This window comes from Polyangium mundeleinium (genome assembly GCF_028369105.1).
Taxonomy (GTDB): Bacteria; Myxococcota_A; Polyangia; order Polyangiales; family Polyangiaceae; genus Polyangium; species Polyangium mundeleinium.
In genome coordinates this window covers 2,650,187-2,705,941 of the sequence record NZ_JAQNDO010000001.1, presented here as the reverse complement: position 1 = coordinate 2,705,941, position 55,755 = coordinate 2,650,187, and the positions used below count along the sequence as shown (strand labels likewise).

The 55,755-nt window shown below is 69.0% G+C and carries 54 protein-coding genes (2 of these 54 only partly in view); 21 read left to right on the top strand and 33 right to left on the bottom strand.

The window, feature by feature from the left end:
* The 3 genes in view from POL67_RS10985 to POL67_RS10975 are tightly spaced (at most 57 nt apart) and all read left to right on the top strand, a layout consistent with a single transcriptional unit that may run on beyond the window.
* Positions 1-603, top strand: partial view of a tetratricopeptide repeat protein gene (locus POL67_RS10985; RefSeq protein ID WP_271917202.1) — the 3' portion only. 309 nt of this gene lie to the left of the window's left edge; 603 of the gene's 912 nt are visible here — the last part of the coding sequence; its start codon lies off the left edge, out of view; the stop codon is at positions 601-603.
* Between the two features lie 57 nt (positions 604-660).
* Positions 661-2,016, top strand: a complete 1,356-nt coding sequence (locus POL67_RS10980) for a protein-disulfide reductase DsbD family protein (protein WP_271917201.1) — start codon at positions 661-663, stop codon at positions 2,014-2,016.
* A 50-nt stretch (positions 2,017-2,066) separates the two neighbouring features.
* On the top strand, positions 2,067-2,990 hold the full coding sequence (locus tag POL67_RS10975) for a hypothetical protein (RefSeq protein ID WP_271917200.1): 924 nt from the start codon (positions 2,067-2,069) through the stop codon (positions 2,988-2,990).
* A gap of 57 nt (positions 2,991-3,047) precedes the next feature.
* Here POL67_RS10975 and POL67_RS10970 read toward each other — a convergent pair whose 3' ends face one another.
* Positions 3,048-4,028, bottom strand: a complete 981-nt coding sequence (locus POL67_RS10970; RefSeq protein ID WP_271917199.1) for a hypothetical protein — start codon at positions 4,026-4,028, stop codon at positions 3,048-3,050.
* A 219-nt stretch (positions 4,029-4,247) separates the two neighbouring features.
* On the bottom strand, positions 4,248-5,708 hold the full coding sequence (locus POL67_RS10965) for a DUF4912 domain-containing protein (RefSeq protein ID WP_271917198.1): 1,461 nt from the start codon (positions 5,706-5,708) through the stop codon (positions 4,248-4,250).
* 145 nt (positions 5,709-5,853) lie between these two features.
* Between POL67_RS10965 and POL67_RS10960 the strand changes: the two genes are divergently transcribed.
* Complete coding sequence (locus POL67_RS10960; RefSeq protein WP_271917197.1) at positions 5,854-6,525, top strand: sterol desaturase family protein; 672 nt, start codon at positions 5,854-5,856, stop codon at positions 6,523-6,525.
* A 323-nt stretch (positions 6,526-6,848) separates the two neighbouring features.
* Here POL67_RS10960 and POL67_RS10955 read toward each other — a convergent pair whose 3' ends face one another.
* Positions 6,849-7,856, bottom strand: a complete 1,008-nt coding sequence (locus tag POL67_RS10955) for a D-alanine--D-alanine ligase family protein (RefSeq protein ID WP_136965788.1) — start codon at positions 7,854-7,856, stop codon at positions 6,849-6,851.
* Between the two features lie 183 nt (positions 7,857-8,039).
* Positions 8,040-8,858 (bottom strand): PP2C family protein-serine/threonine phosphatase, encoded by an 819-nt coding sequence (locus tag POL67_RS10950; RefSeq protein WP_271917195.1) that lies wholly within the window; start codon positions 8,856-8,858, stop codon positions 8,040-8,042.
* A gap of 89 nt (positions 8,859-8,947) precedes the next feature.
* Here POL67_RS10950 and POL67_RS10945 point away from each other — a divergent pair, with 89 nt between their 5' ends.
* Positions 8,948-10,090, top strand: a complete 1,143-nt coding sequence (locus POL67_RS10945; RefSeq protein WP_271917194.1) for an FIST C-terminal domain-containing protein — start codon at positions 8,948-8,950, stop codon at positions 10,088-10,090.
* Here POL67_RS10945 and POL67_RS10940 read toward each other — a convergent pair.
* Positions 10,087-12,447, bottom strand: a complete 2,361-nt coding sequence (locus tag POL67_RS10940; protein WP_271917193.1) for a protein kinase domain-containing protein — start codon at positions 12,445-12,447, stop codon at positions 10,087-10,089. The two genes, POL67_RS10945 and POL67_RS10940, sit on opposite strands and share 4 nt — an antisense overlap.
* A gap of 60 nt (positions 12,448-12,507) precedes the next feature.
* Here POL67_RS10940 and POL67_RS10935 point away from each other — a divergent pair, with 60 nt between their 5' ends.
* Together POL67_RS10935 and POL67_RS10930 are read left to right on the top strand one after the other, a co-directional pair.
* Positions 12,508-13,512 carry an ABC transporter ATP-binding protein gene (locus tag POL67_RS10935; RefSeq protein WP_271917192.1) on the top strand — a complete coding sequence of 335 codons (1,005 nt, stop codon included), beginning with the start codon at positions 12,508-12,510 and terminating at the stop codon, positions 13,510-13,512.
* Positions 13,509-14,294 (top strand): ABC transporter permease, encoded by a 786-nt coding sequence (locus POL67_RS10930; protein ID WP_271917191.1) that lies wholly within the window; start codon positions 13,509-13,511, stop codon positions 14,292-14,294. The genes POL67_RS10935 and POL67_RS10930 overlap by 4 nt, the downstream gene beginning before the upstream one ends.
* Position 14,295: 1 nt before the next feature.
* Here POL67_RS10930 and POL67_RS10925 read toward each other — a convergent pair whose 3' ends face one another.
* The 8 genes from POL67_RS10925 to POL67_RS10895 form a co-directional block, all read right to left on the bottom strand.
* A complete protein-coding gene (locus tag POL67_RS10925; protein WP_271917190.1) occupies positions 14,296-15,093 on the bottom strand; it encodes a hypothetical protein in 798 nt (265 codons plus the stop codon).
* 14 nt (positions 15,094-15,107) lie between these two features.
* Positions 15,108-16,154 (bottom strand): cysteine hydrolase family protein, encoded by a 1,047-nt coding sequence (locus POL67_RS10920; protein ID WP_271917189.1) that lies wholly within the window; start codon positions 16,152-16,154, stop codon positions 15,108-15,110.
* 28 nt (positions 16,155-16,182) lie between these two features.
* Positions 16,183-18,126 carry a hypothetical protein gene (locus POL67_RS10915; RefSeq protein ID WP_271917188.1) on the bottom strand — a complete coding sequence of 648 codons (1,944 nt, stop codon included), beginning with the start codon at positions 18,124-18,126 and terminating at the stop codon, positions 16,183-16,185.
* Between the two features lie 13 nt (positions 18,127-18,139).
* A complete protein-coding gene (locus tag POL67_RS10910) occupies positions 18,140-18,964 on the bottom strand; it encodes a protein phosphatase 2C domain-containing protein (RefSeq protein ID WP_271917187.1) in 825 nt (274 codons plus the stop codon).
* A gap of 16 nt (positions 18,965-18,980) precedes the next feature.
* Positions 18,981-19,670: an NUDIX hydrolase gene (locus POL67_RS10905; protein ID WP_271917186.1), complete on the bottom strand. Its 690-nt coding sequence runs from the start codon at positions 19,668-19,670 to the stop codon at positions 18,981-18,983.
* Positions 19,671-19,775: 105 nt separating this feature from the next.
* Positions 19,776-20,558, bottom strand: coding sequence for a pirin-like C-terminal cupin domain-containing protein (locus POL67_RS10900; protein WP_308789521.1), 783 nt, complete (start codon positions 20,556-20,558; stop codon positions 19,776-19,778).
* Positions 20,555-20,806 (bottom strand): hypothetical protein, encoded by a 252-nt coding sequence (locus POL67_RS54520; RefSeq protein WP_276077371.1) that lies wholly within the window; start codon positions 20,804-20,806, stop codon positions 20,555-20,557. The genes POL67_RS10900 and POL67_RS54520 overlap by 4 nt, the downstream gene beginning before the upstream one ends.
* A 1-nt stretch (position 20,807) precedes the next feature.
* The gene (locus POL67_RS10895; protein WP_271917185.1) at positions 20,808-21,431 is read right to left on the bottom strand and encodes an NAD(P)-dependent oxidoreductase; all 624 of its coding nucleotides are present in this window, start codon (positions 21,429-21,431) and stop codon (positions 20,808-20,810) included.
* On the opposite strand from POL67_RS10895, the gene msrP reads away from it, so the two are divergent.
* Together msrP and msrQ are read left to right on the top strand one after the other, a co-directional pair.
* Positions 21,430-22,509, top strand: a complete 1,080-nt coding sequence (msrP, locus tag POL67_RS10890; RefSeq protein ID WP_276075567.1) for a protein-methionine-sulfoxide reductase catalytic subunit MsrP — start codon at positions 21,430-21,432, stop codon at positions 22,507-22,509. The genes POL67_RS10895 and msrP overlap by 2 nt on opposite strands.
* Complete coding sequence (gene msrQ, locus POL67_RS10885) at positions 22,509-23,162, top strand: protein-methionine-sulfoxide reductase heme-binding subunit MsrQ (RefSeq protein ID WP_271917184.1); 654 nt, start codon at positions 22,509-22,511, stop codon at positions 23,160-23,162. The genes msrP and msrQ overlap by 1 nt, the downstream gene beginning before the upstream one ends.
* Here msrQ and POL67_RS10880 read toward each other — a convergent pair.
* Positions 23,159-23,950, bottom strand: a complete 792-nt coding sequence (locus POL67_RS10880; protein WP_271917183.1) for a DUF6585 family protein — start codon at positions 23,948-23,950, stop codon at positions 23,159-23,161. The two genes, msrQ and POL67_RS10880, sit on opposite strands and share 4 nt — an antisense overlap.
* Positions 23,951-24,010: 60 nt before the next feature.
* Here POL67_RS10880 and POL67_RS10875 point away from each other — a divergent pair, with 60 nt between their 5' ends.
* The gene (locus POL67_RS10875; RefSeq protein WP_271917182.1) at positions 24,011-24,796 is read left to right on the top strand and encodes an ABC transporter permease; all 786 of its coding nucleotides are present in this window, start codon (positions 24,011-24,013) and stop codon (positions 24,794-24,796) included.
* 8 nt (positions 24,797-24,804) lie between these two features.
* A complete protein-coding gene (locus tag POL67_RS10870; RefSeq protein ID WP_271917181.1) occupies positions 24,805-25,656 on the top strand; it encodes an acyl-CoA thioesterase in 852 nt (283 codons plus the stop codon).
* Here the strand turns inward: POL67_RS10870 and POL67_RS10865 are convergent.
* Together POL67_RS10865 and POL67_RS10860 are read right to left on the bottom strand one after the other, a co-directional pair.
* The gene (locus POL67_RS10865) at positions 25,607-26,440 is read right to left on the bottom strand and encodes a sterol desaturase family protein (protein ID WP_271917180.1); all 834 of its coding nucleotides are present in this window, start codon (positions 26,438-26,440) and stop codon (positions 25,607-25,609) included. The two genes, POL67_RS10870 and POL67_RS10865, sit on opposite strands and share 50 nt — an antisense overlap.
* Positions 26,427-26,804, bottom strand: coding sequence for a hypothetical protein (locus tag POL67_RS10860; protein ID WP_271917179.1), 378 nt, complete (start codon positions 26,802-26,804; stop codon positions 26,427-26,429). The genes POL67_RS10865 and POL67_RS10860 overlap by 14 nt, the downstream gene beginning before the upstream one ends.
* 69 nt (positions 26,805-26,873) lie before the next feature.
* On the opposite strand from POL67_RS10860, the gene POL67_RS10855 reads away from it, so the two are divergent.
* The 4 genes from POL67_RS10855 to POL67_RS10840 are packed head-to-tail and all read left to right on the top strand — an operon-like array spanning position 26,874 to position 30,232.
* Positions 26,874-27,452 (top strand): hypothetical protein, encoded by a 579-nt coding sequence (locus tag POL67_RS10855; RefSeq protein WP_271917178.1) that lies wholly within the window; start codon positions 26,874-26,876, stop codon positions 27,450-27,452.
* A complete protein-coding gene (locus POL67_RS10850; RefSeq protein WP_271917177.1) occupies positions 27,446-28,018 on the top strand; it encodes a hypothetical protein in 573 nt (190 codons plus the stop codon). Before POL67_RS10855 ends, POL67_RS10850 begins: the two co-directional genes overlap by 7 nt.
* Complete coding sequence (locus POL67_RS10845) at positions 28,015-28,626, top strand: hypothetical protein (RefSeq protein ID WP_271917176.1); 612 nt, start codon at positions 28,015-28,017, stop codon at positions 28,624-28,626. The genes POL67_RS10850 and POL67_RS10845 overlap by 4 nt, the downstream gene beginning before the upstream one ends.
* 34 nt (positions 28,627-28,660) lie before the next feature.
* Positions 28,661-30,232: an FMN-binding glutamate synthase family protein gene (locus tag POL67_RS10840; protein WP_271917175.1), complete on the top strand. Its 1,572-nt coding sequence runs from the start codon at positions 28,661-28,663 to the stop codon at positions 30,230-30,232.
* Positions 30,233-30,324: 92 nt separating this feature from the next.
* Here the strand turns inward: POL67_RS10840 and POL67_RS10835 are convergent, their stop codons facing one another.
* The 13 genes from POL67_RS10835 to POL67_RS10775 form a co-directional block, all read right to left on the bottom strand.
* Positions 30,325-30,726, bottom strand: a complete 402-nt coding sequence (locus POL67_RS10835) for a hypothetical protein (protein WP_271917174.1) — start codon at positions 30,724-30,726, stop codon at positions 30,325-30,327.
* A gap of 183 nt (positions 30,727-30,909) precedes the next feature.
* Positions 30,910-31,767: a DUF6544 family protein gene (locus POL67_RS10830; RefSeq protein WP_271917173.1), complete on the bottom strand. Its 858-nt coding sequence runs from the start codon at positions 31,765-31,767 to the stop codon at positions 30,910-30,912.
* Positions 31,768-31,786: 19 nt separating this feature from the next.
* Positions 31,787-32,209 (bottom strand): hypothetical protein, encoded by a 423-nt coding sequence (locus POL67_RS10825; protein ID WP_271917172.1) that lies wholly within the window; start codon positions 32,207-32,209, stop codon positions 31,787-31,789.
* Between the two features lie 132 nt (positions 32,210-32,341).
* Positions 32,342-34,030 (bottom strand): IgGFc-binding protein, encoded by a 1,689-nt coding sequence (locus POL67_RS10820; protein ID WP_271917171.1) that lies wholly within the window; start codon positions 34,028-34,030, stop codon positions 32,342-32,344.
* A 61-nt stretch (positions 34,031-34,091) separates the two neighbouring features.
* Positions 34,092-34,922, bottom strand: coding sequence for a pyruvate, water dikinase regulatory protein (locus POL67_RS10815; protein WP_136929456.1), 831 nt, complete (start codon positions 34,920-34,922; stop codon positions 34,092-34,094).
* Between the two features lie 72 nt (positions 34,923-34,994).
* The gene (gene dnaJ, locus POL67_RS10810; protein ID WP_271917170.1) at positions 34,995-36,110 is read right to left on the bottom strand and encodes a molecular chaperone DnaJ; all 1,116 of its coding nucleotides are present in this window, start codon (positions 36,108-36,110) and stop codon (positions 34,995-34,997) included.
* A gap of 70 nt (positions 36,111-36,180) precedes the next feature.
* Entirely contained in the window at positions 36,181-37,065 is an 885-nt protein-coding gene (locus tag POL67_RS10805; RefSeq protein ID WP_271930785.1) for a hypothetical protein, read from the bottom strand.
* 132 nt (positions 37,066-37,197) lie between these two features.
* The gene (locus POL67_RS10800; protein WP_271917169.1) at positions 37,198-38,673 is read right to left on the bottom strand and encodes a purple acid phosphatase family protein; all 1,476 of its coding nucleotides are present in this window, start codon (positions 38,671-38,673) and stop codon (positions 37,198-37,200) included.
* Positions 38,674-38,742: 69 nt separating this feature from the next.
* Complete coding sequence (locus tag POL67_RS10795; RefSeq protein ID WP_271917168.1) at positions 38,743-39,597, bottom strand: MBL fold metallo-hydrolase; 855 nt, start codon at positions 39,595-39,597, stop codon at positions 38,743-38,745.
* Positions 39,598-39,601: 4 nt separating this feature from the next.
* Positions 39,602-40,786, bottom strand: a complete 1,185-nt coding sequence (locus POL67_RS10790) for a thiolase family protein (protein ID WP_271917167.1) — start codon at positions 40,784-40,786, stop codon at positions 39,602-39,604.
* Positions 40,787-40,839: 53 nt separating this feature from the next.
* Positions 40,840-41,424, bottom strand: a complete 585-nt coding sequence (locus POL67_RS10785; protein ID WP_271917166.1) for an RNA polymerase sigma factor — start codon at positions 41,422-41,424, stop codon at positions 40,840-40,842.
* A 76-nt stretch (positions 41,425-41,500) separates the two neighbouring features.
* Complete coding sequence (locus POL67_RS10780) at positions 41,501-42,436, bottom strand: NAD(P)H-hydrate epimerase (RefSeq protein ID WP_271917165.1); 936 nt, start codon at positions 42,434-42,436, stop codon at positions 41,501-41,503.
* Positions 42,433-43,221: a pyridoxine 5'-phosphate synthase gene (locus POL67_RS10775; RefSeq protein WP_271917164.1), complete on the bottom strand. Its 789-nt coding sequence runs from the start codon at positions 43,219-43,221 to the stop codon at positions 42,433-42,435. Before POL67_RS10775 ends, POL67_RS10780 begins: the two co-directional genes overlap by 4 nt.
* A 361-nt stretch (positions 43,222-43,582) precedes the next feature.
* Between POL67_RS10775 and POL67_RS10770 the strand changes: the two genes are divergently transcribed.
* Positions 43,583-45,652, top strand: a complete 2,070-nt coding sequence (locus POL67_RS10770; protein WP_271917163.1) for a monovalent cation:proton antiporter family protein — start codon at positions 43,583-43,585, stop codon at positions 45,650-45,652.
* A 64-nt stretch (positions 45,653-45,716) separates the two neighbouring features.
* Here the strand turns inward: POL67_RS10770 and htpG are convergent, their stop codons facing one another.
* Positions 45,717-47,639, bottom strand: a complete 1,923-nt coding sequence (gene htpG / locus POL67_RS10765) for a molecular chaperone HtpG (RefSeq protein WP_271917162.1) — start codon at positions 47,637-47,639, stop codon at positions 45,717-45,719.
* Positions 47,640-47,689: 50 nt separating this feature from the next.
* Here htpG and hemB point away from each other — a divergent pair, with 50 nt between their 5' ends.
* The 5 genes from hemB to POL67_RS10740 are packed head-to-tail and all read left to right on the top strand — an operon-like array spanning position 47,690 to position 51,393.
* On the top strand, positions 47,690-48,703 hold the full coding sequence (hemB, locus tag POL67_RS10760) for a porphobilinogen synthase (protein WP_271917161.1): 1,014 nt from the start codon (positions 47,690-47,692) through the stop codon (positions 48,701-48,703).
* Positions 48,703-49,194, top strand: a complete 492-nt coding sequence (locus tag POL67_RS10755; RefSeq protein ID WP_271917160.1) for a hypothetical protein — start codon at positions 48,703-48,705, stop codon at positions 49,192-49,194. Before hemB ends, POL67_RS10755 begins: the two co-directional genes overlap by 1 nt.
* A gap of 9 nt (positions 49,195-49,203) precedes the next feature.
* Entirely contained in the window at positions 49,204-49,614 is a 411-nt protein-coding gene (locus POL67_RS10750; RefSeq protein WP_271917159.1) for an AlbA family DNA-binding domain-containing protein, read from the top strand.
* A 58-nt stretch (positions 49,615-49,672) separates the two neighbouring features.
* The gene (locus POL67_RS53525; protein ID WP_271917158.1) at positions 49,673-50,401 is read left to right on the top strand and encodes an ATP-binding protein; all 729 of its coding nucleotides are present in this window, start codon (positions 49,673-49,675) and stop codon (positions 50,399-50,401) included.
* Positions 50,398-51,393: a ParA family protein gene (locus POL67_RS10740; RefSeq protein WP_271917157.1), complete on the top strand. Its 996-nt coding sequence runs from the start codon at positions 50,398-50,400 to the stop codon at positions 51,391-51,393. Before POL67_RS53525 ends, POL67_RS10740 begins: the two co-directional genes overlap by 4 nt.
* A gap of 355 nt (positions 51,394-51,748) precedes the next feature.
* On the opposite strand, the gene POL67_RS10735 is transcribed toward POL67_RS10740, so the two are convergent.
* The 3 genes in view from POL67_RS10735 to POL67_RS10725 are tightly spaced (each overlapping or abutting the next) and all read right to left on the bottom strand, a layout consistent with a single transcriptional unit that may run on beyond the window.
* Positions 51,749-53,626, bottom strand: a complete 1,878-nt coding sequence (locus POL67_RS10735) for an ABC transporter ATP-binding protein (RefSeq protein WP_271917156.1) — start codon at positions 53,624-53,626, stop codon at positions 51,749-51,751.
* Positions 53,623-55,434, bottom strand: coding sequence for an ABC transporter ATP-binding protein (locus POL67_RS10730; RefSeq protein ID WP_271917155.1), 1,812 nt, complete (start codon positions 55,432-55,434; stop codon positions 53,623-53,625). Before POL67_RS10730 ends, POL67_RS10735 begins: the two co-directional genes overlap by 4 nt.
* Positions 55,434-55,755, bottom strand: partial view of a transcription termination/antitermination protein NusG gene (locus POL67_RS10725; RefSeq protein ID WP_271917154.1) — the final stretch only. It continues 1,088 nt past the right edge of the window; the window shows 322 of its 1,410 coding nt (coding positions 1,089-1,410); its start codon lies off the right edge, out of view; its stop codon occupies positions 55,434-55,436. The genes POL67_RS10730 and POL67_RS10725 overlap by 1 nt, the downstream gene beginning before the upstream one ends.

Here is a 55,755-nt window from a genome sequence, read left to right as displayed (position 1 = left end):
CAGGCCATGCTGCTTCGCCAGCTCTACCTCGCCTACTACGAGGAGGGCCGCTTCCCGCAGGCCGCCGCGATCGCCGAGCAAGCGCTGACGCTCGACGTGCTGCCTGACGTCGCCCACCAGGACGCGGCGCGCGCGAAACAGGCCCTCGGCGACGTCGAGGGCGCGGCCGCGCACCTGCGCCTCGCCGCGCGCATCGGCCCCGCGAGCCGCAAGGCGTTTCACTACTGGACCCTCGGCAGCCTCTTTTATCTGCATCACCGCTATCCCGAGGCGATCGCCGCGATGTCGCGCGCCGCGCGCTGGGGCACGACGGACAAGCCCCTCTACCAGGGGCACCTCGCGCTCTCGCGGCTCGCGCTCGGGCAGGACGTCGACGGGATCGGAGAGCTCATCGAGAGGCTCGCCGTCGCGCCCGCGGGCAATGGGTACGGCCGCTTCGTGCTCGGCCTGCTGGCCCTGCATGCTGGCCGACCGGACGACGCCCGCCGCTGGCTCGAGGCCTTCGTCGAACGCACCACGTCCGGCCGAAGGGCCGCCGCCATCGCGCTCCGTGACGAAGTCGAGGCGGCCCGCCAGGCCCTCGCTCGCCTGCCGACCGATTGACGCGGACGTCGCTCGCGGTTCGGGCCGAACGCCCGACCCTTTGGTAACATACGCGCCGTGCGACCCGCCCCCCGACGTGCCCAACCGCCTCTCCCCGCACCTCGCTCGCTCGCGCCGCTCGCCCTCGCCGCGCTCGCGCTCGGGGTCCTCTTGCTCTCGCCCTCCGCGGCTCTCGCGGCGGAGGACAGCCGCGATCTCTTCACACGCCTGCGCGAGGACTACGGCCTCGTCGGCGGCGCCGTGGGTGCGTTCGCCGGCGGCCTCCTGACGTGCCTCACGCCCTGCGTCTACCCGATGATCGCGATCACGGTCAGCGTCTTCGGGGCCAAGCAGGCGTCGAGCCGAAAGCAGGCCGTTCTGCTCTCGCTCTCGTTCGTCATGGGCATCGCGGTCCTCTTCACCACGCTGCTCGTCGGCGCCGCGCTCACGGGCGGCTTGTTCGGCGCGGCGCTCCAGAAGTGGTGGGTCAACGTCGGGATCGCGCTCGTGATGGGCGCGATGGCCGCGTCGATGTTCGGCGCCTTCGAGCTCACGCTCCCCGAGAGCGTGATGCAGCGGCTCTCCAGCGTCGGCGGCGTTGGTTACGGCGGCGCGTTCGCGCTCGGCCTCGTGAGCAGCCTGATCGCCGCGCCGTGCACGGGCCCCGTGCTCACCGGCGTGCTGCTCTGGATCGGCAAGACGCAGAACGTGGTGCTCGGCGCGCTCGTGGGCTTCTGCTACGCGCTCGGCCTCGGCCTGCCCTTCTTCCTCGTCGGCGCGTTCGCCGTCGGCCTACCGAAGAGCGGCAAGTGGATGGTCGCGGTGAAGTCGTTCTTCGGCACCGTCCTGCTCGTCTGCGCGCTCTACTTCCTGCGGTACGCCATCCCGGCGATGACCAAGGTGGCACGCCATGACACGATGTTCATGGTCGCGGGCGGCGGCGCGATCCTCATCGGGCTCCTGCTCGGCGCGGTGCACCTCGACTGGAGCGACGGCGGCCTCGGCGTGAAGATCCGCAAGGGGCTCGGGATCGCGGCGGCCACCGCGGGCGGCTTCGTCTTGTGGGTCAGCATCGAGGCGCCGCCGCCGAACCTCACGTGGGAGCACTCCGAGCAGGTCGCCTCGGAGAGGGCGCAACGCGAGAAGCGTCCCCTCATGGTCGACTTCACGGCCGACTGGTGCGGCGCTTGCAAAGAGTTCACGAAGCACACCTTCTCTGATCCGCGCGTCATGGAAAAGGCGGGCGGCTTCGTCGCGGTCAAGGTCGACGCGACCGACGACGAGGATCCGCAGGTGGATCAGGTGAAGAAGAAGTACGGGGTGGTCGGGCTTCCGACGGTGGTCATCTACGACTCGACCGGCAAGGAGTGGAAGCGGTTCACCGAGTTCGTCCCTGCCGACAAGTTCCTCACGGCCATCGAGGGCATCAACTGACGGGAAGCGCCCACGCCACCTCGCCTCCTCCTCCCCTCGCGAGGTCCGTCATGGGTATCGTCCTCCGGCTTCTCTCCCTCCTCGTCCCGCTCCTCCTCCTCGTCTCTGGCTGCTCCGGCGGGGAACCACGCCGCGGCCACCTCGTCATCGGCGTCACGAGTGATCTCCGTGTCGGCGTCGACGTCCTGCGCTTGCACGTGATCCGCAAGGTCAACGGCGCGGTCGTCAGCGACGAGGACCTCTTCTCCGACGGCGCGTCTCCCTTTCAGATCCCGCTCGAGATCGGCTTCGCGGACCTCGAAGACGGCGACGACGTCGACGTCGAGATCGAGGCCTTCGGCGGCACGAGCCTGCCGCTCGTCGTCCGCACCGCGGGCAGCACGATCCGCGCAGGCCGCACGCTCCTCTTGCGGGTCGACCTCGCCGCCGCGTGTGCCGGCTCGATGGCCCCGAGCTGTGAGGCGCCGCAGACGTGCACGGGCGGCGTCTGCGGCGCTTCGTACGTGAACCCCGCGATGCTCGAGGACTACAACGCCGGCTGGTCCAAGGGAAAGGCGGACATCTGCAAGCCGAACGATGGCCCGCCGACGTTGCTCGTGGGCAAGGGCCAGGCGGACTATCTGCCGACGAGCGACTACGACCTCGCGCAGATCGAGGCCGGCCCGCAGGGCGGCCATCACATCTGGATCGCGCTGCGCATGAAGAACCTGCGCCAGTCCGGGAGCATCACGACGCTGACGGGCCACGTCGAGGAGCTCGACCTCGACATCAACCCGTTCACCGTGATCTTCACGTTCGACCCTGACGAGGGCGGGTTCTGCAAGCTCTACGGCCTGCGCTTCCAGATCGACGGCGGCACGGACATCGAGCAGCTCCTCGGCAAGACGATGCTCGTGAAGGCCAGCGTGAAGGACAAGGACGGAGACGTCGGCACGGCCGAGCGCTGGGTGAAGTTGTCCCCGGACACCATCTAGTCCCGAGGGGGACGCGAGCTCGCTTCGCGATCTCGGCGCCGACGAATCGGCGCACGATCACCACGTCGCCGTCGCATCCTCCCCGATCCGCGCCGCCTTCCATCGCGACCAGAAGCCCCCCGTCAGCACGTCGAGCGTGCTCTCCGCCTCCAGCACCATCAGCGTCGCGCGCGTCCGTGCCTCCGGATCCCGCGCTTCGTCGTCTCGCTCCACGCACGCGCGTTGCCACGTGAAGAGCGCTTCGAGGACGCGCGCTTCAAGCTTGTGCCTCGCGGCGGCGCGCTCCTCGCGCAGCCGTTCGAGCGCGACCTCCTCGTCGGCGAAGACCAGCCGATCGAGGCGGAACGTCGCGCGCGCTTCGAGCCACAAGCTCGATCCGCCGGAGGCCGTCACGCGATCCGGGTCGTACTCCGTCGGCGCGAGCGCGCGTGCTTCGTCGAGCAGGCGTGTCACGCGCAGCCGAAGCTCAGGCAGGAGGGCGGACGCGCGTGCGCGGGACGCCACGCGATCGACACGCGCGACGTGCTCTTCCAGGCGCGCATGCTCGATCGCCGCCGACACGACGGCACGCGCGACGGACGGCGAGATCAAGAGCTGCAGCGCTGCACGTGGCGCCACCGGCGTTGCCTCGGGAGGGATGGCAGGCGCGGGCTCCGGCGCAGGCTCGATCGCGGGCGCGGCCGGATCCACGTTCGGGACCTTGGTACTGCGACCCCGTGCGCGCCGTGCCCCCGCAGGCTCGGCGATCCGTTCGATCGGGACCCCCACGAGCACCATCGCGCCGAGATCGTGTCTCCCCTCATCGCGACGCACGAACGACGCCTGCAGCGAGACCCACAACGATCCATGCGACGCGCCGTCGCTCCAGAGCTCGTGCATCGACGCGTCGTCGAGATCCGCGACCGCGTGGAACGCCCAGTCGTCGTCCAGCAACGTCGACGCCGCTCGCGCCCGCGTCACGTGAAGGAGCACGACGAGCGCGGCGGCCAAGGCCAGGGGAATGGAGGACCGTACTTCGGAGCAATCTCGTTGGACCATGCGCGTACATCGACGCGGGCCGCGACGAGTTGCGCACGATCCGACGATTTGTCGTCGCGACCTAGAGCGCCGACCCGTTCGGCGCTCTGCGAGATCGCGAAGCGAGCTCGCCTCGGGGGGTGAATCGACCGGGCTTTGCCCGGGCGAGAGGGGGACGCGAGGCGTCCCCCTCGGGACAAAAGAGCTAGGGCATCGAGCGGTTGCAAACCGCTCGATGCTCTAGCGTTCGCGGGGTCCGGGACGAACCTGCTCGCTCGCGCCACCACGAGGAAGCTCGCTCGCGCCGCCGCGCGCAGGCGCGCTCGGCCTCGCCGCGTCGGCGGGCGCGCCGCGGTCGCCGAAATCGAGCGTGGGCCATCGCGCGCCGATCGCCTCGATCCGCCCGGCCGCGCCCGTCTGCGCGGGGGCCATGGTGCCCGTGAGGATCGGCCCGAGCATCGCCTCGATCTCGGCGGGCGCCGGGGCCCCGGCCACGGCGCGCACCTGCGCTGCGGCGGCCGCGACGCCGGCCGGGCGGTGTACGCCTCGCTCGGGCGTCCATCGCGCGACGCGGGTCGAGACCGACGTCGTGGGCTCGCTGCGCGACGTCATGACCTCGGCGCCGATGGCGAAGGGCTCGAACATGCCGTGCGCGAGCCAGCCGATGCTCACGCGCACGTTGGAGCCCGCCTGCAAGTTGCGGAGGTAGGCATCGCCGAAGAGCGCGTCGATGCGCAGGTCCCGTTGCTCGACGATCGGACCATCCCAGCTCGGGGTCACCTGCACCATGCGCACCACGAGCGCGCCGTCGGTGTGCCGCGCCCGCGCCCGCGCGAGGCTCACGGGCCGTACCTCCCAGTAGAGGTAGATCGTCGCGGGATCGACGGCGATGGCCACGATCTCGTCGACGTCGTAGCGCTCGGGCAGCGGCAGCTCCTCGATGGCATCCGCCTCGGGCGCCGACCACAAAGGCGCTTCGGCTTCGGCTTCCGCTTCCGCTTCCGCTGCCGCGACCGCTTCCGCAACCGGCGCCGCTTCCGCCTCCGCTTCCGCGACCGGCGCCGCTTCCGCCTCCGCGACCGCTTCCGCAACCGGCGCCGCTTCCGCTTCCGCTTCCGCGACCGCTTCCGCAACCGGCGCCGCTTCCGCCGCGACCTCGACCTCCGCGGCTTCCGTCGTGCGCTCGTCCTCGGTTGGCTGGGCCTCGCTGTCCGTCTCGCTCGGCGTGGTCACGGCTTCCCTCCGCATCTCTTTCTCGACTGCGGGCGCCGCTCCTCCTGCGACGAGCCGCTGCCTCAGCACGCGCGCTTCCGTGTGCTCCGGCTCCCGCGCGAGCACCTCGTCGAGCACGCCGATCGCTTTGTCCACGAACCCTTGCGCCGCGTAGATCTCCGCGAGCGTCACCGTCGCGAGCGGCGGCGGCGCCGTCGGCCAGCCTTTCGCCGGCGGCGGCGCGCTCCGCACCGCGCTCGCGACATCGGGCAGGTGCAGACCTCGCTCGATCACGCCTGCGAGCAGATCCCTCGCTCGCCCCATCCATCCACGCGACCGCGCGCGGTCCCGCTCGCTCCGCGCCGTGCGCGTCACGATCTCGTCCACGAGCTCCGGCATCGTGAGCGCGCGCGGGCGGGCGATGCCGAGCTCTTCCGAAAGCGCGATCAGCTCCTCACGCGTCAAACCCTCGAGCTCGTGCCGCTCCATTTCGCGCGCAACCTAGCACGAAGCTCGGCGCGACGAGAGCGTCCGAGGCGGGGCGGATTTCAGGGCGTCCGTTCGTCCGGAGCATCTCCGCAGAAAGCCTCCGGAAAAGCGCCGAGCTACGGGGGCCTCGCACTAGACTTCGAACATGACGCCGCCGCACGTGCTCGCCTTCCGCGGCCAGGACCGCGCCGAACGAAGGCCAAGCACGCGCGCGTCCGGCTGGGCGCATTTCGCCTTCACGAGCCTCGCCTCGCTCGGCGCCATCACGTTCGCCGCCTCTCGCGTCGAGCGTGTCCGCCTCCTCGAAGCGCTCGTCGTCCCGAGCACCTTCCTGTTCGCGAACCTCGTCGAGTACCTCGTGCACCGCGGCCCGATGCACCGGAGGAAGAAGCTCCTGCCGATCCTCTACGAGCGCCACACCCTGCGGCACCACCGCTTCTTCACGCACGAGGCGATGGCCTGCGAGTCCGCGGCCGACTTCTCCCTCGTCCTCTTTCCCCCGGTGATGCTCCTCGTGGTCCTCGGCGGCGTGGCCCTCCCGGTCGCGCTCCTGCTCTTCGCCGTCGCCACCCCGAACGCCGGCTGGCTCTTCGTGGCCACCGCCATGGGCTACTTCCTGACCTACGAGTGGCTCCACTTCGCCTACCACCTGCCGGAGCACTCGCGCATCGCGCGAAGCCGCCTCGTCCGCGCCCTGCGCCAGAGGCACGCGCTCCATCACGAGCTCGGCCGCATGGCGCACGAGAACTTCAACATCACGTTCCCGCTCTGCGACTGGCTCTTCGGGACGCTGGCGAGGAAGCCAAACGACGCGTGACGGGGTCGCTTCGAGGCGACCCCTCCGCGCGACGAAGACCCGACCCCCTCGCCACGTGGCGACCCCCTCGCGTCATGATCACCAGCGACGGTCGACGCGTGGCGACCCCCTCGCGTCACGATGACCCGCGGCGGTCGACGCGAGGCAACCCCCTCGCGTCACGATGACCCGCGACGGTCGACGCGCGGCGACCCCTTCGCGTCACGACGACCCGCGACGGTCGACACGAGGCGACCCCCTCGCGTCACGACGACCCGCGACGGTCGACACGAGGCGAGGAGCAGGAGAAGCTTTTTCGTGAAACGGGGAGCGGGAGGCGGGGCTCAGCCCACCGACTTCATCATCGCGACCGGCGCCGTCGCCGCGCTCGCGCGGAACCCGCCCGCCGAGAGCGTGTCCACCGGCGTCTTCCGGCGCGCCGGCTGGGCGAGCTTCGCGCCGTCGAGCACGGTCTCGCAGAGCTCGCCGAAGTCGTAGCCCTTCGTCGCGGCCGCCCGAGCGAGCAGGCCGTCCGGCGAGAGCGCCGGCAGCGTGTTCACTTCGAGCACGTACTCGTTCTCGCCCGCCGTCACGAGCAGATCGACGCGCACCGCACCCGTGCACCCGAGCGCACGCGCCGCGCGCTCCGCCAGGTTCTGCACGCCGCGCTCGCGCTGCGGCGAGAGCTCCACCTTCACGAGCTCGGCCGAGGGATCCTCCAGCATCGCCTTCGGCGTCGCCACCTCGAACGAGCCGAGCACCTGCCCGTCCAGGATCGCGACGTTGATCTCCACGCCCGTCACGAACCGCTCCACGAGCGCGATGTCGTCGTACTCGAACGCCTGCTCCAGCGCCGCCCGCAGCTCGTCGAGGTTCGTCACCCGGCTGACGCCCTGGCTCGACCCCTCCCCGCGCGGCTTCACGATCGCCGGGTACCCGAACGAGCCGTGCAGACCGTCGAGGTCCGAAAGGTCCGTGTCGACCGACACCGTGTAGTAGGGCGGCGTGGGCACGTTGTGCAGGCGGAACATCTCCTTCGCCTTCAGCTTGTCCATCGCCAGCGCGCTCGCGAGCACGGACGAGCCCGTGTACGGGATGCGGAGCAGCTCCAGGAGCCCCTGCACGCAGCCGTCCTCGCCCATGCGGCCCGAGAGGGCCAGGAAGGCCACGTCGATCCGGGCTTTCTGAACCACGGACGCGAGGTCGGGGCCGTAGCTCTCGCCGAGCGACAGGCGGACCACCTCGTGGCCGCGCGCCGTGAGCGCCTCCGCCACGGCATGTCCGGCGGACAGCTCCGACGACGATCCACCCATGATCACGCCGACCCGCCTCCGCATCGATCGCCTCTTCATCGAATCCACCTCCGTCGACGTGAACGCTCGGACCACGTCACGACCTTCTTGCCGGCGGGTATCAGACAATCGATGAAGGGGTCAACAAAACGGACAACTTCGGATCTGCACGGGATGATTCGGGATCTAGAACATCGGAACGATGTTCTAGGGAGATCGCAACGCGAGGCGTCCCCCTCGGGACTACACAACCTCGACAAGAACGGCGGTGATGTTGTCCTTCCCGCCACGCCCGTTCGCGAGATCGATGAACCGCGTCACCGCGTCGGCGGCCCCGAGCGCCGTGACCTCCGGGATCTCCTCGGTGTTCAGGTAGCCGTGCAGGCCGTCCGAGCAGAGCAGGAACCGATCCCCCGCCCGCACCGCGATCACCGCCGTGTCCACCTCCACGTAGTCCCGGTTGCCCACGGCGCGCGTGATCACGTTCTTGTGCGTGGCCTTCGCCGCCTCCGCGGGCGTCAGCAAGCCTTGCTTGATCTGCCAGGCGAGCAGCGTGTGGTCCTCGGTGAGCTGCACCGCGGCCCCCTCGCGGATCTGGTAGATGCGGCTGTCGCCCACCTGCCCCGTCACGAGGGATCGGCCGAGGAAGAGCGCAGCGCTGATCGTCGTGCCCATCCCGATCTTGTCGCGCTCGAGCTCCGCCATCGCGTAGATCAGGTACGTCGCCGCCTGGATCGCCCCCTCCATGATCCGGCAGGCCGCGCGCGCCTGGGCCTCGTCGAGCTCCCCGTCGATCGGACCGAGCGCGCCGAGCCCGCGCTTGACCATCCCGTGGATCGTGTCCACCGCTTGATGGCTCGCGACCTCGCCCGCGGCGTGACCCCCCATCCCGTCCGCCACGATGTAGAGCCCAAGCTCGTCATCGTGGAAGAAGGCATCCTCGTTGCCCTTGCGATGCTTACCGACGTCCGTGCGCGCCGCCGAGCGGACGGGCCACCGCCCTCGGAGCGTCGGCGCATCATTCTGACGCAAAGCGTCGTTCCGGTCCTGGGGTGTGCTCATCGTCGAGCTCGTACGATTCCGACGATAATCCGCCCCGGGCCCCCCTGTCGAGAGGGCCGTCCGCTCGGGTAGACTCCCTCGTCATTCCTATGGCAGCGCGGAGCTTCTGCACGAGCGTGACCTCCCCCGACGGGCTCTCGCGCGTCCTCCGAGAGACACGCGGCGCCGTCACCTCCCCAACAGGTGGGCTCGTCTTCGTGACAGGCCCACTCGTGCCGCACCTCCGCACGCTCGCAGGGCGCGTGGCAGCCGCATGGAGAGGCGTGCCGACCGTGCTCGTCCCTGGCGCCGGCGTGCTGCACGAGCGCGCGGAGCTCGAAGGGGTCCCCGCCGTGAGCGGCATCCTCTGGAACGGAGGGCAAACGACGCCGTTCGCGCTCGGCGAAGCAGAAGAATCCCCCCGCGCGCTCGGCGAATCGATCGGGCACGCCCTCGGCGCGCGCCCCTCCTCCGCGCTGCTCTTCCACCGCGCGGACGGCTTCGACACGAGTCTGCTCGAAGGCCTCGCAGCCGCCGCCCCCTCGGCATGTGTCTTCGGCGCCGGCACCGTGGGCGCAGGCGGCATGGTGGTCACGGCAGAGGGCGAAGAGCGCGCAGCACGCGCCGTGGGGATGGCGATCAAGGGGCTCGCCTCGCCGATCGTCGCAGCCTCCCCCGCATGCCGCCTCGTCTCCGATCTCGCGCCCATCGAAGAGGTCCACGCAGGCCTCGTGACGCGCATCGGCAGCCGCGCCGCACTCGAAGAGCTCTCACGATGCGCGCCCGGCGCCGACAACCCCGGCGCGCCCTCGCCCCTCGTGTTCGCCGCGCTCGCCGAGCCAGACGACGTCACAGACGACGGGCGTCCGCGCTTCGTGATCCGTCCCGTGCGCGGGATCGATCCCTCCCGGCGAGGCGTGATGATCGGCGCGGACGCGCGCCCCGGGCTGCGCATGGCCTTCGCGGTGCGAGACGCGCAGACAGCAAGGACCGAGCTCGAGACGATGGCGCGTGTCGTCTCCAAGAACGCGCTCGGCGCAGCTCCGCGCTTCGCCCTCTACCTGACCTGCGCGGGCCGCGGCCAAGCCCTGTACGGCGTGCCCGACGCCGAGGTGCGGATCCTCCGCCAGCGCTTTGGTGATCTCCCGATCGCCGGCATGCACGCAGCCTTCGAGATCAGCCCCCGCGAAGGCCGTCCGTCACGGCTCGACCTTTACACCAGCGTGCTCGCGCTCTTCCGCTCGCCGAGCTAACCCGCGCGCAACGCCTCCAGCATCCGCGACACCCGCTCGTCGACGATCACGCGCGCGGCCTGGAACTCTGGTGTCCCGCGGAGCGGTGCGAGCAGCGGGCAACGATCCATCCACAGGAGATCGATGAGCCCGCTCTGCGCGCAGGGCACGATCGAGCCGACGGCGCGCGCCACGTCGCCCACGTAGAGCGCGAGCTCGACCTCGACCTGCCGGAAGTACGCGGTCCGTCGCCATCCGCCTTCGTTGTTTGCCATCGCCTGCTGGAAGATCGGCGAATCGAACGGCGAGATCTTGTCGAGGAACGCGTCGCGGATCGCCATCTGGATGGGCGCTTCGATCTTCACGCTCCGCAGCCGCTCGGCGACGCTCTTCGAGAGCGCCTCGTCGCGGCCCCAGATCGCGTACCGCGTCACGCCTGCGAAGTACGCGAACTCGCCCTCGACGGCCCGCACCTGTTCGAGGAGCTTCTGCGCGCCGTCCAGGTCGCCGCGCAGCACGGCGACACGCGCGAGGTTCCGCGACACCGAGGGCGCCGCCGGATCGAGCGAGCGCGCCGTCTCGAGCACGCGCGCGGCTTCGTCGAGCGGACCCGACTCCGACAGGATCATCCCGATCAGCCCATAGGCCTCGGCGAGCGCGGGCGCGCGTGTGATCGCCTGGCGCGCGCTCCGCAGCGCGCCGGTCCCGTCGCCGGCCTGGAAGAGCCCGTGCGCCATGGCGAGGTGCGCCTCGGCGAGGTGCGGCGCCGCCGCGAGGGCGCGCTCGGCGGCTTGTTTCGCCAGCACGGCGTTGTCGCCGTTGAAGAACGACATCCGCGCGAGCGCGCTCGCGTAGCCGGACAGGATCGTCGGATCCTGCGGCGCGCGCGCGAGGGCTTGTTCGAGCAGCTTCACGGCTTCGCGCACGTGCTCCACCCAGAACTTCCGGTACTCGATGCGCGCCTTCAGGTAGAGCTCGACGGCCACGGGGTCCGTCGGCGACTCGCGCGCGGGCTGCGCCATGTCGACCGTCAGCGCGTCGGCGATCGCCTTCGCGACCTCGTCGTTCACCACGAAGAGATCTTTCTCTGGTCGGTCGAATCGCTTCGCCCAGAGCTGGAACCCGTCGGCCACGCTGAGCACGCGTGCGCTGATGCGCATGCCCGCCGGCGTCCTGCGCACGCTCCCCTCGACGACGACCTGCACCGCGAGCTCGCGCCCGATCTCGCGCGGGTCCTGATCGACGCCCTTCCAGCGCATCACCACGCCGCGCGGCCGCAGCTTGAGGCCGCGTGTCATCGACAGCGTGTCGATCAGATCGTCGGTGAGCCCTTCGGCGAGGTAGTCGTCATCCGGCGGCCCGCTGTTGCGGAAGGGCAGCACCGCGACCGCCTTCTCGGCCGCCGCCTGCGCGGCCGGCGTCGGCGTGCCGGTGCTCGCCGCGGGCGCCACGAGCGTCGTCACGGGCAGCTTGTTCATGGCCGGCAAGGTCAGGCTCGTCAGCTCCTCGGCCACTTCTTGCGCCGTGCGATATCGCTCGTCGCGATCGCGCGCCATGCACTTGAGGACGATCGTCCCGCACGCCGTCGGCAAATCGGGCCGTTTGACGCGAGGATCCGGCGGCGGTTGCACCAGCCGCGCCGCGGCGACGCTCACGATCGACTCCCCGCGCCACGCTTTTTCGCCCGTGAAGAGCTCGTACAGCATCGCGCCGAGCGCATAGATGTCCGCGCGTGTGTCGATGTCGGCGATCCCTTGCACCTGCTCGGGCGCCATGTACGCCGGTGTCCCGATCACGGCGCCGACCTGCGTCCGCGAGCCCTCGGGCTCGTGCATCCGCGCGATGCCGAAATCGGTGATCACCACGCGCCCGTCCTTCGCCAGGAGCACGTTTTCGGGCTTCAGGTCCCGGTGCACCACGCCGGCGGCGTGCGCGGCGGCGAGGCCTGCGCAGATCGCCGTCGCGATCTCCACGACACGCGCGACCGACATCGCGCCTTGCCGGGCGAGCCCCACGTTGAGGGGCTCGCCCTCGACGAATTCCATGGTCAGGTACTTGTCGGCGCCGTGCTCGCCAATGTCGAAGACGCGGGCGACGTTCTTGTGGGTGACGCGTCGCGCGAGCTTCACTTCGCGGCGGAACCGTTCGAGCATCCCCGGCTCGTTCACGAGGTCTTGCCGCAGCACCTTCAGGGCCACGACCTCTTCGAGCTCCTCGTCGCGGGCGCGATAGACGCTGCCCATGCCGCCGACCCCGAGCAGGCCGAGCAGCGTGTATCGACCGGCCACGCGATCGCCTGGCGCGCTCGAAAGGACCAGGCCTGTCGGCGCCTCGCTGAGGGGATCGGGTAACGTTGGGGTCGCCTTGAAGTCGGTCATGTACTGCTGCGACGGAGGCTAACCGATCTGGGTCTCGTTCGGTGCTACCCTCCGCGGCCCATGGACGCCGCCGTCGCGGTCCGCGCACTCACGAAGGTCTATCGGGTCCACGAGCGCCCGGCGGGTCTCGCGGCCTCGTTGCGCAGCGTTTTCCGCCGAACGTACAAGGAGGTTCGTGCCGTCGAGGACCTCTCGTTCACGATCGAGCCTGGCGAGCGCGTCGGCTTCCTCGGCCCGAATGGCGCGGGAAAAACGACCACCTTGAAGATCCTCTCGGGATTGCTGCACCCGACGAGCGGCGAGGTGACGGTCTCGGGCCACGTCCCGCGGCGCCGCGAGGCCGACTTTTTGCGGGCGATCACGCTCGTCATGGGCCAGAAGCAGCAGCTCCTTTGGGACTTGCCGCCGGCCGAGACGTTCGACCTGAACCGGGCCATTTATGGCGTCCCGGACGCGGCGTTCGCGGAGACCCTGCACGAGCTCGAAACCCTGCTCGACATCGGCGCGCTCACGAAAAAGCCCACGCGCCAGCTCTCGCTCGGCGAGCGCATGAAATGCGAGCTCGCGGCGGCGCTCCTGCATCGCCCGGGCATCCTCTTCCTCGACGAGCCCACGATTGGCCTCGACGTCTCCATGCAGCTCGTCGTGCGGGAATTCATCCGCAAGTACAACGAGAAGCGCGGGGCGACCATCCTGCTCACGTCCCATTACATGGACGACGTCGCCTCGCTCTGCCCGCGCGTCATCGTCATCGACCGGGGCAAGCTCCGCTACGACGGCGACCTCGCCACGCTGGTCAAGACGATCCGCCCAGACAAACGTATCGTCCTCGTCTTCACCGCGCCGCCGGAGCGCGCGGCCCTCGAACGTGTGGGGACCGTCGTCGAGCTCGAAGGGACGCGCGCGGTCCTGCGTGTCCCGCAATCGGACGTGCGCGAGGCCGTGAGCCACCTCGTCGCGAGCGCGCCCACGAGTGACCTCACGATCGAGGATCCGCCGCTCGAAGAGGTCATGCGGGACCTCTTCGCGCGCCCCGCCGAGGAGCCGGCCGAGGCCACGCAATGAACCTGCTTCGGGTCTATCCGACCCTCCTGCGGGTGGGCTTCTCCGCAGCGCTCGCCTATCGCGCCGAGCTCGTGATCTGGATGCTGACGACCACGATGCCGCTCGTCAGCCTCTCCATCTGGACGGCCGTCGCGAGCGAGGCGCCGGTGGGTCGATATGGCCCAAGCGAATTCATGGGATATTTCCTGGCGGCGCTCGTCGTCCGCCAGGTCACGGGCTCCTGGCTCGTGTGGGAGATGAACCAGGAGATCCGCCAGGGCACGCTCTCGCAGCGCCTCCTCAAGCCGATTCACCCGCTCTGGATCTACAGCGCGGAGAACCTCGCCGCCTTGCCGCTCCGGGCCGCGCTTTGCCTGCCGGTCGTCGTCGTGGCTGTCGTGTACGCCAACCTCACGCGGAGCGGCCCGCTCCTCGTGATCTTTTTCGCTTCCCTGCTCGGTGCGTGGCTCATCAATTTCTTCACGATGGCCCTCATCGGCTCGCTCGCGTTTTTCCTGGAGAGCTCCACGAGCGTCTTCGAGATCTGGCTCATCACGTTCATGTTGCTCTCGGGCTACGTCGTCCCGCTCGAGCTCTTCCCCGGCTGGGTGCGCGGCGTCGCGGAGGCCTTGCCTTTCCGCTACACCCTGGGGTTTCCCGTCGAGGTCGTGATTGGCCTCATGGACACGAAGTCCGCCCTGCGAGGCCTCGCCGTGCAATACACCTACGCGGCGGCCGCCGCGACCGCCGCCCTCCTCGTCTTTCGCGCGGGCGTGCGGCGGTTCGGGGCGTTCGGCGGCTGATTCACCCGAGAAACCCGCCCGCCGCCGCCCGCGAAAACCCCGCGTGCTGGCTCGCGCGCATCGCCGATTGCGAGAACATCCGGAACGCCCGCCGGATCTCCCCCGCATCACTGCGCGGCGTCAGGATCCACCGATCCTCGATGCCCATCGCCCGGAACACGTCCCGGAACGGCGTATGCCCATCATCGATCCCCATCGCCGCCACGATGTGCTGCTCGCTCGCCAGCATGTCGCGCACGAGCACCCGCACGTCGCTCGCCTTGGCTCTGCACGATCCCTCGTCCGCCCCATCCGTGAGGATCAACGTCACGCTCCGCACCGGCACGCCGCTCTGCGCAAACTCCTGCGCTTTGGCGATCACCGTCCCGAGGAGCACCACCGTTTGATCGTAGAGCGGTGTCCCCAGCGTGGGATCGTAGTTCTTCGGGGTCATCCGCTCGGCGAGCGCCACGGGCCGGTACGGATAAAGCACGAATCCATTCAAGTACCGTGTATGCGCCAGGATCGAATCCTTCTGCTTCGACGACGCGAGCGCCTCCACCACCGTGTTGTGCCCTTCCCGCAGGAGATCGGCGTTCCCGGAAAACCGGATCGACCCCGAATCATCCGGCATGATCGTCACGAGCACGACCTCGGACGCCTGCACGTCATCGACGCCCACGCCGAGCCCGGCCTGGATCTGCGCCCCGATATCGATCGCCGCGAGCGCCGCGAGCGCCTCCGGCGAGAGCGTCCCTTCCTCCTCCGCCGCCTCGAAGAGCCGCCGGATCTCGCTTCCCTTCCCATTCCCGTTCGTCATGACGTCCTCCTCTCCTATTTCAACCAGCGCCCGATCTCGTCCGTGCTCTTCACCAGGTTCATCCCCGCCGCCGCGAACTTCGCGAGCGCCTTGTCGGCTTCGGGCGTGAAATCCGCCACGAACCCGCCCTTGCCGTCCGGCACCGTCACGGCCGACATGCAATCGGTGAGCAGGTAGATCTTCCGCGCGAGCGCGGCGTCGACCGAGGCGATCTCGCCGAGGATGTCGTCGATCGAGCTCTTCACGCAATGGCTCGCCGCCTGCCCCGCAATGATCACCACGTCCGCCGCGAGCAGCGTCTTCAAGAACAGCGTGTTCTTTTGCCCGAGCGGCTGCCCGTCGAACCGCGTGAGCACCTCCGGCGAGAGCACCGAATAGTTCTCCGTCAGCGGATTGCCTCCCTTCACCTCCACCCACGACTGCGCCCCGCGCACGTACGAGTGAAAAAGCCTCGCCTCGTGAAGCGCACCCACGAGCGCGTGCCCGTCGCTCCCGAGCAAGCAATGCGGCGGCCACAGATAAAGCGTGTACTTCCCGGCCTTCTCCAGCTCCTCGCAATAATGCCGCACCTGCTTCACGAGCCACGGGTAGTTCCCGCCGCAGAGCCATTTCGCCATGGCCGGATTCGGCCGCACCTCGCCTGCGTCGACGTCCCGCGTCGTGATCACCCGGTGCGCGGTCAGCGGCTTGCCCTCGCGGTCCACCCAGAACGACGGGAAGAAGATCTGGTGCGAGAAGTGCGTATCCATCGTCGTCGTGATCGCCGTGAGCACGTCGAGGTTCTTGTAAATGAACTCCGCGATGCGCCGGCTATCGTCGATCGCGCCCCGCCCGCTCCTCCCCGCCACGAAGAGCGCGCCTTCGGGGTGGCAAAAATCCTTCTGCACGTCGATGAGCAAGAGGTGCACGTTCGTCTTGTCCGCGCCCGCCGGCCGGATGTCGAGCGCCTTGCGCCAGTCCTCGGCGGCCACGAAGAGCAGCTCCTCCTTGGGACGATGGCCCCATTTCTCGGCGCTCTTGTGATCGTAAAAGACCGGCAGCGGAAGTTCCTTGTGGTTCATGATGTCGCCTCTCGTTTCTTTCTGCGAATCAACCCATGGCGAGCGCCGTGATCTCGCGCGCCCCCACGACCCAGAGACCCGCGGATCCCGCAAGGATCCGCGCGCCTTCGTGCACGAACGGCTCGGTGTCCGGGAAACGCCGCGCCTCGGCCGGCCCGCCCGGGCCGAGCTCGACCCGCACGAGGCCGCTGTCCGTGGCCACGAGGAGAGCGCCCCCGATCGCCGTTTTCCCCGCGATCGACCCGAGCCACGAGCCGTCGCCCGCCTCGGCCTCGGCCACGCCGAGGAGCGCGCCGCTCTCGGCCACGACGGCGCACCGGTTCATCGTTCGACCGGCGCGCACATACGTCACGAAAAACCAAACCCTGTCTTTATCGATCGCGGCGTCCGCCGCCACGATCTGCCCGCTCGGCCAGGGCAGTTTCACCGAATCGCGAATCCCGCGGCGCTCGGGATCCCACGTGAACACGACCGACACCGCGCCCGCCCGGTAAAAGCCGAACCCGAGCCGCTCGCCGGCCCAGATGCGGGTCTGTCCGGCCAGCACCTCGCCCCAGGGCTCCGCCGCGCCTTCCGCGAGGCCCGCGAGGGGCGAACCGGTAGGCCGCGCGGCGCGCCGGAACAGGCGCCCTCCATGGACGAACCATCGATATCGATCATTCACCACGAATGCGGGTTCCTGCCCCAGGGCATCCACCGCAATCGCCTGCTCGGTTTGCCCGGCCTCGAACGCCACGACCCGCCCGCGCCGCCCGATGAACGTGGTTTTCCCCTGGATCCAGAACCGCAAGGCCCCGTCGAGCGGCCCCCGCAAAAGCTCGGCGCCGTCCTCCCGCTTGTATACGCCCCCCTCGTGCACCACGTACGCCGGCGCGTCCCCCACGAGCGACGCCGCGACCATCGTGCCAGACGTGGCGAATTTGCGCGATGCCTTCACGTGCCCCCGCACGACGATCACCTCGCGCGCCGCGCCGTGATCACAGACCGGACAACGCACCCGTGCATGCTCGGCCCCACACGACACGCACGCCGTGAAACGCAGGTTTTCGAGCAGCGCGAGCGGAAACGGCGCCCGCGCGTCGCGCTCGAAGATCGAGGCGAGCGCATGCAAAAGATCGTCCGGCAAAACGCCGAACGGGATCGCCGGCTTCGGATAACGCACCTCCGGGTCGAACACCGTGATCCGCCGGAGCGGCCGCGCCGCCTCGGGGACACGTTTCGCCGGATCCCGCGGCCGATACACGCCGCCATAAGGCCCCACGCAAAGCAGCGTGCCCATCACCATCACGGCGAACGCATACCAGTCGGATGCAGCCGTGAACGGCCGCACGGGCCGCGGTCGCGGCTCGCTCGTCTCGCAGAGCAGCGGATCCACGAATCGCTCGGTGTACACGGGGCACGGAAACCGGCCGAATTGAAAGCTGTCCGCGTCCACGATGTGCGCCTCGCCGTCCCGCGCGAGCACATTCAGATCGTTGAAATCGCCGATCACCACGCCGGCGTGATGCAGGGCCGCCACGGTCGCCCGGAGGTCACGCAGAATCCGCACCGCGGCATCCCCCCCGAGCGCCCGGCGCCGCGCCGGCTCGCCGAGGCACATGAGCGGCTCAGCGCCCGCGATCAAGCACATCGTGTACCCGAGGATCGTGCTGCCCTTCCGGTCCTTCGCGAGCGCAAGCGGCGAGGCGACCCGCGCCGGCAATCCCGCCGGAAAAAACGGCATCTTCTCCTGCACGAGCGCGAGCCTGTCCGCCGCCGCGCGCGCCTCGACCGAGACCCCGGCGACGTCCGGATGGTCCGGCCCCTTCCAGAGCTTCAGCGCGACGCCGCCGCCGAGGTCGAAGACGTCCGCCTCGCCGCCCTTGCCGATCGAGGCCTGTGGGCGCACGCGAAGGCGTTTGTCGTCGATGTATACTTCCATGGCACACGTCTCCCGTCCTCGCCTCGCGGCGAGCCCGAACGGCCATTTCATCAGAACCCCTCTGCTAGTCCGGCGCGCTCGTCTTTTTGCGGCGCACGACGAGCAACGTCGTATCGTCTTCGAGCAGCCCCGGCTCCTTGTGGAGCCGCCGCTCGTCCCAAAGCGGCCGCGTCACGTCCCGATTGACGAGCGCGAGGGATCGCCGCACCGCATCAGCGTTCCGAAAGTACCGATCCTCCGACCAGAAGGCCCGGAGCGGCGGCACACGCTCCCCGTGCGCCCCGGGGATCAACGCGCCTGCGAGCGTATCGTAATCGGCCGCGCCGTCCGTGCCGACGAGCACCGAGGTGAGCGCCGACGCGGGCAAGACGCGATGAATCGAGACCCGCGGCCCCGCCCCCGAGAGTCCATACCCGAGGTACGGCGGCGCATTGCCAGGGAAAGGCCCGAGCCGCACGACCTCGTCCCCCACGGCGAAGATCCCGTCCCCGGCGCCGAACACAACGGCCCGCTCGGCGGAGATCGCCACGCCGAGCACGGTGAACAGGAAAAACTCGGCCACGCCACGCGCGTGTGCGATCCCCATGTCCTGCGCGGCCGAAGCGAGCGCCAGGAGCAAACGCTCCCGCACTCGCTCGAACGTCGCCTCTTCGCCGATCGCCGCGCCGGCCTCCATCTCGCGGAGCACCTGCGACGCGAGGATGCGCGCCCCGATCGCCGCCCCGATCTCGTTATGCGCGCCGCTGCCGCACCCGTCACACACGACGCCGACGATCCCGCATTCGGCCGAACGAAACGCAAACGCGTCCTGATTCGGCTTCCCGGCGAGGACGTGCGAGCGTCCCGTCACGCTGCCCGCGGCCACCTCGAATCGCTCGTCGACGCGCATGACAACCTCCCCGGCCTCATATCTCGAACAAAAAGCCCTCTTTTTCGAGCTTGCGGTACGTCTTCTCGTCGAACGTATAGAGCCGCGCCGCCCGATGCGCGACGTCCTGCTCCACCTCGTCGAGCTCGATCAAGAGCCCCGTCGCGGCCACTTTCTTGCGGAAGTTTCGCTTGTCGAGCTCGTACCCGAGCACCTTCTCGTACACGCGCTGGAGCTGCGTGAGCGTGAACTTCTTGGGCAAGAGCTCGAACCCGATGGGCGCATACCGCACCTTGCCGCGCAGGCGCGTGATGGCCTTGTCGACGATGGATTCGTGATCAAACGCGAGCCGCGGCAAGTCGTCGATCGCAAACCAGGCGGCCTCGCGCGCGTCCGTGGCGGCGCGGACCATGTGCTCGGAGAGCTTCACGAGCGCGTAATAGGTCACCGAAACGACACGCTCGCGTGGATCCCGGTCCACGGCCCCGAACGTATAAAGCTGTTCGAGGTACACCTTTTCGATGCCGGCCTCTTCGCGAAGCTCACGCCGCGCGGCCTCGTCGAGTGTCTCGTCGAGGCGCACGAACCCGCCAGGCAAAGCCCAGCGCCCGGCGAAAGGATCGACGCCGCGCCGAATGAGGAGGACCTTGAGGTCCTCCTCGTCGAGGCCAAACACGACGCAGTCCACGGCGAGCGCCGGGCGCGGGTAGTGGTAGGTCACGCTCATGAATGGGTCCGTGTAGGATGTACACGAACCTTAGTGTCGAGTCGACACCATGTCAAGGACGCGCGTGATCACGCCTAGAAGATCGGCGGGAACGTGGAGGAGCGTTCAGCCCCCGACCCGCTCCATCCGTCCATCCGCATGCCGCGCGAACCGACCTTCCTCGCGCCCATGCACCGGGTCGTCGCTCGGCCACGGCCACCCGCCGAAGCGGGTCCGCTGGTAATCCATCATCGCGCGCTGGATCTGCTCGCGGGTGTTCATCACGAACGGACCGTATTGCACCACCGGCTGCCCGATCGGGCGCCCCTGCAAGAGCAGGATCTCGGTCTCCGTGTCGCCGGCCTGGAGCCGCACATCCACGTTGCTCCGGACCCGCGCCGCCACGTGCCCCGTGAGCGCCTGCTCCCCGATTTGCAAGGACGCGCCCTGGAAGAAATACAACGTCCGCACCGATTGCGGGTGCGCCGCCTTCGGCAGCGTCCACGTGGCGCCCGGGGCCATTCGAATGCTCCAGATCGCCACATCCGTGTCCGGACGCGACGCCCACGACTTCGGCGGCGGCGCCGGCGCACGTTTCCCGTCGAGCGAACCCGCGATCACCGTCACCTCCGTGGCTCGCCCCGCCTCGTCGAGAAAAACGCACCGCGGGATCGTATCGCTCCACAGCATCGCGAAGTGCGGCGGCACGAGTTTGTCCTCCGCCGGCAGGTTCAGCCAGATCTGAAACAGCTCGGCCGGGTTCGGGTTCGCCCGATCGAGCAGCGGGAACATCTCGGAATGGACGATGCCCCCGCCCGCCGTCAGCCATTGCACGTCGCCCGCGCCGAAGCGCGCCGCCGCGCCGAGCGAGTCCGCGTGATCGATGAGCCCGCGCCGCACGATCGTCACCGTCTCGAAGCCGCGGTGCGGGTGCTGCGGGAAGCGGGCACGACCTCGCCGTGGTACATCCGCCAGCCGTCCTTGCCGGCGAAATCCTGGCCGATGTTGCGCCCCGCGAGCGACGCGGCCGGCCCCATGCGCTCGTTGCCCGCGGGGTACGCGTCGTCGTGGTGCACGCAAAAGAGGAAGGGATCGGCCGTCTCCCAGGGAAAACCAAGGGGGCGCGTCTCGAGCACGATGTCGTTCGCGGAGCTCATCCTAATACCCGATTCCCACGGCGGCGCGGACGTATTTCATCGCCATCATCTCGGCCACCATGAACTCGGCGAGGTCCGCGCGGCTGACTTCGTACGACTTGCCGGCGGGCCCGTCCTTCACGATCTTGTAATCACTCCTCTTCGGTCCGTCGAGGAGGCGCGGCGGGCGCACGATGGTCCAGTCGGAGTCGCTCGCGCGGAGGCGCTCCTCGGCCCTTCGTTGATCGGCGTACACGTGCCGCGCCATCCATCGGCCCGCGGTCCGGTACCAGAACGGCTCGTTCGGATCCTCGATCGTCCCGGCCGACGTCACGCACACGAACCTGCGCACGCGGGCCTCGGCCATCGCCCACAGGATGGCCGCGAACCCGTCGGAAAACAGATTCGTCTCGCCGAAGTCCCTCCCCGTCCCGAGCGCCGAGATGACCGCGTCGACGCCGCGCATCGCGGGCCCCACGTGCCCCCACTCGAGCACGTCTCCTTGCACGAGCTCGAGGCGCGGCGACCAGGCGCCGACGGCCGCGGGCCTGCGCGCGAACGCGCGTACCTCGTACCCCGCGTCGATCGCCTGCGTGACGACCTCCCGACCAGTGGGCCCCGAAGCCCCGAAGACCAAGATCTTCATGCGGCGATCATCGTACGTCGGGCGCGACGTCGCAACGCGTATCGCCTACAATGCCCTCATGCGCAGGCTGCCCACGCCGCCCCCGAGCTCCGAGATCACGCCCGAAGCACGGTACCTGCGCCGCCGCGAGATCCTCAAAAGCGCGGGGCTTTTCGTGGGGACGGCCGCAGCGATGGGCACGGGCCTCGTCGCGCTCACGGGCCGAGGCCGCCGCGCGACGATCACCGCCGAGCCGCTGCCCGCAGACCTCGTGGTGCCGCCCGCATCCGCGGTGCCCGCCGCGCCCTCGGGCTCGGCTGCTGCGCGCAATCCCTTCACCACGGACGAGCCGCGCACGCCTTACGAGGACGTGACGACGTACAACAACTATTACGAGCTCGGCCTCGACAAGGAAGATCCGGCGCGAAACGCGAAGACCCTGAAGCCGCGGCCGTGGACCGTGGTCTTCGAGGGCGAGATCAAAAAACCCCAGCGCGTCGACATCGAGACGCTCTTGAAATGGTTTCCCCTGGAGGAGCGCGTCTACCGCATGCGTTGCGTGGAGACGTGGTCGATGGTGATCCCGTGGCTCGGCTTTCCGCTGGGGAAGCTGCTCGAACGGCTCGAACCGACGTCGCGGGCGAAGTACGTCGCGTTCAGTACGTTGATGGATCCGGAGCAGCTCCCGTTCCAGCTCACGGACGTGCTCGAATGGCCTTACCGCGAGGGTCTGCGCCTCGACGAGGCCATGCACCCGCTCACGATGCTCGCGGCCGGCCTTTACGGCAAATCGCTCCCCGGGCAAAACGGCGCCCCGCTGCGGCTCGTCGTGCCGTGGAAGTATGGGTTCAAAGGGATCAAGTCGATCGTGCGGATCGCGCTCGTCGAGAAGGAGCCGCAGACGTCCTGGAACATGGCGGCCCCGCGTGAATACGGCTTTTACGCGAACGTGAACCCGGATGTCGCCCACCCGCGCTGGAGCCAGGCGATGGAGCGGCGCATCGGGGACGTCGAAAAACGGCCGACGCTCCCGTTCAACGGTTATGCGGAGGAGGTCGCGTCGCTCTACGCGGGCATGGACCTCCGGATGTCTTACTGATGGCGGCGAGTGTTCTCCCCACGCCGGACAAACCTGCCGCGCCTCGCGCGGGCGCGGGCAAGCTCGGCTGGCTCGTCCCCGCGATCGTCACGGGCGGCCTCGTTCCGGCCGTCGTGCTCGCGGCACGCGCGGCGCGCGGCGACCTCGGGGCAAACCCGATCGCCGAGGCGATGAACCAGCTCGGGCTGCTCGCGCTCGTCCTGCTCGTCCTCTCGCTCGCCGCGACGCCGCTCCAGATCGTCACCGCCTGGAAATGGCCGATCCGCATTCGCAAATCGCTCGGTCTGCTCGGCTTCTTTTACGTCTGCGCGCATTTCCTGGTCTACGCGGTCGTCGATCAATCGCTCGCCCTGCGCGCGATCGTCGAGGACATCACGAAGCGCCCGTTCATCCTCGTGGGGTTCGCCGGGTTCGTCCTGCTCCTCCCGCTGGCCGCGACGTCGACCGCAAGAGCCCTCAAGTGGATGGGGTTCGCCCGGTGGAAACGATTGCACAGGCTCGCGTACGTGGTCGCGATCCTCGGCGTCGTGCATTTCGTGATGCGGGTGAAGAAGGACGTGACGGAGCCAGCGCTCTACGGGGCCGTGCTCGCGGGGCTCTTCCTGATCCGGATCATGAACTGGGCGCGGGAGCGCGGGGACAAGCGCGGTTAGGCCGGACCCCCCGCCAATCGACCGATTCCGAACCGCGCCGCCACGGCGAGCAGGACGCCCACGTTTCGCACGTCCTCGGTCGGGAGCAAGATCCGATTGCCCGAGGCGAGCCGCACTTCGAGCCACCGGAACGAGAGCTGCATGGCGTCGACATCATTCCACCGCGAAGCGCCTCTGCCGTAATGAATGCCCGACGCATCGACCACCATCGGCCAGAACGGGAGCCTCTCTCCCGCGTCGAGCGAAGCCACCGTCTCCGCGAGCAGCCCGGCCGCCGTCTCCTGTTGCACCCGCGTGGCCAGGTCCCGCGCGTTTTCGAGCTCCGCCGGGAACTCGGTCACGCGGCCGTCCCGCGACCCGAGGCGCACGATGAACTCGGGCGAACGTACGGGCTCATAGAATCGCGCCCAGATGCCGGTCACGTCCTCCCACAAAACCATGTGCTTCCCGGTGTACGTCGTGATGCCGATCCCCTCGTCGTGCACGGTGACGAGCGCCCGCATGTCCCGCAGGAAGAGACGGAGCGCGAAGGCCGCGACGGTCCCGAACATGCCCACCACGAGGAACGTCATGACCCAGGAGCCCGGATCCGAGCCGCCCCCGAGCGACGCGAGGAGCGACACGATCGCGGCGAGGCCCGTGGACACGCCGACGAAGAGCGAGGACGCGCGGCGCAGCTTGCTCGGGCGATACGTGGCGACGGGCGGCCCGAACGCGAGCGGAGCCGCGCGGTAGGGGCTGAGCGCGCGGGCGTTCGTATCGTTCGGGGCTTCGAGGCGCGGGGGCACGGGGAGCGCGAGTATAACCGCGTCGGGCCCGGGGCGTGCTAGCCTCCGCGCGGACGCGAGATGCGGTATCTCTCCCTGCTCGGCCTCCAGCTCCGCAAGTCCGTGACCCTCGCGATGCAATATCGCTGGGATTTCGTGGTCAGCGGGGTCCTCGCCCTGCTCTGGACGGTCGCGGGCCTGGTGCCGTTCCACGTGGCCTTCCACGACCGGCCGCCCGTCGGGGGCTGGACGTACGAGACCGCGCTCGTGGTCGTGGGCTTTTTCACGCTGCTGCGGGGCGTGCTCGACGGCGCGGTGAACCCCTCGCTCCTCGCGGTCGTGCAGCAGATCCGCGAGGGCACGCTCGATTTCGTGCTGCTCAAGCCCGCCGACGCGCAGTTCCTCGTCTCGACCACGAAGTTCGAGGTCTTCCGCGTGTTCGACGCGATCGCCGGGCTCGCGCTCGTCACGGTCGCTTTCGTGCGCCTCGGGCGCGTGCCGAGCCCGGTCGGCGTCCTGACGGCGCTCGCCATGCTCGCGGCGGCCACGGTGGTCCTTTATTCGATCTGGATCCTCGTGATCGCCGCGGCCTTCTGGGTGGTTCGCGTGGACAACCTCGCGTACCTGTTCGATTCGCTCTTCGATTTCGCGCGCTGGCCCGTGTCCGTGTTCAAGGGGGTCTGGAAGATCGTGTTCACCTTCGTCATCCCGCTCGGCGTGATGACGACGTACCCGGCCGAAGCGCTGCTCGGCGCGCTCGCCGCGCAGACCGCCGTGGCCTCGATCCTCGGCGCAGCCCTGCTCGCCGTGATGGCGCGGACCGTCTGGATCCGCGCGATCGGCCATTATACCTCCGCTTCGAGTTGAGCCCCGCGATGCCCGCCGATCTCGCCCTCGACACCGCCGTCACGCCCGTCCCCGGTTCGCCCGGCCATTACACGACGAACCTCCCCGACGCCTGGAGCTGGAACCTGCCCTCGGGCGGCGTGCTCATGACCGTGGCGCTGCGCGCGATCGAGGCCACGATCGCCGATGCGACGTTTCGCCCTGTCTCGGCGACGACGATCTTTTGCAGCCCCGTCCCGGCCGGTCCGCTCGACATCCGCGTCGAGGTGCTCCGGCGCGGCAATGCGGCCGTGCAGGCGCGCGCCGCGCTCCGCGCGCAGGCCTCCGCGGAGACGGACCTCGAAGTGAGCGCGACGTTCGCCCGCGAGCGGCCAGGCTTCGACCTGCTCGACACGGCGCCGCCGCGCGTGCCGGACCCCGAAGAGGCGCCCTCGATCGTGGAGCCACGCCGCTCGGTCGCGGGCCGCAGCGAATACCCATTCCTCGACAATTTCGATTCGCGCCTCGCGCTCGGGCACGTCTGGTGGAAGCCGGGCTGGCCGGCGGGCTCCGCTCGTTATGCGCGGTGGATGCGGTACAAGGTCCCGCAGCGCCTCGCGGACGGCACGCTCGATCCCTTCGCGATCCCGCCGATCGCGGACCTGATGCCGCCGGCCCTGCGCCAGAAGCTCGGCCCGGAGGGCCCGCATTTCCACGCGCCGAGCCTGGACCTCACGGTGCATTTCCTCGACCCCACGACCAGCGATTGGCACCTCGTGAGCGTGTGGGCGCGGAGGGCGCGGGCGGGGTATGCGACGGCGGAGGCGGAGGTGTGGGGCGCGGACGGCAAGCTCACGGCGTACGCGACGCAGACGATGATTCTGCGGAAGCCGACGCGGTAGCCGGCAAAAACGGCGCGAGGAGGAGCCCGAGATAGCTCTTCGGCGCGGCGAACGCGACGCCGAGATCGTAGGTCTCGTCCTTCGCGGGGCAATGGTGTGTCCCGAAGATCACGTCGAGAAACGGCGCGACGTTCGCGAAGTTGTGCTGCGTGCGTTCGAGGCGCGCGTGGTGCCAGTGGTGAAGCTCGGGCGCGCCGAGGATCCATTTCAGCGGGCCGAGGGGCAGGCGCACGTTGGAGTGGATGAAGATGGCCCACGCGCCCCGAAGGACGATGAGGCCGGCGAGCGCCCGCGGCGCGAAGCCAAGCGCGAGCGCCGGCAGGTTCGTCGCGAGCTGCGTGAGGACGCCGTCGACCGGATGCTCGCGATGCGCCGCGACCCAGTCGAGGTGCTCGCTCGTGTGATGCACGGCGTGGAAACGCCAGAGAACATCGAAACGGTGGCAGGCCCGGTGGTACCAATACACGCAAAGGTCGCCGAGCAGGACCACGAGGATGGCCTGGATGAAGAAGGGTTGCGCCGCGAAAAACGCGCGGGGCCCTTCCGGCAAGTAGCCACCGATCCACGCCGAAGCCGTGCGCGCGACGAAGATCGCGAGGGCGTTCCAGACGAGGTATTGCCCGAAAAAAAAGCAGAGGTCGAGGCCAAGGGCAGGCCGGAGGATGCGCTGGTGTCTGGCCGGAAAAACGCGTTCCAGCGGGACGAACATGACCACGAGCACGGCGAGGCTCGCGAGCGCGGCCCACAACGCGTCGAGCGCCTGCGAGAGCTCAGCGCGGGGCATGGGCGTTCGAGGGTGGCACGTCTTGAAGAATGCCCGACTCGCCCTTCGGGGCCGCGGAGCCCTGGGATTTGGGCCGGAACAACTTCCCCGATTTCGTGGTGCCGAACATCTCGTCGCCCACGTCGAGGGAGCCCGTGGAATCCGGCGCGGCGGCGGGGTCTCCGGGCATGGGCCCCGGCGTCGCGGAAGGCGCGGGCGGCGGGACGGCGGCGCTGCGCTCGAGAACGGCCGAGGGCGCAGGGGGCTCGCTGCGGGAGCATCCGGTCGAGAGCGAGGCCTGGGTCACGAGAACGCCGAGGATGCCGAGCGAGAGCATCAAGGTGGCCACGCGGAGGAGGAGCGAGGAGCGCGGAGGAGCAGGCATGGGACCTTCGACGTACCAGCCCCCCACGCGCGTTGACGAATCCTTCGAGGACCCGCACGATGCCTCGCCATGGAACGAACCAAGGCGCGATCGGCGGCGATCCTGTCGCTCGTGGCCGCGCTCGCTCTGCCTACCCGCGCGCACGCGGACGCCGTCCCGCCCGCGCCGACGTCCTGTCCCCCCGAAACACATGGCATCACGGGGCACGCCGGGACGGGCTGCGCGCCCGACACCTGCCCTCTCGGCTCGCAAGGCGGCGTCTGCGCGGGCGGGCGGCCTTGCTGCTTGATGGAGGTCTGCAGCACCGCCGACCGAAACTCCTGCGTGCCGGGACAGGGGTGCGTCGAGGTGCGCATGTGCGTCGCGCCGGGCATCATCCGCACCGCGGGAGGCAGCGGGCGCAGCTTTCGCGAGGCCGTGAGCTACGTGAACGAGGACAAGGGGTGCGCAGCTGGCTCGACGCAGGAAATCGTAGCCACGTGCATGACGAAGACGACCTCCGGCATGAGCGCACCGGGGCGCCGCCGCGGCGGCGGCATCTGCTCGATTGATCTCGACGGGGCAGGCGATTCCCCCGCGCTGCCGCTCGCCGCGGTCGGGATCGTTTGTCTCGGCGCATGGGCGCGGAGGCGCAAGCCCCGATGCTGAAATGGCTGCTCATCGGGCTCGTGGTGTTCCTGATCTACCGGCTCGCGATGAAGCGGCCGCGCTACGATCGGCTGTTCTCCCCGGACCACCTGATGGAGCTCTCGCGCGGGCTCGGCCGCGCCAAGCAGGCGGCGCTCGCGGGCGTGGGCAAAGGGCCGCCCGCGGATCCGTTCGCCGAGGGCAATGCGTTCATTACGTCCGCCGATATCGCGATCGCGTACACGGTCGCGAACGCGGGCGAGGAGGACGGCCACGAGCACCACGTCTCGATGTCCTATCGCGGCGGCGCGTTCGCCCGCGCGGCCGGAGGATATCTGGCCGCGGCGCTCCTCCGCCTGCTCGGCGTGGAGGAGAAGCCGAACGTGCTCGCGGTCTCGAACAGCGGCGTCTATCACCTGATTTTCAAGATCCCCGCCGCGGAGGAAGCAAGGTTCGCGGCGAAAGACGTCCCGGCGCTCGACGAGGAAGCCGCGCGGGCGCTGCTCGGCACGGCCATGGACGAGCGAGGCCCACTGCTCGCGCGCCTCGGCAAGCTCGACGTGAAGGTGCCGAAAGGGGGCGCGTGAAGCCGACGCACATCGCCGACCGAAAGGCACGCGAGGAGCTTTCGCGGCTGCTCGAACGATTCGCCCGAAGGCGCCGCCCGATCCGGGTCGTGAAGAAATCCGAATACTGGCACCAGCGGGCCGCGGGCGCGGCGCTCTGGGCCGTGACGTTCGGCGGCCAGAACAAGTACCTCACCCATTACGTGACCACGCTCGGTCACACGATCTACGTGCCCGACGATTTCGACAATTGGGAGCCCACCCGCGCGCTCGAAATCCTCCGCCACGAGGCCGTGCACGTCGCGCAGTTCGAGCGGTACGGCTGGGTCATCATGGTTCTCTTCTACGGCGTCCTGCCCTTGCCGATGGGCCTCGCCTGGTTCCGCGCCCGCCTCGAGTGGGAGGCGTACGAGGAGACGCTGCGCGCGGTCGCCGAAATCGAGGGCCTCGCCGCGGCCCGCGCCCCCGCGCTGCGGGCGGAGATCGTGCGGCGCTTCACGGGGCCGGATTATGGCTGGATGTGGCCCTTCCCGCGCACGGTGGAGCGCTGGATCGACGAGGCCCTCGTGAAGATCGAGGGCGAGCTCGCGCGAAAGGCACCCTCGACACCATCTGCCGAGAAAGGTTAGCCTCTCTCCCCCGAGCCCCCGGAGGTAGCCCGCCGTGTGGATCATCCTGGCCGTCTTCGCCGTCCTCGTCGTCGCCGTCGCGATCTACGACGTGACGCAAACGAAACACGCGATCCTTCGCAATTTCCCGATCATTGGGCATTTCCGCTACCTGCTCGAAGCGGTGGGGCCGGAGCTGCGGCAATACATCGTCACGAACAACGACGAAGAGCGCCCCTTCAGCCGTGATCAGCGCCGGTGGATCTACTCATCGGCGAAAAAAGAGAACAACTACTTCGGGTTCGGCACGGACAACGACCTGGAGCAGAGCCCGAACTACCTCATCGTCAAGCACGCGGCGTTCCCGCTGCCGGAGCTGCACGCGGGCGAGCCCGGCTACGATCCGGGCTACCGGGTGCCCTGCGCGAAGGTGCTCGGCGGCAAGCGGGGCCGGAAGAAGGCATTTCGCGCGAATTCGGTGATCAACTCGTCGGCGATGAGCTACGGCTCGCTCTCCGGCGCGGCCGTCGAGGCGATCAACCGCGGCGCGAAGATCGCGGGCGCCATGCAGAACACCGGCGAGGGCGGCGTATCGCCGCACCACCGGCACGGCGGGGACCTCGTCTGGCAAATCGGCACGGGGTATTTCGGCTGCCGCGACGAGCAGGGGCGCTTCAGCATGGAGCGATTCCTGGAGACGGTCGCGTCGGCGCCGATCCGCGCGATCGAGATCAAGCTGAGCCAGGGCGCGAAGCCCGGCCTCGGCGGCGTCTTGCCAGGCGCGAAGGTGACGGCCGAGATCGCGAAGATCCGCGGCATTCCGATCGGAGAAACCTGCATCAGCCCCGCCGCGCACACGGCGTTCTCCTCGGCCGACGAGCTGCTCGATTTCGTGGAGAAGCTCGCCGCAGCGTCGGGCCTGCCCGTGGGGATCAAATCGGCGGTCGGTCAGGAGAAGTTCTGGCACGAGCTCGCGAAGCTCATGACGCGCGGCGATCGGGGCGTCGATTTCATCACGATCGACGGCGGCGAAGGCGGCACGGGCGCGGCCCCGCTCGTGTTCAGCGACCACGTGGCGCTGCCCTTCAAGATCGGGATGAGCCGCATCTATCGTACGTTCGCGGAGGCCGGGATCGCCGAGGACGTGGTCTTCATCGGCTCGGGCAAACTCGGCTTCCCGCACGCTTCGCTTCTCGCGTTCGCGCTTGGCTGCGACATGGTGAACGTGGCGCGCGAGGCGATGCTCTCGATCGGCTGCATCCAGGCCCAGGAGTGCCACACGGGCCGTTGCCCCACGGGCGTCGCCACGCAAAGCCGCTGGCTCGTGCGTGGGCTCGATCCGACGGACAAAGCTGCCCGATTCGCGAATTACGTGACGAGCCTGCGCAAGGAGCTGCTGCAGCTCGCGCGGGCCTGCGGCGTGCCGCATCCGGCGCTGGTGACGCTCGACGAGCTGGAGATCCTCGACGATCGGCTGCACGCGCGCTCGGCGGCCTCGGTGTTCGAGTATCAAGCCGGCTGGGGCTGTCCCTCGGCCGCGGACATCGAGGCGATACACGCAATCATGGCCGGCAAACCGGCGCCGGCGCTCCCCAGCGGCGAAGGGCTCGTCATCGCGCCGGCCTGAGGGCTCGCTCGAACGTTCGAAAACGAAAGCGCCGCCCGAAAGGGACGGCGCTTTTTCATTTCACGCGCGCTCCGGAGAGCGCCGCGAAAAACTCACTTCGCGTCGACGGGGATCGAGATCGTCTCGGAGAACGGCTCGCACGTCTTCTCCGTGCAAACCGCGCCCTTGAGCTCCGCCTCGATGGTCCTCTTGCCGGGCGCGGCGGCCGTCGCGACCACGGTGAAGCTCAGCTCTTCCTTCGAAACCTTCGCGTCCGCCGCGACGAGCTTCGCCTTCTCGACCGTCACGCCGTCCGGCGCCTTGAGAATGAGCTTGTGCGGGTACTCGAGGTTGACGTGATACTCGCCCTTGGCCTTGATGGTCACGGTCGCCGTGGCCTTGTCGCCGGACTTGCCGGACGCGGGCGAAATCTTGAGGTCGTACTTGTCGCCCGCGAATGCGGCGCCGGCAAAAGCGAGGATAGCAACAGCAGCGAGCGAAAGGGCTTTCTTCATGACGACCGTCCTCCTACGTGATTTCTTTTCAGCACGTCCCGTGCCAGACGTCAACACCCGCTGCGCACCCGGAACGGTCGTGAGAAATTACCGTATCCTCACGATTTTTCGCCGTTACGGGCCGGGACGTCAGGAGACGCAACATACGGGGATGGATCAAGAACGGACCGGGTGGGGAAATATTCATCCACCCAGGGGGACGATCCGCTGTTCGGCGCGATAAAACTCGAAGCGCTGTTCCGTTCCGTGCCAGTACGCGACGCGGACACGCGAAGGGATGGTGAGGCCGCCCTCGGTGCGCTCCTCGTCGACGTCGACCCCGAACGGGATCCACGTGAAGCGCTTGTCCTTGGTCTGGTTCGACCAGCGAAGCAGGCTCGCCGAGCGCACCGCGCCCGCGTCGTCGATGGTGATCGCCACGGTGTGCGGTTCGCCCGCAATCCGAAGCGTCGCGCGGATCGCGTCGGGCCCCTCGACCTCCCAGCGCACGCCCCGCGAAGGGAGCAGCGACGCCGGCGAGAGGATCGATTCGAGCGCGAGCCGGCCCGCCGCAGAACGGCGCACGTCGAGGCCCCGCGCATGCGCCACGGGGAGCGCGCCGATCGCATAAAACTCGCTGCCCGCGTCCTCGCCTTCGAGCCAGTCGGACCCCACGAAACGGCTGCCCCCCGCGCCGACCGCCGCCTTCCAGACGAACCCGCGCGGCGGCGCGAGGAGCGCTTCGGCCTCCATCGATCGCCACGCGTCCGTCGGCGACAGGCGCATCTCGCCGCGAATCGCGAGGCGCACGGCAGGATCGAGGGGCGCCCCCTCCGCGAGCGCATGCCGGAAGTAACGGGCCACGGGCTCGGGCAGGTCGTCGAGCTCGCGAGGATCGAAGCGACCTTCGCTCGGCCGGGGCAGGAGCGCGCGCCACCTTCGCTGGAGGACGCGGTCGCCATAAAGCCGCCGGCCCGCGAGGAAAACCGCGCCGCCGAACAACGTGCCCGTGACCCCGTAGACGATGCGGGGGATCAACCTGCCGCCGCCACGAGAAGCCATCCGCTCCTTCGCCTTCCTTTCAGGGCGTCGCGCCGGCGTCCATCTTCGCACGCGAGAGCAGGATGGCCACCTCCATCGGCGTGAGCGTGCCGCAGAGCTCGCTCATCGCGGGCTGGAGCGTCTCGGCGTGTGGCTCGAACCCCTCGGCCGTGACGAGCACGTTCACCGGGCCGCTCGTCCAGAGCTCGCACAGGAGGGCCGCGAGATCCGTGGGCGGTGGCTTGGTTCGATCGACGTTGCAAACGAAGTTCGCGCCGTCGTCGAGCGTCTTCCACGTCGTCGCGTCGGACAGGTCGAACGGCGGTTCATCGCCGGCGCTCCACTCGACGACGATGCGCAGATCCGGCGGGAGGGGCTCGCCATCCGCGCGGACGTCGAGGACGAAGAGCGGCTCGGGAGGTCGTACGGGACAACCCCCCTCGCCGCCATGTCCTCCGTCCACATCGGGCGGTGGAGGTTTGGGCTTCTCACACGCCGAAAGTCCTGCAAGGACGGCCCCCAGAAGCCCTAAGCTGAAGACGAACGCTCTGCGTGAAGACACAGTGCGTCGAAGAATAACTGATTTTCCCGACGATCACTTGGGCGGGGGCGGGGGCGGCGCGATGGTGCCGAGATTCAGGCCGCCGGGGTACTGGTAACTCGTGGCAGAGCCGTACCCCATGACCTGGATGCCCACCGGCTCCGTCGCGGTGAGCACGTGCGCGCCGTTCTTTCCAGGCCCGAGCTGGAGACGCACGATGCCGTAGGCCGAGCTGATCGGCGTCGGCGACTGCGCCACCACCTGGCCGTCGAGCGTCACCGTCGCCGACAGCGGCTGCACGACGTCGACGTAGTTCACGTCGTAATCGCTCGGCGCGAGGAAGATATACTTCAGGCGATATTGCTCGACGGCCGTGGCGAGGCTCTGCGCAGGATCCCCCTTATCGCCGAACAGATCGACGAGCTCGGTGCCAAGCTGGAAGGAGGCGACAGCGAACTCGTGATCACCGACGATCTCGAAGTCCGCGCCTACCTGGCCGAGGTCGAAGACCTGGCCCGCGTTGATGCTGAGCGGCGCGCCCGGCGGCGTCGTGCCCGGGTAGGTGAGCTTGGTGCCGTTGACGTTGCCGAAGATTCGCACGACGTGGCCGACAGGGCCGCCGCCCGGCGAGGTCGGGACCGTGACGAAGTACCGCTTGCCGAGCGTCTCGGCGGGGAAGACGGACTCCTCGATGTGATCACACGCCACCACGCCTTCGGGCATCTGCGTGCACGGGATCCCCGCGATGACCTGGACGGGTTTGTCCGCGTAGACGAGCGAGCCCGCCGGATCGGAGGTCGGCGCGAAGAGGACCTCGACGACCTCGCCGCGATTGACGGGGAAGGTCGCGAGGCCGTTCGCCGCGGTGCTCGGCACGCCGCCGCCGCCGACGATCTCCCCCTTGCCCGAGACCTTGACCTGCACGCTCGTGCCATCCTGCGTGCCCGTGACGGCGAAGTAAGCGCCGATGTTCGCGCCAGCCCACCCCTTGTAGCTCGTGATGCGGTAGTTGCCGGTCATGGCCGTGCTCGGGAGCAGGAGCGAGGCGTCGTTCGAGTAGGAGAAACACTCCAGGGGACCGGGGAAGGAGCAAAACTGCCCAGGGCACGAGCTCCAGTCCTTGCCGGGCGGTCCACCCTGCGGGCCGTACTCGAGCGCGCTGAACTGGTAGACCGTGACGGGGCGCGTGGTCACGAGGTGATAAGCGCCGTCCGGCACGCGCACCGTGCTCGAAAGCGGCGTGGCGCTGCCACACTCGTTGGCGTCCGGGCCCTTCAGCTCGGGCACCCACGGCAGGTAGATCTTCGCGAGGTCGTTCGGCGGGACGGTCGCGGTGGCGATGGTGTTGGCGCCACGCGTGACCGTGACCTCGGCAGGCTGATCCCCCGCGTTCGCCACGACGACCGCGTAGTCGAAGATCGACCAGACGTTGTTCGCCACGACCGTCGGCCAGAAGTCGCAGCCGATGTACGTGCGCGCCGCCGCGGCCTCGTCGCACGTCGTCGGATCGACGCCGGGATCCCCGCCGCCGAGCCCCCCCGAACCACCCGAACCAACGAAGATGTCGCCGCCCATGCCGCCGCTGCCCGGCCCGCCCGGACCACCCGGCCCTTCGCCACCCGCGCCACCGTCGCCGAACTCGTTCCGGTTCGACGTCGCCGAGCAGGAGACCGCAAGGACTCCCGGAACGAGGAGAAGCGCAAACGCAACGAACGCTGTGTGCTTGAGCCGGGCTGAAGTCATGCGCCCGATTATCCGCCCCGCGCTGCGCCAGGCACAAGGAGGATCGGGCGCGCCGTTCGGTTCAGTGCGCGGCTCGGTTCCGCTCGTGAATGCTCTCCAGGATGATGACCGCCGTCTCCTCGATCGCGCGGCCCGTGACATCGACGACGGGCCACTCGGGATGCGCGCGGAAGATGTTGTGCGCGAAGTCGAGCTCCGTGCGCACGTGCTCCCGCATCGCGTAATTCGTCTCGGGGGGCATGCCGAGCTGGCGCAGGCGCGCCTGGCGGATCTCGCAGAGCTGATCGAGGCCGATCGTGAGGCCGACGATGCGATCACTCGGCGCTTCCTCGATCTCGTGCGGGAGCGGAACGCCGAGCACGAGCGGGAGGTTCGCGACCTTCAGGCCACGCTGCGCGAGGAGCGTCGAGAGCGGCGTCTTCGAGGTGCGCGAGACGCCGACGAGGATGATGTCGGCTTTGCGGAAGTTGCGCGGCTCCTTGCCGTCGTCGCTCTTGACGGCGAACTCGACGGCCTCGATGCGACGGAAATACTCGTCGCTGAGCGGGAGCATCGCGCTCGGCAGGTTGATCGGCTCGCGATCGAGGAACGTGCCGAGCTTGCCGATGAGCGAGCCGATGACGTCGATCGCCTCGATGCGCAGCTCCGCCGTCGCCGAGTGGATGAACTCGCGCAGCTCGGGGCTGACGACCGTGAACACGAGCAGCGCGCCTTCCTTCGCGGCACGCTCGAGGACCGGCCGCGCGACCTCCTTCGTACGCACGCGCGTGTGCAGGCGGATCTGCACGCCCGCCTGCGGGAACTGGAGAAGCGCGGCGCGGACGACCTTCTCGGCGGTCTCCCCCGTCGAGTCGCTCAGCACGTCGATGAACTTGGACATGGGCTTGCTCATTCTCGTCTTCGTCTCGGTCGGATCGAGGAAGGCTTCTGTGCTCGTTTGAGCCACGCCGCTCGAACGACAAGCCTACCCAAAAAGGCTCTTCAACTTGTCCATGAAACTCTCGCGTTCGGGCTCCTGCGGAATTTCGCCCAGGGTCGACGCGAACCGGGTGATGAGCTCCTTCTGCTCGTCCGTGAGCCGCGTCGGCACTTCCACGCCGATTTCCACGAGCTGATCGCCGCGGCCGCCCATGACGCGGCGCACGATGCCCTTGCCTTTGACGCGCAGCACGGAGCCGGGCTGCGTCCCCGGGGGGATGCGCAACTTGCCCTTGCCTTCGAGCGTGGGGACTTCGACCTCGCCGCCGAGCGCGGCGATCGGGAAGGAGATCGGGACCGAGCAGACGACATCGTCCCCCACACGGCGGAAAAATTCATGCGGCGCGACGCGGATCGTGAGCTCGAGGTCGCCCGGCGCGCGATCGGGGCGCGTGCAGTTGCCGCCGCGCTCGACGAGCCGCGTGGCGCCGTTCTCGATGCCCGCGGGGATCGTGACCTCGATCGTGCGCGGCTTCGCCACGACGCCCGCGCCCCGGCAGCTTTTGCACGGATCGAGCACGATGCGGCCCGTGCCGCGGCAGCGCGTGCACGGCCGCTCGACGGCGATCGGGAAAACGCCCTGCTGCATGCGGACGCGGCCGCGGCCGAGGCAGAGGCTGCAGCGCTCGGTCTGCGTGCCCTTCGCCGCGCCGACGCCGCCGCAGTCGTTGCACGGCTCGACGCGCTCGTAGGTGATCTCCTTGGTGCAGCCGAACGCCGCTTCCTCGAAGCTGATGCGGATCTCTTTCTGGAGGTTGCCGCGGTCGCCGACCTTGATGCCGAGCGCGCCGAGCAGGTCGCCGAAGAGGCCGTCGATGTTGAGGTCGTTCAGGTCGACGTAGCCCGCGCCGCCGAAGGGGCTGCCCGGCTGCCCACCGGCGCCGCCGACGCCCATCGGGCCGAAGCGATCGAACGCGGCGCGCTTCTGCGGATCACTCAGGATCTGGTAGGCCGCGTTGATCTCCTTGAAGCGCTGATGCGCCCCATCGTCACCCGGGTTCTTGTCCGGGTGGTGCTGCCCTGCGAGCTTGCGGAAGGCGCTCTTGATCTCGTCCTGCGTCGCCGAGCGGTCGACGCCGAGCACATCGTAGGGATCGCGCACGGAGGCCGGAATAGCACCGATCCGGACGAGGGCCCAGGGGGGTGAGGGCCAGAAGGACCGGGCGCCGCGTTCAGGGGAGAACTTTGCGCGTCGGGCACTCGCCGTCGCCCTGGTAGTCACCGAGCGTGCGCGCCTGGGCGAGGACGTAGTCGTACGCGGTCTCGATGGCGACGCCGGCGAGGCTGTACTTGTCGGGCGGGAACACGGCGGCAGCCTGCGTCGCTTTCAGCTCGTCGAGCGTGGTCTCGCCGTCGTCGTTCGCGTCGGCGTCGGCGATGTACTGGGCGTAGCGCGCCGTGACCTCGGTGCCGGCCGTGATGTTGTTGAAGAACCAGTGATCGCCGTGGATCGTGGGTTTGACCGGCACGCTGCCGCCGGCCGGGACTGCGAAGCCGGGGATCTCGTCCTCCGTCGCGCAATCGTCGTACGACGTGCCGGCGGCGAGGCCCCAGCGGAACGTCTTCTGCGTGGTGCCGTTGTCGAGCGTGCCCGCGATGTAGAGCGACCATCCGTTGTCGACGAGGAGCGAGACGTCTGCCTCGCTCGTGTTCCCGAGGCCCTTGGCGCCGGGTTTGGCGTTCGGCAGGTCGAAGCCGAAGCGGTCCCAGCGCGTCGCGCTCACGTCCTCGAACGTCGCCACGACGTAGCCGCCCGCGGGGACCTTCTTCAGGTCGAGGACGTACACGTCGGGCGCGGAGAGCGCCTCGGTCGCGTCGGAGCGCGAGGCGCGGATGTTGCCGATCGCGACGAGAAAGCGGTCGTAGGTGACGCTCCAGCCGTCCTGGATGTCCTCATCGCCCATGCCGGCGGCCAGGCCGTTCGGGATGGTGTCTTCCGCCTCGACGAAGACCTGGGCCGAGCCCTTCTCGGCCGTCGCGCCGTCCTCGCCGCCGCATCCGACGACGAAGAGAGCCGCGCTTCCGAGGGCGAGGAGCTGCGCACGAATCCCGCACATTTGCTTCACTTGAATCACCTCCGCAAAAGCAACGCGAACCAAGTAGCAAACGAGTTGCAGTAGCGCAAGGGCGAACGGGCGCCCTCGCGCGGCGCATCGGCGCGCGCGTGCAAGCGCCCGGGGCGGCTTGGCTCACTTGCTGAGGGTGATCATGTCGATGACCGGGTCGGTCTCGTCGGGCCGGATCTCGTGCGACTCGATGGTCAGCGAGGTCTTGTTGGCCTTGAGGAACGAGTAGAAGCCGAACACGGTCTTGCTGTCGTAGGCCGCGCTGACGTCGGTCCACGTGCTGAAGCCTTTGCCGTACGCATCGGCGCCCGCGCCGGCGCAGACCATGTAGATCGTGCCCTTCGCGGGCGGCGCCTGGACCACGGGCTCGAGCGTGCCCTCGGCGAGCGGGCCGGTGAGCGGCTTCGTGCGCTCGTAGTTGTGGTCGTGGCCGAGGACCATCAGATCGACCTGGTACTTGTCCCATATCGGCACGAAAAACTGCCGGCCGAGGAGGACGTCCGAATCGGTGCCGTGCGACGAGGAGGAAAACTCGGCGTGGTGGTGCATGCCGACGATCCAGGGCACGTTCGCGCGATTCTTGTTCGCCGCCTCGAGGTCCTTCTCCAGCCACGCCTTCAGCATCGGGGCGTAATCGGGTTTTCCGGTCGGGGACGTGACCCAGAAGTCGTCGACGACCACGACGTGGACCGGGCCGATGTCGACCGAATAAAAGAGCTCGGGGTAGTCCGCGAATTTCGTCGTGTCCTGGGGGAGGACGACGCTGCTGTAGAAATGCGTCGTGTGGTTCTCGTGGTTGCCGTGTGTCGAGAGCGTGAGGATCTGCCCGAGCGTGAGCAGGCTCCCGTCGGCGTCCTTCGCCGCGAGATCGAGCCATTTGTGCCATTCGCTCTGATCGGTGGCGAAATTGATCATGTCGCCCGAAAAGAGCTCGGCCGTGACGCCGGCCTTCATCATGCGGCGCTGGATCAGGCGCCAGGCCTGGTTGTCCTGGCCGCGCGCGTCGCCCGAGACGCCGAGGAGGACCTCGGCATTGGGATCCTTCGGCGTGGTCGTGAAGGAATGGACCTCGCTCCAGACCTCCTTGCCCGCGGGGCCGCCGCCGACGCGATAATAATAGGTCGTCGCGGGGGTCAGGCCGCAGAGATAGGCCTCGTGCATGCGATCGTCGCCTTGCGGGGCGATGAGGCCCTGGGGGGTCACCCACGTGACGCCGCCCTTGCGATTCGTGGCGGGCCAGGTCGACGGGTCGGGCGTGGTGCCCCACTGGATCTCGCTGGCGAGTGTCTCCGGGTCGGTCTGCCAGCCGAAGCCCGCGGAGGTCGCGGGATCGGCGCGGCCCGGGGCCCCGATCTCGACGTTGCCGCCGAGGCCGAGGCGGACGCGGCGGATGTCGGGCGCGGCCGAGGTCTTGGCGCTGCCGCGCTGGAAATTCATGTATTCGGCGCGGGTGGCGATCTCGAAATCGCACCCCTCGGGCTGGAAGCGCTCGATGTTGGGCTCGGGCGCCGGGGGCGGGTTCTGGTTCGGCTCGTCCGCGCAACCGGCAGCGACGAGCGCGCCCCCCACGAGCCCCAGGGAAATCAGCGTTCGTTTCATCAAGCGTTCCTCCACCCGAGAGACGGCGAGCGGAGGCAGCCTAGGCCGGCCCGGCCCCGGCGGGAAGAGTTACCCAGCGACGAGATGGTACCCGCCGTCCCCGGTGCGCAGGACGCGCCCCTCGCGCTCGAGCTTGACGAGGTGCGCTTCGAGGCTCATCCGCGCAAGGGGCCAGAGCAGAGACGACGTATCGGCGTAGGCGACGGGCAGGAGCGCGTCGAGGCTCGCGCCCGCGGGAGGCATCGAGGCAAAGGCCGCGACGACCTTGGCCTCGCGCGCGAGGCGATGCGTGATGTACCGGCGAAAGAGCGTGGTCGGCTCGTCGATGGGATCGCCGTGCGCGGGGAGCGCGACCGCAGCGGACAACCCCGCGAGGCGATCGAGCTGCGCGAGATACGCGATCATGTCGCCGTCCACGGGCTCGATGAGGATCGTACCCTCGCTCGCCACCATGTCCCCGACGACCGCGGTGCCCGTGTCCTCGTCGAAGAGGCAGACGTGGCCCGGCGCGTGGCCCGGGGTGTGGAGCACACGGAGCGGCATGGGGTGCGGACCATCGAGCACGATCCGCTCGCCATCCTCGATGTGGCGGTCGACGCGGACCTCCCCGGCGAGGCGCGCGGCCGTCTCGTGGTGCGCGAGCAGCGGCAGGCGCAGCTCGTTCGCGAAGAACCAGGCGCCGCCCACGTGATCGACGTGGTGATGCGTGAGGAGGATGCCGATGGGGTGACGGCCGCGGCTCGAAAGGGAGCGCGCCCATGCGAGCCACGCGCGCCGCTCGTCGTCGAACGGCGTCGCTGGCTCGACGAGCAGCACCTCCCGCTCGCCCAGCGCGTAGCTGTTCGTGTGGGTGGCGGGAGGCAAGGTGGGCGTGAGCGCGGGAAAACGCTCGACGCCCAGCGTGACGCGCCACGGCCGCCCCATGGCGTTATCGCTCGAGCACGACGGCGAGCGCCTCGCCGCCGCCGATGCACAACGTCGCGAGGCCGCGTTTGTCGCCGCGATCCTTCATGGCGTGGATCATCGTGGTGAGCATACGCGCGCCCGTGGCGCCGATGGGGTGACCGAGCGCGACGGCGCCGCCGCGCACGTTGACGCGGGCGTTGTCGATGCCGACGAGCTTGTTCACGGCCAGCGTGACCACGGCGAAGGCCTCGTTGATCTCCCAGACGTCGATCTGCTCCTTCGTGAGCTTGGTCCGCGCGAGCGTGTTCTCGACGGCGGCCGCGGGCGCGGTCGTGAACCACTCGGGCTCCTGCGCGGCGCCGCCGTAGCCGGCGATCCGCGCGAGCGGCTCGAGGCCGAGCTCCTTCACGGCCTTCTCGCTGGCGAGCACGAGCGCGGAGGCGCCGTCATTGATCGACGAGGCGTTCGCCGCGGTGATGGTCCCGTCCTTCTGGAACGCAGGCTTGAGCGTGCCGATCTTGTCGGGCTTGCCGGCGGGCGGGCCCTCGTCGAGCTTCACGACCACGGCGTCGCCCTTCTTCTGCGGCACGTTCACGGGCACGATCTCCGCGTCGAAGAGGCCTTCCTTCTGCGCGGCGAGGGCGCGGCGGAAGCTCTCCTTGGCGAACTCGTCCTGGGCCTCGCGCGAGAACTCGTACTTCTTGGCACACAGCTCGCCGGCGTTGCCCATGTGGAAGTTGCCGTAGGGATCCCACAGGCCGTCGTGGATCATGCCGTCGACGATCTTGTTGTCGCCCATGCGGTAGCCGTTCCGCGCCTGCGTGAGGTAGTACGGCACGTTCGACATCGACTCCATGCCGCCCGCGACCACGATCTCCGCGTCGCCGAGCGCGATGCTCTTGGCGCCGAGGATCACGGCCTGCATGCCCGAGCCGCAGACCTTGCCGACGGTCGTCGCCGGCACGTTCTTGGGGATGTTCGCGTAGATGGCGGCCTGGCGCGCGGGGGCCTGGCCGACGCCGGCGCCGAGCACGTTGCCCATGAAGACCTCGCCGACGCGATCGGCCGGGACCTTCGAACGCGCGAGCGCGGCCTCGATGGCAGCGGCGCCGAGGCGCGGGGCGGGGAGGGCGGAGAGGGCGCCGAGGAAGGCGCCGATGGGCGTGCGAGCGGCGCCGACGATGTACACGGGAACGGGCAAGGTCATCGCATCCTCCGGGAGGCTCGGGCGCAACGGAGCGCGCGCCCCGGAGAAGCGAACTACTCCAACATGTTGCACTGCACAAGCGACGCGTCCCGATCGGCCTCGAGGGCCTTGGCGAGCAGGCGCCTGCCGCGGTGGAGACGACTCATGACGGTGCCCACGGGCACACCGAGCTTCTCGGCGGCGTCCTTGTACGTCATCTCCTGCAGGTCCACGAGGATGAGCGCCTCGCGATACACCTCCTGGATGGCTTCGAGCGCGCGGAGGGTGGGCGGCGAGAGCGCGGTCATCTCGGAGACCGCGGGCGCGGCCGTCCACGCGTTCGGGTCGGAATAGAGCACGTCGAGGGCGCGGCGCTCGCGACGGTTGCGGCGACACTTCGTGATGAAGACGCTGAAAAGGATCTGGTGGACCCACGCCTTCAGGTTCGTGCCGGGGCGGTACTGGTTCTCGAAGCGGAGGGCGCGCTCGACGGTGTCCTGCACGAGGTCCTCGGCGAGGGCGCTGGAGCGCGACATGCGAAGGGCGCGGCCGAAGAGCTCGGGGGCCAGCGCGGCGACACCTCGGCGGAGCTCCTCGATCGAGTTGGCTTGAAGCGACTTCGAGGGGACGGGCGTGGTGGCGAGGGCCTGAGCGAACATGGCGACGTGACCTCCTGGTGCTCGGGGCCTTTCGCAAGGCGGGTGCCCAGGCGTGGCACGTCCTAAGTGATTGGAATCATTGGGACGCCACAGGACGTGTGTCCCCCCGGCGTGTCAAATCGACACCGGGGCGTGTCCAGGCGCCAACCTGGCGTGGGAAGGCGGGGGATCGTTCGGGCGTCGGCGCGAAGTACGAGCCAACCGTCTCGCGGCGGATGACCTCGGCGACGACGCCGACGTGCGTGAGGATCGGCGGATCGGGGACGCCGAGGTCGACCACGTGCACGTTGCCCGCGAGCCGCGCGCCCTCGGGCGTGAGCATGCCGATCTTGAGGTGGCCGAACGTGACGGTGTCGTCCGCGCGCACCGCGATGCCGAGCGGCGCGCCGCTGTCGGCGTCGAGCCCCGAGGGGATGTCGAGCGCGACGCAGCGGGCGGCCGCGTCGTTGAGCACGGCGATCACGTCGGCGAGGTGGCCGGTGATCGGCCTGTCGAGGCCGGTGCCGAAGAGGGCGTCGATGACGAAGTCGGCGCGCGCGAGGGCGGTGTGCAACGGCCCGAGCCCCGCGCCCTCGGGCAGCTCGAAGAAGCGGCCGCCGAGGTCGATGTAGGCGTCGTGGTTGATGCGCGCGTCGCCCATCACCTTCTCGCTCTTGCCGGCGAGATAGACCTCGACCTCGGCGCCGCGGGCGTAGAGGTGGCGCGCCACGACGAACCCATCGCCGCCGTTGTTGCCCGTGCCGCAGACGACGACGACGCGCGCTTCGAGCGGGTACGTGGCGGGCTGGCCGGGGCTCTGCACGTGGCGGACCGGGAAAGAGCGGGCGCGGGCGGAGATCGCGTCGGCCTCGCGGCTCGGCGTGTGTGGGCGGCGCGCCTCGATCATCGCGGAGAGGACGTCCGCGGCGCCGCGGCCGGCGTTCTCCATGAGGACGACGCCGGGCACGTGGCACGTCTCGATCGCGTACTTGTCGAACGCGCGCATCTGGGCGCGCGTGAGGACGGGGATCATCGCGAACGACCCCGGGCGTTGTCAGCGTTCGAGGGCTCCGCTCCGGCAAGCGGAGCTCTGCCCCCGAGCCCCCGATCGACGGCCCTCCGAAGGTCTCGCACGGCGCGGTCGAGCCCGAAGAAGACGGCGTCGGCGATGACCGAGTGGCCGATGTTCACCTCCACGATGTCGGGGATCGCCACGACGGGCCCGACGTTGTGACGGGTGAGGCCATGGCCCGCGGCGACCTCGAGGCCGAGCGCCGAGGCGCGGGCCGCGGCGCGCTTCAGCCGATCGAGCTCGTGCTCGGCTTGCTCCCCCGAGGCGTGGCAGTACTCGCCGGTGTGCAGCTCGATCTGCGCGACGCCGGCCGCCGCGGAGGCCTCGACCATGGCCTCGTCCGCGCCGATGAACAGGCTCACCTTGATCCCGCGCTCCTTGGCCATCTTCACGGCGGCCTCGACGCCCGCGCGTTGCCCGATCACGTCGAGCCCGCCTTCGGTCGTGCGCTCCTCGCGCCGCTCGGGGACGAGCGTGATCACGTCGGGACGCACCCTCGACGCGATGCCGATCATCTCCTCGGTCACGGCCATCTCCAGGTTGAGGAGCGTCTGAACCGAGGCGCGCAGGCGCGTGACGTCGTCGTCGGTGATGTGGCGCCGATCCTCGCGCAGATGCGCGGTGATGCCATCGGCGCCGGCCGCCTCGCAGAGGCCCGCGGCGAAGACGGGATCGGGGTAACGCGTGCCCCGCGCGTTTCGCACGGTGGCGACGTGATCGATGTTGATGTGCAGCCGAACCGCCATGAGGCGGGACTCTACGACGAACCCGCCCGAGGTCGAAGCGCGCGCACGAACGGAGCGTACCGAGGCGCGGGCAAGCACGGGGGGCGGAGGCCCGAGGCTTCAAGTCGAAGCGCTCGGGACAGCAGAACCAGAGACGCCGCATCAAGCGGCGTACGATCGATCACATCATGACCCGGGCCCGAGCTCGGCTCGAACCTGAGGGTGCTGCACGAGCGCGGCATCGTCGTCGGGTTTGCCCACGGAGGCGCGGGAGGCTCCGTTTGGCGTCCTCTCCCGAGAGTTATTATGTGCACAAATAAAATATGCACACGATCGGCCGTGATCTCTTGAATCGACGCGTGTGAGCGCTACTTCTCGAAGGATGCAGGACGCGCACGCCTTCCTTCAGACTCTCGCTACCGTGCTCGGCGTCGCGGCGATCACGACGGTCGTTTTTCAGCGGATCCGCCAGCCAGTCGTCCTCGGCTACATCATCGCCGGCCTCGTCGTCGGGCCTCACCTGCCCCTGCCGCTGAACGCCGACATGAGCACGGTCCAGACCCTCTCCGAGCTCGGCGTCATCCTGCTCATGTTCGCGATCGGCCTCGAGCTCAACATCGAGAAACTCGTGCGCGTCGCGCCCACCGCGGGCGTCATCGCGGTCATCCAGGTCGCGCTCATGATGTGCGCCGGCGTCGCCGTGGGTCAGGCCTTCGGCTGGACGCAGATCGAGAGCATCTTCGCGGGCGCCGCGATCGCCATCTCCAGCACGACGATCATCGCCAAGGTCTTCGACGAGATGAAGATCGACCCGCGCCTCCGCGAGCTCGTCTACGGCGTCCTCATCGTCGAGGACATCCTCGCCATCTTGCTCCTCGCCGTGATGACCACCGTCGCGACCGGCAGCGGCCTCGACGCGACCACGCTCCTCCTCACGACCGGCAAGCTCGTCGGGTTCCTCGTCGTCATGGTCGTCGCCGGCCTGCTCATCGTGCCCAGGCTCATGCGCTACGTCGTGCGGCTCGGCAGGCCCGAGACCACCATCGTCGCCAGCATCGGCATCTGCTTCGTCTTCGCGCATGCCTGCGCGGCCATGCACTATTCCGTGGCGCTCGGCGCCTTCGTCGCCGGGGTGCTCATCTCGGAGTCCGGCGAGGGGCATACCGTCGAGCACCTGATCGTCCCCATCCGCGACATGTTCGCGGCCATCTTCTTCGTGTCGGTCGGCATGCTCATCGAGCCTGCGCTCGTGCTCCAGAACTGGGTCGCCGTCCTCGTCCTCTCGGTGGTCGTCATCGTGGGCAAGGTCGTCGGCGTGGGGCTCGGCGGCATCGTGACGGGCTGCGGGCTCCGCACGAGCGCGCAGGCAGGTCTCAGCCTCTCCCAGATCGGCGAGTTCTCGTTCATCATCGTGGGCCTCGGCTCCACGCTCGGAGCGACGCGGCCGTTCCTCTTCGCCGTCGCCGTCGCCGTCTCCGCCATCACGACGCTGACGACGCCCGCGCTGATCCGCCGCTCGGAAGGCGCCGCGCGCTTCGTAGAGGACCATGTCCCTCGCCGGATCGGCACCTTCATCACGCTCTACAGCGCGTGGATCGAGCGCGTGCGCACGGCACCCGCGTCCGCGACGACAGGCGCGCGGCTGCGTCGCCTGAGCGTGCTGCTCGTGCTCGACGCTGCGTTCATCGTGGCGCTGCTCGTTGGCGGCGGGCTCTTGCACGAGCGCATCCAGCACGCAGCCGCCGCGTCCCTCGGGCTGAGCAAGGGCGCCTCGCAAGTGCTCGTCTTCGCCGCAGCCGCGCTCGTCGTGTTGCCGTTCGTCTTCGGGATTGTCCGCCTGACGCGCGCAGTCGGCCTGACGGTCGCAGGCGACACGAAGATCGGTCGTCCCGTCGCGCTCGTCGTGCAGCTCGGCCTCCTGGTGGCAACCGCAGCCGCCTCGGTCACAGCTGTCGAGCCCTTCGTGCCGCCGGGCGTCGGCGTCCTGCTCCTCGTCGCGCTCGCCATCATCGCGATCGTCTCCTTCTGGCGGAACGCCCGACAATTCGAGCTCGAGGTGCAAGCCGGAGGAGCCGTCGTCCTCGACGTGCTCAAATCAAAGCTCGCCGGCGAAGCAACAGCACGCGCAGCGCACGGGAAAGACCACGCCGCAACGTCGCCCCCCACCCCGAACGACGCCCCCTCGCTGCTCCTCGGTCTCGGCGCGCCACGCCTCTTGCGCATCGCACCCGGGAGCACGGCCATCGGGCGCACGCTGGGCGAGCTCGATCTACGTGCGAAGACAGGCGCCGCCATCCTCGCCATCGTGCGCGACGGCAAACCCTCGATGATGCCCGGCCCAAAGGATCAGCTCGAAGTGGGCGACATCCTCGCAGCCGTCGGCTCAGAGGAGTCCCTGTCGAGCGCGGAAGCCCTGTTCACGGCACTGGAGGGCGACGCGCAGCCTGCGTGACGTGTCCTCGCAGGCCGTTGCGCCGGGGCAGCACCCCAGCACAACGGCTTCGAGAGGAAACGCCTTACCGCGCCACGGCTGCGTTGCTGGCCTGGACGAGCAGATCCTGGATGTGTTGCACGAGCTTGGCCGGGTCGACCACGACGCCCTCGGCGAGCAGGGCCTGCTCGTAGAGCAGCTCGGACCAGAGCTTGATGGGCTCTGCGCTCGGGTCCTTCTCGGCCAGTGCGCTCAGGTTCTTGACGATGGGGCTCTCGGGGTTGAGCTCCAGGATTCGCTTCGCCTGGGGCGCGTCCTCGCCCATCATGCGCATGATCCGCTCCATGTTGACGCCGAGATCTCCCTCGGCGGCGACCAGGCAGCTCGCGCTGTCGGTCAGGCGGCGTGAGGCGCGCACGTCCTTCACCCGCTCGCCGAGCGTGGCCTTCACGGCGGAGACGGCGCTCTTGATCTGCTCGTTGGCCTTCTCGTCGGCCTTCTCGTCCTTCTCGCCGAGATCGATGTCGCCGTGCGCGATGCTGCGCAGACGGCGCTTGTCGTACTCGGTCAAGGTTTGCACGACCCACTCGTCGACGGGCTCCGTCATGAAGAGAACGTCGTAGCCGCGCTTCTTGAAGGCCTCGATGTGCGGGCTCTTCTCCAGCCCGCGGCGGCTCGTGCCCGTCAGGTAGTAGATCTCCTTCTGCGACTCCGGCATCGCCGCGACGTACTGCTTCAGCGAAATGAGCTCTGCCTCGGGCGTGTTCATCGAGCCGAACCGGCAGAGGTCCGCGATCGCGTCCTTGTTCTTCCAGTCGACCGACACGCCCTCCTTGAGGACCTTGCCGAACTCGTTCCAGACCAACGCGTACTTCTCGGGCTCGCTCTCCGAGAGCTCCTTCAGGCCCTTGAGAACCTGCTTCGTGATCTGCGTCTCGATCTGCTTCAGGGCCTTGTCCTCCTGCAGCATCTCGCGCGAGACGTTCAGCGAGAGATCCTCGGAGTCGACCACGCCGCGCAGGAAACGCAGGTAGATCGGCGCGACCTTGTCGCAGTCCTCGACGATGAGCACGCGCTTCGCGTAGAGCCGGATCGCACGGCGATCCCGCTGGAAGAGGTCCGGCGGCGCCTTCTCGGGCACGTAGAGCAGCGCCTGGAACTGCACCGGCGCGTCGATCGACACGTGCAGGTGCCAGAGCGGCTTTTCGCCCTCGTAGCCGCCCGTCACGTGCCGGAAGAACTCGGCGTGTTGCTCCTCCGTCACCTGCGACTTCGGCAGCGTCCAGAGTGCCGCCTTCCGGTTCGCGACCTCGCCGTTCACCGAGATCGGGAAGTGCACGAAGTCCGAGTACTTGCGGATGATCTCCTTGATCCGATAGGCCTTCGTGTACTCGCGCGTGTCCTCCTTGAGGTGCAGCGTGATCTTCGTCCCGGGGTGCGCACGCTCGCCCGTCGCGACCGTGAACGTGCCGGATCCTCCCGAGCGCCAGAGCACGGGCTCGGCATCCGGGAGCATGGAGCGCGTCTCCACGTCGACCCGCGAGGCGACCATGAACGCTGCGTAAAAGCCCACGCCGAACTGGCCGATGAGCTTGACCGCGCCGTTCTTGTCCTGGCTCGCGCGAAGGGCCTCGGCGTGTGCCTTGAGGAATTCGAGCGAACCGCTCTTCGCGATGGTGCCGAGGTTCTGGACGACCTCGTCGCGCGTCATGCCGATGCCGTTGTCCTCGATGACGATCGTGCGGGCCTCGTCGTCGAGCTGGATCGAGATCGCGGGCTCGCCTTCCTGCTCGGTCACGTCCTTGCGCGTGAGGCCGAGAAAGCGGGCCTTGTCGAGCGCGTCGGAGGCGTTCGACACGAGCTCGCGCAGGAAGACCTCCTGGTTCGCGTAGAGCGAGTTGATGACGAGGGAGAGAACCTGCTGCACCTCCGCCTGGAACGGCATCTCCACGGCGGCGGGAGAAACGACCGGCGGCGCTTCGGGGGTCGGGGGGGCTTCTTGGGTCATGGCGACGACGAAATGGATCCGGTTTTGGGAAATGCAATCCCCCTCCCCGCATGAAAAACCACGCTGCTACAGTGGCCCGCGTGTTCCCGACCGAACGACCCCGCAGGCTCCGCCGCTCGCCCGCGATCCGGAGCCTGGTCCGTGAGACCTCCCTCGCCCCCTCGGACTTCGTCCTGCCCCTCTTCTTCCACGAGGTGCTCGACGAACCCCGCCCCATCTCGACGATGCCGGGCGTCTTCCAGCTCCCGGTCGCTGCGGCCGCCGAGCAGGCGCGGCAAGCCCGCTCCCTCGGACTCGGCGGGGTGATCCTGTTCGGCTTGCCCCGGACCAAGGACGCGAGCGGCTCGTCCGCCTACGATCCGAACGGCCCGGTCCCGCGCGCGGTCGCGGCCCTGAAAGACGCCGCGCCGGACCTCCTGGTCATCACCGACGTCTGCGTCGATGAGTACACCGAGCACGGGCATTGCGGGATCTTGAAGCCGGGTCCCCGCGGCGAGCTCGAGGTCGACAACGACGCGACGCTGGAGGTCCTGGCGAAGGCGGCGGTCGTGCATGCGGCGGCGGGCGCGGACATCGTGGCCCCGAGCGACATGATGGACGGGCGCGTCGGCGCGATCCGCCGCGCGCTCGACGGCGAGGGCCACGAGGGCACGGCGATCCTGTCGTACGCGGTGAAGTACGCGTCGAGCTTCTACGGGCCGTTCCGCGAGGCTGCGGACTGCGCGCCGAAGTTCGGCGATCGCGCGGGCTACCAGATGGATCCGGCGAACACGCGCGAGGCGCTGCGCGAGGCGCGGCTCGACGAGGAGGAAGGCGCGGATCTCCTGATGGTGAAGCCTGCCCTGCCCTACCTCGACGTGATCGCGAAGGTGCGCGCGGCGTCGCCGCTGCCGCTCGGCGCGTACAACGTGAGCGGCGAGTACGCGATGATCAAAGCCGCGTCGGCCGCGGGGATGATCGACGAGAAGCGCGCGGTGCTGGAGCTCCTGACGTCGATCCGGCGCGCGGGAGCGGACTTCATCCTGACCTACCACGCCGTGGACGCGGCGCGCTGGCTGGGCTGATGGGCCGCGCGACACGCTGGGGGATCGTCGTGGCCGCGCTCGCGCTCGCGGGGTCGAGCGGCTGCAACACGATCAACTCGATCGGCCCGAACTGCGACCGCTCGGCCGATGCGAACACGCCCGTCCGCTACACGGAGGGCACGGTGGAGCACGGCGTCTACATGAGCGCGCCGTGGAACGGGGAGCTGCTCTGGTTCCCCGCGGGGATGCGGTACGAGCTCGAACACGGGCTCGGCGAGGTGCCGCGGTTCGTGGACATCTGGCTGTCGTTCGAGAAGTGCGGGACCAAGGAAAGCACCTTGGCGCACGCGGCGGGCAACCAGGCGGAGCTACGGACGGTCGACGCGAACAAGCTCGTGATCGTGAACGGGAGCTGCGTGGACTACTGGCTGCTCGTGGTGGCGGGGACCGGAGACGGAGAGCCGAACCCGCCGCCGGATCCGGAGGCGATGCCGCACGGGAGTTGCCCGCTCGAGGACGGGGGGATGTGAGGCCGTACCATGCTGACCGAGCAGGAGATCGCGAGCCTGGCGGCAGACCTGGAGAGCTTTCGGGTCGAGCGCAAAGAGTCCTTCAAGAGCGTCAAGGGAGCGATTGAAGAGGCGATCTGCGCGTTCGCCAACGACCTCCCAGGCACGGGACAGCCCGGCATCCTCTTGCTCGGTGTGCACGACAAAACGGGGCAGGCGACGGGACTTGCCGTCACGGACGAGTTGCTGCGGGACATCACGAACATCCGCAGCGACGGCAACATCCTGCCGTTCCCGCTCATGACCGTTTACAAGGCCACGCTGGCGGGAAAGGAGATCGCGGTCGTCGAAGTGAAGCCTTCGCCTGACCCGCCGGTGGCGTTGCGGGGCCGTATCTGCGTTCGTATCGGGCCACGCAAGGGAACCGCGACCCGGGGATGAAGAGCGCGTCCTGACCGAACGACGCCGTAGCTCGGACGGGCCCTTCGATCAGCGAGCCGTGCCGGGTGCCACGCTTGATGAGCTCGATCTCAAGGTATTCGAACGAGAGTTCCTCCCGAGCGCCGTCGCCCCGGAGGTCCTGCGTGAAAACGGCCGGTCGATCCCCGAGCAGCTCGCCGCACTGCACCTCGCGTCCCCGGACGCTGTACCCAACGTGGCGGGGTTGCTCATCCTGGGCCGTGAGCCGACGACCTACCTGCCCGGAGCGTACGTGCAGTTCCTGCGCGTGGATGGGACGGAGTTGACGGATCCGATCGTGGATCGGAAGGAGATCACAGGTCCCTTGCCCGAGGTGCTGCGGCGCATGGACGAGATCACGACCGCCCACATCCACGTCGCGACGACGGTGGCGGGCGCGTCCGTGGAGCGTCGAGCGCCGGACTACCCCATGGCGGCGTTGCAGCAGCTCCTTCGCAACGCGGCGATCCATCGGAACTACGAGACCAGCAACGCTCCCCTCCAGTGGTACTGGTTCTCGGATCGGATCGAGATCCACAACCCGGGCGGGCTCTTCGGCCGCGCGACGCCGCAGACGTTCGGCAAGCCCGGCGGGAACGACTATCGAAATCCGACCGTCGCAGCAGCCCTCTACCAGCTCGGGTTCGTGCAACGCTTCGGCATGGGGGTCCCGCTCGCGCGGAAGGCCTGCAAGGACAACGGCAACCCCGAGCCGGAGTTCATCCTCGAACCGTCCACCTTCGGCGTCATCGTCAGGGCCCGCGTATGAAGCGGATCGCGTTCCTGAACAGCAGAGGTGACGTCGGACAGACAACGCTCGTCTACCACCTCGCCCACATGCTGGTGGACCAGGGGCATCGGGTGCTCCTGCTCGACCTCGACCCGCAATCCGGCCTCACGGCCATGTGCCTGACAGAGGAGCAGATCGAGGAGCTCTGGAGCGACCCTCGATCCGAGGGCCGAACCATCTACGACGCAGTACGCCCTCTTGTCGCCGCGACGGGGGACCTCCGGAACCCACACATCGAGGAGCTGAGAGAAGGCCTGGCGCTCGTGCCCGGGGACGTCGGCTTGTACGCGTTCGAGGAGACGCTCTCCGATGCGTGGATACGCGCTTTGCATGGCGATGCGCATGCCTTTCGCGCGTTGTCGGCGTTCCATCGGATCATTGCCCTGGCCGCGGAGCAGCATCGACCGGATGTGGTTCTCCTCGATGTGGGGCGTGGGCTCGGCGCCAACAGCCGCGCCGCGCTTCTCGCCGCTGACTTCGTGGTCACCCCGCTCGCCCCTGATGTCTACTCCCTGCAAGGGCTTCACAACGTTGCTGTGACCCTGTTCGAGTGGCGAGATCATTGGAGCGTCCGCCGCGACCGGAGCCCAGATCCAGACCTCGACCTCCCCCTCGGACCGATGAAGCCACTCGGCTACATCGTCATGCAGGCGGTGATGCGATTGTCGAATCCGGTGAGGGCCTACGAGAAGTGGGTCGCACTCATTCCCACCGTGTTCCACCGATCGGTTTTGCGCGACGAGCCCCCAGCTTCCCTCCACGAGGACCCGTGGTGCCTCGGGATCATGCGTCACTACCAGAGCCTCATGCCGCTCGCCCAAGACGCCTGGAAGCCCATGTTCCACCTGAAACCTGCTGACGGCGCCATCGGCGCGCACATGGAAGCCGTCCTGCGCTGCCGCGAAGACTTCGAGCGCTTGTCCTCCTCCATCCTCGCCCGCGCCGATGAGCTGAGCGGCCAAGCGCCGTAACCACTGTGCGGAACACCCCGCCCTCGCGGAACGACACCTCGCCCTTGCGGAACGACACCTCGCCCTCGCGGGACGACACCTCGCCCTCGCGGGACGACATCCCGCCCTCGCGGGACGACATCCCGCCCTCGCGGGACGACACCCCGCCCTCGCGGAACGACACCCCGCCCTCGCGGAACGACACCCCGCCCTCGCGGGACGACACCCCGCCCTCGCGGAACGACACCTCGCCCTCGCGGAACGACACCCCGCCCTCGCGGAACGACACCCCGCCCTCGCGGAACGACACCCCGCCCTCGCGGAACGACACCCCGCCCTCGCGGAACGACACCCCGCCCTCGCGGAACGCCGAACCCTACTCCGCGGCGTGCGCCTCGGTCCGGCTGAACTGAAGCTGGTAGAGGCGCGCGTACGCCCCGCCCTGCGCGAGCAGCGTCTCGTGGCTGCCTTGCTCGACGACGCGGCCCTTGTGGAAGACGACGATGCGGTCGACCGCGCGGATCGTGGAGAGCCGGTGCGCGATGATGAGCGCGGTGCGTCCCTGCATCGCGGCCCATACAGCCTTCTGCAGGCGCGCCTCGGTGTCGCTGTCGATGTTCGCCGTCGCCTCGTCGAGCACGAGGATCGGCGGGTCGCGGTAGAGCGCGCGTGCGAACGCGATGAGCTGGCGCTCGCCCGCCGAGAAGTTCGAGCCACGCTCCTCGACCTTGGCTTCGAGCCCGCCCTCGCGACGCTCGAAGAGATCGAGCGCGCCGATCCGCTCGAGCGCGCGGACGACACGCGCCCGATCGACCTCGATGTCACCGGCCGCGATGTTGCTCGCGATCGTGCCGGGGAAGAGGAAGACCTCCTGGGGCACGACCGCAAAACTCTTGCGGAGCTCGTCACGCGGCGCGTTCCGCACGTCGCGGCCAAAGACACGCACGGAGCCCTGCTTGGCCTCGTAGAGGCGCAAGAGCAGCGACGCGACCGTCGTCTTGCCCGCACCCGTCGCGCCGACGAGCGCGATCTTCTCGCCCTTCCCCGCACGGATCGAGACGTCGCGGAGGATGGCCACACCGGGCTTGTACTCGAAGTCGACGTGATCGAGCTCGAACGCGATCGTGTCGTCTTTCTTCTCGGCCTGCGCCTCGGCGGCCGCGGGGACCGGCGCGTCCTCGTCCTTGTTTTCGAGGAGCTGGAAGATGCGCTCCGCGCCGGCCAGCGCCGACTGGAGCTGCGTCATGCGCGCCGAGAGATCGCGGATCGGGATGAAGAACATCTCGATGTACGCGACGAACGTGACGAGCGTGCCGAACGAGACACGATCCGAGAGCGAACGGACGCCCGCGTACCAGAGCACGGCCGCGATGCAGAGGCTCTGCACGAGCTCGATCGCCGCGTCGAGCGCCGCGTCGAAGACGATGGAGCGGTTGTTCGCCTGCCGGTACGCCTCGTTGATGTCGTCGAACTCGAGCGCGCTCTGCTCCTCGCGCGCGTAGGCCTGCACCACGGCCATGCCCGAGATCTGCTCGTTCAAGTAGGCGTTCATGCGCGCCGTCTTGACGCGGATCTCGCGGAACGCGTCGCGGATCCGGCGCCGCGTCCACATGACGCCGAGCGCGACCGGCGGGACCGCGACGAACGTGATCAGCGCGAGCTGCCAGTCACGCCGCAGCATGACCACGACGATGAGGACGAGGCGCACGAGATCGCCGAGCGCGTTCAGCGTGCCCGAGGCGAACATCTCGTTGATCGCGTCGACGTCGTTCGTGACGCGCGTGACGAGGCGGCCGACGGGCGTGCGATCGAAGAAGCCGAGCTTGCGCGTGTGCAGGAAGCGGAAGACGTGCGCGCGGAGATCCCCCGACGCGCGCGCGCCCGCGAGCTGCATGAGGTAGACCTGCGGGAACGCGATCGACTGCTCGAAGAGCTTCAGGACGAGGATGAGGGCGCCCATCTGCATGAGCGTCTCTGCCGCGCCGGGATGCTCGAACGCGTCGAACGTGCGCCCCATGAGCCACGGCTGGAGCACGGCGAGGCCCGAGCCCATGAGGAGCAGCCCGAGCGAGAGGACGAGCCACTTCGCGTGCGGCCGCATGAACGGCCAGAGCCCCGCGAGGATGTTCGCGTCGAGGCCCTCGCCGAGGCGGTCCTCCTCGTGGAAGCGCGCGAGCGCCTTCTCGGCCCGGGTCTTCCCGGTCGCCGACGCCTTCACGCCGTTCGCCTTGGGTTCCACGGACAAGCTCGTCATGCGGGCACGGCCTCCGGCGAGGGCACCGAGGCGGGCAGATCCTCGGCGCCGAACGCAGCGAGCTTCTCCTCGATCTCCTGCTCCTCGGCAAACGACGCGTAGAGGCCGCCGACCGCCACGAGCTCCTCGTGCGAGCCTTCCTCCACGACGCGCCCGCGTTCGAGCACGATGATGCGATCACAGCGCTTCGCCGCGGCGACGCGGTGGGTGATCAGGACGAGCGTGCGGCGCGCGGCCTGACGCTCGATGGCGCCGAGGATCGCCGCCTCCGTCTTCGCATCAACCGCGGACATCGGGTCGTCGAGGACGAGAATCTGGGGCTCACGCAGGAGCGCGCGGGCCAGCGCGACGCGCTGCCGCTGGCCGCCCGAGAGCTGCACGCCACGCTCGCCGACGACCGTGTCGAAGCCGTCCGGCAAGGACTCGATCTCCTGGAGCACGCCCGCCTCGGCCGCCGCCGCGCGAATCTTCTCCATCGCTTCCGGCGAGTCCTGCTCTTCGAGCGAGTAACCGATGTTCTGCGCGACGGTCGTCGAGAAGAGGAACGCGTCCTGCTGCGCGTAGCCGATGCTCTCGCGCACGACGTCGAGCGGCAGTTCGCAGATGTCCTTGCCGTCGAGGAAGACCGCGCCGCGGGGCGTCGGCAAGAGCCGCGGCAGGAGCGTGGCGAGCGTGCTCTTGCCCGATCCCGTGCGCCCCAGGATCGCGAGGGATCCGCCCGCGGGGATGTCGAACCGGACGTCTTCGAGGACCTTCCGATCGCCGTGGGCAAACGCGAGGCCCTCGACGCGCAGCGCGCCGGAGACGGACGCGGGCGCGGGGAGCGCGCCGCTCACGACCTCGGGCACGGCGTCGAAGATCGCCTTGAGGCGCACGTAACTCGCCCGGCCGCGGGCCACGATCGCGGTCACGAAGCCGAGCGCGAGCATCGGCCAGATGAGGCGGCCGAGCGCGGTCCAGAACGAGATGAACGCGCCCTTCGTGATGTCCCCGCGGAGCACGAGCGAGCCGCCGTACCAGAAGACGATGATCGTCCCCGCCGCGAGGATCGCGCCCATGATCGGCTGCATCGAGCCGCGGATGCGCGCGAGCACGAGGTTCTTCTCGATGTAGTCCTGGTTCGCCCGCTCGAACGTGGCGATCTCCGCCTCTTCGAGCGCGAAGCTACGGACGACGCGGACACCGGCGAGGCTCGCGAGGACACGATCGCTCATCTTGCCGAGCGCCTCCTGGTTCTCGCGCATGCGCTGGAACATCTTCCCCGAGAAGGTGCGCGTGATCAGCATGAGCACGGGGAACGTCGCGAGCGCCGCGAGCGTCAGCTTCCCGCTCACGCGCACCATGACGTAGAGCGCACTCGAGAGCGCGAGGAGCGAGTTGACCACGTTGAGGATGCCGAAGCCGAGGAGGAGGCGGACCTGCTGCAGGTCGCTCGTCGAGCGGCTCATGATCTCGCCGGTGGGCATGCGCCGGAAGAACGCGGGGCCGAGCTTGTGCAGCCGCGCGAGCAGGGCCGCACGGAGCTCGTACTCGACGTTCCTGCCGCCCGTGAACATCGTCCAGCGCGAGAGGACACGCGTGACCGCGGCCGTGACGACCACGCCCAGCATGAGCAGCGCATCCTGCGCGGCGTCGCTCGCGCGGAGCTGCTCGGCCGCGTCGACGGCGTCCCTCACAAGGAAGTCGCGCTTCACCATGAGGAGGTGCTGCGCCGCGAGGAGGGCCGCGCCGCTCAGGTAGAGCCAGAGGTTGCGGTGGAATTGAGCGCCGAGCCCCGTGGGGAACTCGGATGGTGCGAGCTTTTGCATCAGCGCGCTTTACGTGGCATCGGGGCCGTGGGCCGCCGGTGGGAGCTCTGGATCGCCGGTCGCTCGCGCCCCTCGGGCACGAGCGCGAGATCCGTCACCTCGATCCGCGTCGACAGGAGGCCGAGGAGCACACGCGCGCCGCCGCGTCCATCGAGCTCGCCGAGGACGCCAATCTTGTCCGCGAACGGGCCGCTCAAGACACGCACGCGCGCGCCCTTTTCCATCGTCGTCGGCGCGGCCGCGCTCGTGTTGCTCGAAGCCGCAGGCGCGGGCGCGGGGGCCGCAGGCGCGGGCGCGACCCGAGGCGGCGCGGGCGTCTGC

What these genes read in the sequence shown, in the direction of transcription:
- POL67_RS10975 (WP_271917200.1), top strand. Translation starts at nt 2,067, where the DNA reads ATGGGTATCGTCCTCCGGCTTCTCTCCCTCCTCGTCCCGCTCCTCCTC.
- POL67_RS10970 (WP_271917199.1), bottom strand. Translation starts at nt 4,028, where the DNA reads ATGGTCCAACGAGATTGCTCCGAAGTACGGTCCTCCATTCCCCTGGCC.
- POL67_RS10965 (WP_271917198.1), bottom strand. Translation starts at nt 5,708, where the DNA reads ATGGAGCGGCACGAGCTCGAGGGTTTGACGCGTGAGGAGCTGATCGCG.
- POL67_RS10960 (WP_271917197.1), top strand. Translation starts at nt 5,854, where the DNA reads ATGACGCCGCCGCACGTGCTCGCCTTCCGCGGCCAGGACCGCGCCGAA.
- POL67_RS10955 (WP_136965788.1), bottom strand. Translation starts at nt 7,856, where the DNA reads ATGAAGAGGCGATCGATGCGGAGGCGGGTCGGCGTGATCATGGGTGGA.
- POL67_RS10950 (WP_271917195.1), bottom strand. Translation starts at nt 8,858, where the DNA reads ATGAGCACACCCCAGGACCGGAACGACGCTTTGCGTCAGAATGATGCG.
- POL67_RS10945 (WP_271917194.1), top strand. Translation starts at nt 8,948, where the DNA reads ATGGCAGCGCGGAGCTTCTGCACGAGCGTGACCTCCCCCGACGGGCTC.
- POL67_RS10940 (WP_271917193.1), bottom strand. Translation starts at nt 12,447, where the DNA reads ATGACCGACTTCAAGGCGACCCCAACGTTACCCGATCCCCTCAGCGAG.
- POL67_RS10935 (WP_271917192.1), top strand. Translation starts at nt 12,508, where the DNA reads ATGGACGCCGCCGTCGCGGTCCGCGCACTCACGAAGGTCTATCGGGTC.
- POL67_RS10930 (WP_271917191.1), top strand. Translation starts at nt 13,509, where the DNA reads ATGAACCTGCTTCGGGTCTATCCGACCCTCCTGCGGGTGGGCTTCTCC.
- POL67_RS10925 (WP_271917190.1), bottom strand. Translation starts at nt 15,093, where the DNA reads ATGACGAACGGGAATGGGAAGGGAAGCGAGATCCGGCGGCTCTTCGAG.
- POL67_RS10920 (WP_271917189.1), bottom strand. Translation starts at nt 16,154, where the DNA reads ATGAACCACAAGGAACTTCCGCTGCCGGTCTTTTACGATCACAAGAGC.
- POL67_RS10915 (WP_271917188.1), bottom strand. Translation starts at nt 18,126, where the DNA reads ATGAAATGGCCGTTCGGGCTCGCCGCGAGGCGAGGACGGGAGACGTGT.
- POL67_RS10910 (WP_271917187.1), bottom strand. Translation starts at nt 18,964, where the DNA reads ATGCGCGTCGACGAGCGATTCGAGGTGGCCGCGGGCAGCGTGACGGGA.
- POL67_RS10905 (WP_271917186.1), bottom strand. Translation starts at nt 19,670, where the DNA reads ATGAGCGTGACCTACCACTACCCGCGCCCGGCGCTCGCCGTGGACTGC.
- POL67_RS54520 (WP_276077371.1), bottom strand. Translation starts at nt 20,806, where the DNA reads ATGAGCTCCGCGAACGACATCGTGCTCGAGACGCGCCCCCTTGGTTTT.
- msrP (WP_276075567.1), top strand. Translation starts at nt 21,430, where the DNA reads ATGCGGCGATCATCGTACGTCGGGCGCGACGTCGCAACGCGTATCGCC.
- POL67_RS10895 (WP_271917185.1), bottom strand. Translation starts at nt 21,431, where the DNA reads ATGAAGATCTTGGTCTTCGGGGCTTCGGGGCCCACTGGTCGGGAGGTC.
- msrQ (WP_271917184.1), top strand. Translation starts at nt 22,509, where the DNA reads ATGGCGGCGAGTGTTCTCCCCACGCCGGACAAACCTGCCGCGCCTCGC.
- POL67_RS10875 (WP_271917182.1), top strand. Translation starts at nt 24,011, where the DNA reads ATGCGGTATCTCTCCCTGCTCGGCCTCCAGCTCCGCAAGTCCGTGACC.
- POL67_RS10870 (WP_271917181.1), top strand. Translation starts at nt 24,805, where the DNA reads ATGCCCGCCGATCTCGCCCTCGACACCGCCGTCACGCCCGTCCCCGGT.
- POL67_RS10865 (WP_271917180.1), bottom strand. Translation starts at nt 26,440, where the DNA reads ATGCCCCGCGCTGAGCTCTCGCAGGCGCTCGACGCGTTGTGGGCCGCG.
- POL67_RS10860 (WP_271917179.1), bottom strand. Translation starts at nt 26,804, where the DNA reads ATGCCTGCTCCTCCGCGCTCCTCGCTCCTCCTCCGCGTGGCCACCTTG.
- POL67_RS10855 (WP_271917178.1), top strand. Translation starts at nt 26,874, where the DNA reads ATGGAACGAACCAAGGCGCGATCGGCGGCGATCCTGTCGCTCGTGGCC.
- POL67_RS10850 (WP_271917177.1), top strand. Translation starts at nt 27,446, where the DNA reads ATGCTGAAATGGCTGCTCATCGGGCTCGTGGTGTTCCTGATCTACCGG.
- POL67_RS10835 (WP_271917174.1), bottom strand. Translation starts at nt 30,726, where the DNA reads ATGAAGAAAGCCCTTTCGCTCGCTGCTGTTGCTATCCTCGCTTTTGCC.
- POL67_RS10830 (WP_271917173.1), bottom strand. Translation starts at nt 31,767, where the DNA reads ATGGCTTCTCGTGGCGGCGGCAGGTTGATCCCCCGCATCGTCTACGGG.
- POL67_RS10820 (WP_271917171.1), bottom strand. Translation starts at nt 34,030, where the DNA reads ATGACTTCAGCCCGGCTCAAGCACACAGCGTTCGTTGCGTTTGCGCTT.
- POL67_RS10815 (WP_136929456.1), bottom strand. Translation starts at nt 34,922, where the DNA reads ATGAGCAAGCCCATGTCCAAGTTCATCGACGTGCTGAGCGACTCGACG.
- POL67_RS10805 (WP_271930785.1), bottom strand. Translation starts at nt 37,065, where the DNA reads ATGTGCGGGATTCGTGCGCAGCTCCTCGCCCTCGGAAGCGCGGCTCTC.
- POL67_RS10800 (WP_271917169.1), bottom strand. Translation starts at nt 38,673, where the DNA reads ATGAAACGAACGCTGATTTCCCTGGGGCTCGTGGGGGGCGCGCTCGTC.
- POL67_RS10795 (WP_271917168.1), bottom strand. Translation starts at nt 39,597, where the DNA reads ATGGGGCGGCCGTGGCGCGTCACGCTGGGCGTCGAGCGTTTTCCCGCG.
- POL67_RS10790 (WP_271917167.1), bottom strand. Translation starts at nt 40,786, where the DNA reads ATGACCTTGCCCGTTCCCGTGTACATCGTCGGCGCCGCTCGCACGCCC.
- POL67_RS10785 (WP_271917166.1), bottom strand. Translation starts at nt 41,424, where the DNA reads ATGTTCGCTCAGGCCCTCGCCACCACGCCCGTCCCCTCGAAGTCGCTT.
- POL67_RS10780 (WP_271917165.1), bottom strand. Translation starts at nt 42,436, where the DNA reads ATGATCCCCGTCCTCACGCGCGCCCAGATGCGCGCGTTCGACAAGTAC.
- POL67_RS10775 (WP_271917164.1), bottom strand. Translation starts at nt 43,221, where the DNA reads ATGGCGGTTCGGCTGCACATCAACATCGATCACGTCGCCACCGTGCGA.
- POL67_RS10770 (WP_271917163.1), top strand. Translation starts at nt 43,583, where the DNA reads ATGCAGGACGCGCACGCCTTCCTTCAGACTCTCGCTACCGTGCTCGGC.
- htpG (WP_271917162.1), bottom strand. Translation starts at nt 47,639, where the DNA reads ATGACCCAAGAAGCCCCCCCGACCCCCGAAGCGCCGCCGGTCGTTTCT.
- hemB (WP_271917161.1), top strand. Translation starts at nt 47,690, where the DNA reads ATGAAAAACCACGCTGCTACAGTGGCCCGCGTGTTCCCGACCGAACGA.
- POL67_RS10755 (WP_271917160.1), top strand. Translation starts at nt 48,703, where the DNA reads ATGGGCCGCGCGACACGCTGGGGGATCGTCGTGGCCGCGCTCGCGCTC.
- POL67_RS10750 (WP_271917159.1), top strand. Translation starts at nt 49,204, where the DNA reads ATGCTGACCGAGCAGGAGATCGCGAGCCTGGCGGCAGACCTGGAGAGC.
- POL67_RS10740 (WP_271917157.1), top strand. Translation starts at nt 50,398, where the DNA reads ATGAAGCGGATCGCGTTCCTGAACAGCAGAGGTGACGTCGGACAGACA.
- POL67_RS10735 (WP_271917156.1), bottom strand. Translation starts at nt 53,626, where the DNA reads ATGACGAGCTTGTCCGTGGAACCCAAGGCGAACGGCGTGAAGGCGTCG.
- POL67_RS10730 (WP_271917155.1), bottom strand. Translation starts at nt 55,434, where the DNA reads ATGCAAAAGCTCGCACCATCCGAGTTCCCCACGGGGCTCGGCGCTCAA.